Genomic DNA, 57,671 nt, shown 5'->3' with positions numbered 1-57,671 from the left:
GCGTCCAGTGATAGACGCTCTGCACGAACTGCGCGGTGAAGAAGAAAAACCCCATCATCGCGCCCATGTAGAGCATCCGGGTGACGTAGGCGCCGCTGCGCTCTCGGCTCGCGAACAGTCGCAGCGGCACGATCGGCTGCGGGGCCCGCCGCTCCACCCGGACGAACAGGCCCAGCATCACCGCGCCCACCACTAGCGGAATCAGCGTGGCCGGGACGGCCCAGCCGAGGTCGGACGCATCGACGATGCCAAGGACCAGAACGGTCGAGCCCAGCGTCGCCAGCAGCGCGCCGGGAACATCGAAGCGGCCCCGTCCGCGGTCGGTCTCGGGCAGGAACCGCACCGCCAGCACCATCATCACGATGCCGACCGGCACGTTCAGGAAGAACCCGGCCCGCCACGAGATCAGATCCGCGACCAGCCCTCCGACGACCAGGCCGAGAGCGGCGCCGAGACCGGCGACGGCGCTGTAGGCGGCCATCGCCCGGTTCCGGGCCGGGCCTTCGGGGAAGCTGCGCGTGAGCAGCGACAGCGCGGAGGGAGCCAGAACCGCGGCCCCGACGCCTTGCAGCGCCCGTGCGCCGATCAGCCACCACTGGCTTTGCGCGGCTCCGACCAGGAGCGAGGTCAGCGAGAAGACGATCAAGGAAAAGAGGAACACCCTGCGGTGTCCGAACAGGTCACCGGCCCGGGCGCCCAGGAGCAGCAACCCGCCGAAGACCAGGACGTAGGCGTTGGTGATCCAGGACAGCCCTGTCTCGGAGAAACCCATGTCGGACCGGATCTGCGGCAGCCCGGTGAACACGATCGAGTTGTCCAGGATGACCATGAAATAGCTGACGCAGATGATCGCAAGGATCAGTGTCGCGTGGACCGGAGCCCTGTGCGGCTGCGCCGCCGGGCGCGGTGCGGTGACCGTCAGATCACCTGGCGCTCCGGTGGCTCCTCGAGGGCCCGAGGCGGCTGTACGCCCGGCGTGGACCTCGCCGGTTCCGGACAAAGACGCTGTGCGCACGGTGCTCCTTCAGGTCGCTCTCTGGTTCGGGCCCGGTCGTGGTCGGCCGGGACCTCGGCCTTTTCCAGAGAACCGCGCCTCGGCGCGCAGGTGGGAGTCACTGCTCTTCCAGGTAATGGCAGTACCTCGCAGGCACTCGCCGACGGACCTACCGTGAGGAGACCGGCACAGGAATCACGACGATCAGAAGGAGCCACCGCATGTACGCCCTCGCCGCCACCGCAAAAGCTCCGGGGCCTGAGCATGGCTGACGGTGACAGGAAGACTCTGGCCGCCGAGGTCCGCGAGTTCCCGAGTACCCGGCGGGCCCGGATCACCCCGGAGCAGGCAGGGCTGCCGGTCTACGGCGGGAACCGTCGTGTCGCCGGCCTTCGCCGCGAGGAGGTCGCCCTGCTCGCGGGCATGAGCGTGGACTACTACATCCGGCTCGAGCGGGGGAATCTCACCGGCGCCTCCGACTCGGTGCTCGACTCCCTCGCACACGCGCTCCAGCTCGACGAGGCCGAACGCACCCACCTCTACGACCTCGCCCGCGCGGCGACGCCGTCGGGCCGACGCCCCACGGTGACAGCGTCCCGGGTGCGGCCCACGATCCTGCGGCTGCTCGACTCGATGACCGACGTGCCGGCCTACGTGCGCAACGCGCGCTTCGACATCCTGGCCGCCAACACCCTGGGGAGGGCGCTGTACGCGCCCGTCTTCGAGTCACCGCTGTTCGCCCGGCGCGGCCCGGTCAACAGCGCCCGGTTCATGTTCCTCGACCCGGCCAGCCAGGAATTCTGGATCGACTGGGAAAAAGGAGCCAACGACGCGGTCGCCTTCCTGCGCACCGAGACGGGCCGGGCGCCCCACGACAAGGCGCTCACCGACCTGATCGGAGAGCTGACGACCAAGAGCGACGACTTCGCACGCCGGTGGGCCCGCTACGACGTGAAGTTCCACCGCTCCGGCGTCAAGCACCTCCACCACCCGATGGTCGGCGATCTCGCGCTGCCCTACGAGGCGATGGACCTCCCGGCCGACCCCGGCCTGCGCCTCAACTTCTACACCCCCGAACCGGACTCGCGGGAGCGGGAGGCCCTGGGCCTGCTCGCCGGCTGGGCGAGTTCCGGCACCGTGGTCCCCACCTTGAACGACTGACCACCACACGATCGAGGAGAACCACTTCATGCAGTACCGACCGCTCGGCCGCATCGGCGTCCAGGTCAGCCCGCTCTGCCTGGGCGCGATGATGTTCGGCCCCTGGGGCAACGAGGACGAGGCGGACTCGATCCGGATCATCCACCGCGCCCTCGACGCGGGCATCAACTTCGTCGACACCGCGGACGTGTACTCCGCCGGCGTCTCGGAGGAGATCGTCGGCAAGGCCCTGAAGGACTGCCGCGAGGACGTGTTCCTGGCGACCAAGTTCTTCATGCCGATGGACCAGGACGACCCCAACCAGCGTGGCGGCTCGCGGCGTTGGATCATCCGCGAGGTCGAGAACTCCCTGCGGCGGCTCGGCACCGACCACATCGACCTCTACCAGGTCCATCGTCCCAGCCCCGACACAGACGTCTCGGAAACCCTCGGTGCGCTGTCCGACCTCGTCCACCAGGGCAAAATCCGTTACATCGGATCCTCGTCCTACTCCGGCTCCCAGATCGTCGAGGCCCAGTGGGTCTCGCGCGAGCGGAACCTGGAGCGGTTCGTGACCGAGCAGCCGCCGTACTCGATCCTGGTCCGCGGCATCGAGGAGGACGTGCTTCCCACCGTGCGCCGCCATGGCATGGGCACTCTCACCTACAGTCCGCTCTCCGGAGGCTGGCTCTCCGGCCGCTACCGCAAGCACGCCACCGGGGGGCCCGCCTCTGCGGCCCGCCCCCAGGCCCGCTTCGACACGAGCACCCCCGCCAACCAGCGCAAGCTCGACGCCGTCGAACAACTCGCCGTCCTGGCGGAGAAGGCCGGCCTCTCACTCATCGAGCTCGCCGTCGCCTTCGTCATCAACCATCCCGGCGTCACCTCGGCGATCATCGGGCCCCGCACCATGGAACAGTTGGAGGCGTTCCTGCCCGCCGCCGATGTCACGCTGTCGGCCGACGTGCTCGACGCCATCGACGAGATCGTCGCCCCCGGGGTCACGGTCAACCCGGTCGACAACAGCTACGGCGACTTCGAGCTGCGCGCCGACCAGCGGCGGCGGTGACGCGAGTCGGCTCGGCAGGTCCCGGGCGGTCGACCCGCTCGACGCGTCGGCTCCCGTGCGAGTGCTTCGGATCCCCGACCCTGCACCCGGGGCAGCGGGGTGTCACGCCTCCCGCAGCAAGCGTTACCACTGCTCCGCGTGACGCTCATCTGACGCTCCACGCGCCCGATGATTGCTCGGGGAGCCGATAAACCTGCTCTGACCTGCGATTTTATCGAACTCTCTCGGGGTGACGAGTTCCCGATGACGCATCATGTGGAGTGCGTCGCGATCCTGGAGCCGGCCGTAAAGGGCGTCTGACCTGCTGGTTCAGGGAGTGTGCGTTATCTCCGCTGTGGGCGTTACGGGCGATATCTTGACGCTGAAGCGACGCTCGTGACGCTCCAATGACGCTTGTTCTGGCGGGATGTCAGTCGACTGATCGCGTGATCAGCCCCATGGTGGGGTCGAAGAGGCGCGGGGTCGCTGAGCTCCTTCGGCGGCTGCGGACGCTTCGGGGGTGGTGCCGTGCCGCCCTTTTCGCCGAGAGTGACGTTGACGATCGGGGAGGCGCCGAGCGGAACGCTCACGGTCTTCCTCCACGGCAAGTCGGCGTTCGCGACGGCGTCCGCCGTGTCGCTGTCGGCCCCGCGGGAGGAGATGTCGGCCGAGCCATTGCCGAGTGCCTCGTAGGTCACAGCGGCGACGGCGACGCCGCCGCGGTCGATACGGCGGTCGCCCGGGGTCTCGGAAACCCTTGTGGTGTCCGGAGTTTCGGACTCGTCCGGTCTGGCCGGTTCTTCGGCATGGCCGCGCTTTCTGTCGAGGTGAATTCGCCTGGGCTTATACACCATCGGATTCGACGGATGCCAGGCGGCGGAGAAGTCGGGCAAGGCGACCTCAATCGACATCGATCCGGTCAGCGAAATGCCCTGAATGCCTTATCGGTTGACGAGGCATCAACTCCGCATTGAGAATCCCCCCGCCGTGATCGGCACACCTCTGCGAGGTCACTTTCCCGTATGCGGAAGGTGGCCTGGTTTGGCATGCCTTGAGGTGCTCCGGTCGAGGTCAGGTCTACCGCGACCGGCGACGGAGTGTCCGCGCCGGCGCGTCGGTGCGCCCTTTTCGCCTGGTGCGGGACGGGTGCCGAAGAGGGGAATGGCGTGAGAGTGAGATATGGGCGGGCGATAGCCTGCCTTGTGGTTTCGGCGGTCGCCGGGACCATGCTTCCACAAGTCGCTTATGCGGCACCGGTTTCCAGTGACAGTGGCGAGGGTATTGTCGATACCTTCGCGGGCTGGTTCTCGGAAGACGAGGGTGAGTCGGACAGGCCCGAGTCGCCGCAGACCGGTGGGACTCCGGTGTTGCCGAGCCGGGAGAAGTTGCCGAAGGGCAAGCCGGCCGGCAAGGCGAAGCGCATTGCGGAACTGACGGGCAGTCGCACGGCGAACGCCCGGTACTGGAAGCTGTCCGACGGCCGGGTGCAGGCCGAGGTGTCGGCGGTGCCGACCGGGTATCGGGCGGGGAAGTCGTGGAAGGACATCGACCCGACGGTCACCCCGGCCGACATCAAGGGCTTCGCCTTCGCCAACACGACGAATACTGCCAGTAGTTGGTTCGGGTCGGACGCCGACAGGCTGCTCCGCTTCGAGTCCGGTGACGGGCATGCGGTGACCCTGGGTCTCGAGGGTGCGGGCAGGCTCGCACCGGTCGCCAAGGGCGACACGGTCACGTACAAGGACGCGGTCCGTGGTGCGGATCTTTCGTACCAGGTCGGTCCGGGCCGGGTGAAGGAGAACATCGTCCTGGCCGAGCGGCCGGACCGTCCGGTGTCGTTCACGTTCACGTTGGATGCGGGCGGGCTGACGCCGAAGGCGGGCAAGGACGGCTCGGTCTCCTTCTATGGCGAGGCCGCGAATCCGGTCCTGGTGATCCCGGCCGCGTTCATGACAGACGCGAAGAAGGACGCCCGGTCGCCGTACGGGTTCGCGTACAGCAAGCAGGTCACCCAGAAGCTGACCAGGGCCGGCAAGGGCTGGAAGCTGACGGTCACGCCGGATGCGAAGTGGCTGGCCGCGCCGGAGCGCCAGTACCCGGTCATGGTCGATCCCACGATCTCGATCGCGCCGACGCCGACGACGGCGCAGGACGTGATGATCTCCTCGGACGGCCCGGGGACGAATTACAACGACAACTGGCGGCTGTCGGTCGGCAACACCAGCACCGGCGCCTCCCGCGCTCTGCTGCGGTTCCCGCTGACGGGCGTCCCGGCCGGCACCAAGCTGGACGCGGCCGATCTGAAGCTGTACTACGACCAGACGCACACCACGGGTGACACCGAGGTCCAGCTGGAGGCGCACCGCGCCACGCAGGCGTGGACCGAGGAGCAGGCCACCTGGAACAGCGCCAACACGATCACCGGCGAGCTCTCGGGCACGGCGGTCGTGGTGGACGACGGCGACGCCGGGCGGACGGCCGCCGTCGGCGCCTGGCCGGCGTCGGGGAACACCGCGTACACGCAGTACGCGGTCAACCAGGACTACCTGTACAACAAGGACTCGGTCGCGGGCGACACGTACACCTGGCAGCCGAGCCTCCCGGAGGACGGCACCTATCAGGTCGAGACGCACTACGTCCCGGCCTCGGACCGCGCCACGAGCGCGCCGTACACCGTCACGTACGACGGCGGCAGCAAGGCGTACACGGTCGACCAGCAGGCCGGCGCGGCGGGCGTGTGGAAGACGCTGGGGTCCCACCCGTTCAAGGCGGGCACCCTGGGCAAGGTCGTCCTCGGTGACGGCCCGGCGTCGACGACGACCTCGGTGATCGCGGACGCGGTCCGCTTCACCAAGGGCGGCGTGGTAACCAAGGCGCCCGGTGAGCTGAACACCTGGCACACCTTCCCGGTGACCAAGACCGTCCAGTCCTGGATCGACGGCACGAACGCCAACAACGGCTTCGTCATCAAGGCCGGCGACGAGAGCGCCAACGGCCCGAAGGGCGGTCCGCGGTACGAGGGCAGCGAGTTCGGGTACGGCGGCGAGACCGCCAACTATCCCAAGCTGGTACTGACCTTCGGCCGGCAGGGCGTGGACCTCGCGGCTCCGACCACGATTCACGACACGGGCGCGGAGCTGAGCTGGTCCGCGTACCAGGACCGGGACCCGATCAACACCGGCGACGACATCGTCGAGTACCAGGTCCACCGCTCCATCAACCAGACCTTCACCCCTTCCGCCGCCACGCTCGTCTCGCCCGTCGCGTCCACGGTGACGTCGTTCACGGACACCACGGGCGTGCCGACGAAGGCGGACGACGCCGATCCGTTCGGCCGCGCGTACTACTACATGGTTGCGGTCAAGACGAAGGACGGGCAGGTCGTCGGTGCTCCGACGCAGCTGGTACGGCTGCCGAAAGCGGGGCGCACAACGAAGGTGCTGACCGCGACTCAGGACACCACCCTGTCCTCGGCCCGCACGACGCTCACGCACGACACGATCGACGACGGCGGCCCGAAGAACTGGCTGTCGGTCGGCAACAACTCCGCGACCTACGGCGACACCCGCGCCCTGCTGAAGTTCCCGGCCCTCGGCATCCCCGCCACGGCCCGGGTCCTGGACGCGAACGTACGACTGTGGAGCACGCAGACCGCCCAGGACACCACCGGCGCGATCTACGAGCTGCGCCCGCTGACGCGGGACTTCGACGAGGCCACCGCGACCTGGGTCAAGGCCAACGCGAGCACCAACTGGACCACCCCGGGCGGTGACTTCGGCGCCGTGGCGGGCGACACCGGGGCGAAGACCAACGACCCGGCCCGGCACGACTGGAACGTCACCTCGCTCGCCCAGTCCTGGGTGACCACCCCGGCCTCCCAGCAGGGCGTGGTTCTCAAGATGGCCGACGAGGCGGCCTCACAGGAGCGGACCCTGTTCCTGTCCTCCGAGGGCACCGAGCCGAGGCTCCAGCCCAGGATCGTGGTCACGTACATCGACTCCACCACCGAGTCGACGTACTACGCGCCCCAGACCCCGGCGCGGATGACCCCGAACACCGACTACACGGTCGACTTCACCCTCACCAACACCACCGCGTCGACGTGGAACGCCGCCGACCAGGTCCTCACCTACAAGTGGGCCCTGCCGGACGGCACGGACGTCACCAACGGCGGGAACCAGGTCCAGACGGCGCTGCCGTCCAACGTCGCGCCCGGTGGCTCCGTCAGCCTGCAGGCGCAGGTGAAGACGCCGATCAACTCGGACAACGGCAACAAGCGCACCGACTACGTCCTGACCTGGGACGTCTACAACAAGACGACCGGCACCTGGACCTCGGGCACCGCGGGCATCCCGGGCCTGAAGCAGAACGTGGCGGTGGAGGACCCGACCTCCAACCAGCTCGGCATGGAGAAGTTCTACGTCTACACGGGCAAGAACACCGGTGCCGGCTCGACCATCATGAACAACCTGGCGTCCGGCAACAGTGTTTGGCAGTACAACGCCTTCACCAACCCCGGCCGCGGTGTCACCACGTTCGCCCGGTTCGCGTACAACAGCCTCGACACCTCCGACACGGTCTCCGGCCCCGGTTGGTCCTTCCAGGCCGCCGGACCCATCCGGCTCGGCGCGCCGCTGGAGTTCCACCCCAAGCCGGACCCGACCGAGATCAGGCTCCCGGACGGCGACGGCACCACCCACGTCTTCCGCGAGCAGCCCGACGGCTCCTGGAAGGCGCCGGCGGGCGTCCACTACAAGCTGGCCGCCAAGCCCGGTCTGGACTGCACCCCGCTCAAGGACCCGATCCCCGACGCCTGGACGATGACCCGTCCCGACGGGACCCGGTTCGTGTTCGGCTGCGACGGCTACATGACGTCGATCGTCGAGAAGAACGGCAACACTCAGACGTACACCTACGAGGAACGGAAGTCGAACAACAAGCCGACGAAGTTCCTCAAGTACATCACCGACCCGACCGGCCGGCAGTCGCTGACGGCCGACTACTACTCCAAGGCCGACAGCAACAACCCGAAGATCATCGACCACATCAAGTCGATGACCGACATCTCGGGCCGCAAGGTCACCTTCGAGTACTCCGACAAGGGCCTGCTCACCAAGATCACCGACGGCGCCGGGTCCTCCCAGCCGAAGGTCTTCGGCTTCGAGTACGACGCCACCCAGGGCAACAAGAACGTCAAGCTCGTCAAGGCCACCGACCCGCGCGGCAACGCCACATCGCTGGCGTACAACTTCCCGCAGACCGGGGACGACCCGAAGTACCACTGGTGGACGAAGACGGTCACCGACCGTCTGCAGGGCACCACGGGCTTCGCGTACGCGGTGGACGCCGGCAACGCCAAGTTCACCGACACCAAGGTCACCGACGCCGAGTCGCGTGCCTCCGACTACGTGACCGACGACTTCGGCCGCGCAGTCCAGTCGACGAACGCCAAGTCGCAAGCGATGAAGCTGTCGTGGGACGCGGACAACAACGTCACGTACACGGAGGAGAGCAACGGCGCCAAGACCGCGTACTGCTACGACCAGAAGACGGGCTACCCGCTCTGGAAGCGCGACGCGGAGAACAACAAGGCGGGCGTGCCGACCCAGAGCGAGTGCGCCCCGGGCACCTACCCGGCGAACTCCACGCGGTACGCGTACCAGACCCGTGCCGACGGCTACTCGGCCGATCTCTTCACCAAGACCTCACCGGAGGGCCGGAAGTGGCAGTTCGGCTACGACACCTTCGGCAACCTGAAGACGGTCACCGACCCCAAGGGCGTCGCCACCACGACGGCGGGTGACTACACCACCTCGTACGAGTACGACTCCTACGGCCAGCTGACCAAGGCGACCGACGCCAACGGCAACGCGGACACGAACAGCGACTTCGGGCCCACGGGCTTCCCGAGGACGATGACGGACGCGTTGAACAAGTCGTCGACGTTCGTCTACGACGAGCGCGGCCAGGTCACCGAGGTCACCGACGCGCTGGGCAAGAAGACCACGCAGACGTACGACGTCTACGGTCGCCCGCTGGTCAAGACCGAACCCAAGGACCAGGCCGCAGGTGACGTGATCACCGCTCCGGCTCCCGTGTACGACGCCAACGACAACGTCACCACGTCGACGGCGCCCAACGGCGCGGTGTCCACCGCGGTGTACGACGCGGCCGACCAGATGACCTCGGCGACCGAGCCGAAGTACACCACGACGTCGGACGAGCGGAAGACGACGTACACCTACGACAAGGTCGGCAACCTAAGGACGACGACCGAGCCGAAGGGCACGCTCACCACGGCGGACGCGACGGACTTCGTCACGACCAACTCCTACAACGAGATCTATCAGCTCACCTCCGTCGTCAACGCGAACGGGGACAAGGTCAGCTACGAGTACGACGATGTCGGCAACACCACCAAGGTCGTCGACCCGAAGAAGAACGCCACGGCCGACACGGCCGACTACACCAACCTGTCCGCCTTCGACCTGAACCACCGGGTCACCAAGGTCACGGACGCCGCCGGCAAGACCACCAAGAAGGCCTACGACAAGGACAACCTGGTCGTCTCCACGACGGACGCCGAGAACAACACCACGCTCGTCAGCTACGACGAGCGCGGCAAGCAGACCGAGATCAAGGTGCCGCGCAGCGGCACCTCGCCGATCGTCTACCGCACGACCCGGTACGAGTACGACCAGGTCGGCAACACCACCAAGGTGATCACCCCGCGTGCCGTCGAGGCGGGGACGACCACGGCGTTCACCGCCCGCACCGAGTACGACGCGCTGAACCGGCCCAAGCGCCAGTACCAGCCGTACGACCCGGCGGACACCCGCCACAACGACCCCAACGTCTACACCGAGACCGAGTACGACGCCGTGGGCCGGGTCGCGAAGACCTCGATGCCGCCCTCGGAGGGGCAGACGGTCCGCAACACCGCGACGTTCGACTACTTCGACAACGGCTGGACGAAGAGCTCCACGGACCCGTGGGACATCGCCACCACCTACGACTACAACCCCCTGGGCCAGCAGACGGCCAGGACGCTGACGTCGGCGGGCGGCTCCTCCAACCGCACGATGACGTGGTCGTTCTATCCCGACGGCAAGGTCAAGTCCCGTTCCGACGACGGTGTTCCGGTGGGCAAGTCGGTGGTCCTGGTGGACAACTCCGACACCCAGCACACCTCCTCCACGGGTACCTGGGCCACCGGGGACATCACCGGGCAGCAGGGCTACGACCACCGCACCCACGCGGCCGGCACGGGCACGGACGCCTTCACATGGTCGCTCGACATCCCCAAGGACGGCACGTACACCGCGTACGTGAAGTACCCGAAGGTGACCGGAGCCGCCACGACCGCGAAGTACACCCTTGTCCACGGCACGACCACCGAACCGGTGGTCACCAAGGACCAGAACGCCGCTACCGGCACCTGGGTCAGCCTCGGCGACTACGCCCTCAAGCAGGGCGAGGACACCAAGCTGAAGCTGGAGCAGAACAGCGCCGGCGTCGTGGTCGCGGACGGGATCAAGCTGGTCCGTGACAACTCCGCGGAGACCGACAACGAGAAGCGGACCTTCAACTACGCCTACGACGTCAACGGCAACCTGACGTCGATCGACGACACGTCGTCCGGGACGAAGGCCGACGCCTACGCCATCGCCTACACCGGCCTCAACCAGGTCCAGAAGGTGACGGAGTCGCTGTCCGGCGTCGAGAAGAAGGCGACGTCGTACACGTACGACGCCAACGGACAGTCGGAGACGGTCACCCACCCCAGCCAGTTCTCCAAGTACACCTACGACCTGCGGGAGAAGGTCAAGACGGTGTCCGTCGGCAAGTCCGCGACGGACAGCGACCCCAAGGTCACCGCGTACACCTACACGGACCGCGGCCAGAAGCTGAAGGAGACCAAGGACAACGGCAACACCGTCGACTACACCTACTACCTCGACGCCGCGCTGAAGTCGACGACGGAGAAGAAGGCGGACGGCACCACGCTGGTCGCCTCCCACACCTACGCCTACGACGCCAATGGCAACAAGTCGCAGGACGTCGCGAAGAAGATGAACGCCGACAATCGCGCGGCGTACCTCGACTCCACGACCGACCTCACCTACGACCCGGCCGACCGGCTCACCAAGTCGGTCAAGACGGGCAACGGCGCCGGTACGGAGACGTACCTCCACGACGACAACGCCAACGTCGTCAGTCAGACCGTCAAGGGCGCGACCACCACGTTCCAGTACGACCGGAACAGGCTGCTGACCGCGACGACGTCAGGCGTCAGCGCCGGATACGCCTACGACCCCTTCGGCCGTCAGCAGTCGGTCACCTCCGGCGGCAAGGTCATCGAGCGGAGCGTGTACGACGGCTTCGACCACGTCGTGGAGTCCCAGAAGATGGACGCCGGCGGCGCGATGAAGTCGACGACGTACACCTTCGACCCGCTGGACCGCACCGCGTCGAAGACGGCGGACGGCAAGACCACCGACTTCGAGTACCTGGGCCTGTCCGGCGAGGTCCTCGACGAGAAGGTCGCCGGCGCGCTGACCAAGTCGTTCCAGTACAGCCCGTGGGGCGAGCGGCTCTCGCAGACCAAGCACAACACCGACGGGACGACCGAGGACGGCTACTACGGCTACAACAGCCACACCGACGTCGAGACCCTGACGGACAAGAACGGCGACACCAAGGCCACCTACGGCTACACCGCCTACGGCAACAACGACGCCGCCGAGTTCACCGGCATCGACAAGCCCGAGGCCGGTCAGCCGGACAAGGAGGAGTACAACCCCTACCGGTACAACGCCAAGCGCTGGGACGCCCAGTCCGGCACGTACGACATGGGCTTCCGCGACTACAACCCGGGGCTCAACCGCTTCACCACCCGGGACATGTACAACGGCGCCCTCGCCGACATGAGCCTGGGCGCGGACCCGTACACCAGCAACCGCTACGCCTTCTCCGGCGGAAACCCCACCAGCCTCGTCGAGTTGGACGGCCACTTCGTCTTCGCGATCCCGGCCATCTACTGGGCGGCGGCAGCACTCGGCGCGGCGCTGTACGCGGCAACACCGCAGGGTCAGCAGAACCTCGCGGACGCGGGGACGGCCCTGGGCAGCATGCTGATGCCGTCCGCGGACGAGGCCGGCTCCAGCGATTCGTCCGACGAACCGCGTCCGGGTCCCACCCCCCAGCCGTCGCCGGGCCCCCAGCCCAGGCCCGCGCCGCGGACCACCGACACCAACAACCCCACGTGCGACACGATGCCTCTGATCGACGGAGGACGGGTCTACGGCGGCCTTGAGGAGTACACGGACCACCAGGGGAACAAGGGCTGCAGGGCGACCGGCGCCTATGCGTTCCTCACCAAGGCCGACCGCAGGTCGCGCACCGGGGCGGGCGGTCTGCCCAAGTGCCCCGAATGCGAACCGTCCGTCCAGCCGGACGGAATGGGAGAAATCGCGGCAGGAGGCGGGAACCCGCAGGCCGGCCACCTGATAGGTTATTGGGGCAAGGGCACTGGCCAGGACGTCCGAAACCTGGTCGCTCTGCACGGCAGGGCGAATGCGAGGATGGCCAGCAAGGTTGAATCCTTCGGCTGGAAGCACTTGACGGGCGACAATAAACTGTTCATGTCGGTCGTTCCCATCTACGGTGACCCGCATTCGGCTGTTCCTACACTCGTTCAGGTGGGAATGACCGCATACGGACCCCAGGGAGATATCGTGGACACTTTCTCGTGTACTGCGATCAACTCCCAGACCGGCATCGGTTCGACGTGCTAGAAGGGGCCTAGTGGTGGCAACGCTTGCGGAGATACAAGCCCTGTTGGGTGAACCCCGGTTCAACTGGTCGGATCCGGCACCGTGGATCGAACTGGAGCAGGAACTCGGCATCGAATTCCCTGCGGACTTCCACGAGATCGTGGATGCCTACGGTTCGATCTCGATCAACGGGCAGTTGTATCTGAAGCACCCCGCCGGTCATCTCCTGCACAACCTGGGAAAGGACATCAGGCTGGACCTCGAGTTCTGGCGCGAGGAGGACATGGCCGAGTTCCTGCCCAGTCCGGTAGGGGCGGGCCCCGGTGAGTTGATGCCGGTGGCGACGGCCACGACGGGGGAAATGATTTTCCTCCGCGTTCCTGATGAACCCTCGTCGCCTTGGCGCGTCCTGGTTCAGGAGATGGACAGTCCGGCATGGACTCTCTACGAGATGACGTTCAGCGAGTGGTTGCTGGCTTATCTCAGGGGTCGAGACGTGACGTTGTGTTCGCGCAACTTCGCGCCTGACCGCCCGTTCTTCGAATTCCTTCCCTGAAAATGAACACGGTGGTATCTCCTGTCCTGGTGGCGGGGGGTACCACCGTGTGAGCGCGGAGGGCACCGGCCGTCGTGGCCGGTGCCCTTTCGCGTGCGCAGCTCCGCTCGGGGAGCCCTGCGGCCGCTCCGCTTACGTGGTGAGGGCCGACTCCGGTCTGCCGTCGCGTCCGTGCGGCAGGGGTGCGGACTCCTCGTTCTCGGTGGAACGTTGGGTGTGGACCCCGATCATGCCGACGGAGGTCAGCACCGCGGCGACGGCGGCCGCCACGCCGCACACCAGGAACGCGGTGCTGAAGCCGCTGCCCAGGGCGTCCAGGGCCAGACCGTGCGCTGCGGATCCCGGGGCGCCGGGCGGCAGGCTGTTCACGGCGATGGGCCCTCCGGCCTCGGCGATCCCGCGTGCCGCTGCCACCTGACCGGCCGGCAGGTCCGCGCCGGACACGTTGGCTGCGAACGCCGACCCCGCGTTGCTGAGGGCGACCGCGCCGACGACGACAGGGCCGAGCGCGAAGCCGAGGTCGCGCAGCATGTTGGTGGTGGCGCTGGCCATGCCGGCCAGGTTCAGGGGCACGCTGTTCAGGGCCACGGCCGTCACCGAGCTGACGGTCAGGGCGAAACCGATGCCGACCAGCAGGGCGGGCGCGACGAACGCGCCGAGTCCCGGGTCGGTGACGTCCAGCCGGGTGAACAGCAGGCAGCCGATCGCCATCAGGACGAATCCCGAGGTCAGCAGCCAGGACGCGGCGACCCGGTGGAGGAGCCGCGAGACGACCGGGATGAGCAGGAAGGCAGGCCCCTGGAGGAGCAGGAAGAGGATGGCGACGCGGATCGGGTCCTGATGCTGCACCGGACCCATCCACATGCTCATCGCGAAGCAGGCGCCGAGGAAGGCGAGCATGCCGATGACGGCGACGAGGGACGACACCGTGAAGGCCCGGTTGCGGAACAGCCTCAGGTCGAAGATCGGGGATTCGGCCCCCAGCTCCACCACGACGAACCCGGCGAGGAAGCATGCGCCGAGGGCGAAGGCGAGGATGACGGGAAGGGTGGTCCAGCCCGACTCGGGCCCCTCGACGGCGCCGTACAGCACCAGGACGAGACCGAGGGCGAAGGTGATCTGACCGGGTACGTCGAGCTTGCGGCCCTCGGGCGACTTCGACTCCGTGACCAGCACCAGGGTGAGCACCATGCTGACCAGAGCGAGTCCGACGAGCACCCAGAAGGAACCGCGCCACGATCCGACCTTGGCGAACATGCCGCCGAGCAGAGGTGAGACGGCGGCGCCGGCGGACAGGAAGCCGCTCCAGACTGCCACCGCGTGCGCCCGTTCCCGCATGGTGCGGGTGACGGCGGTGATCGCGGTGAGCGAGCCGGGGAACATGGCGCCGGCGCCCAGTCCGTTCAGGGCGGCGCCGATCCACAGAACCTGGACGGTGGGCGCGAGCGCGGCCACGACACTGCCCACGGCGACCATGCCCGTGCCGGCCGCGATCAGCCTTCGTCGTCCGAAGAGGTCGCCGAGCACACCGAAGGTGAACTCGAAGCAGACCACGGCGATCATGAACGCGGCCGTGATCCAGGTCAGCTGGGAACCGTGCGTGTTCAGGTCCTGCTGGAAGAGTCCGAGGAGCGAGGCCGGCAGTGCGTTCGCGACCTGGGCCACGAAGACCGCGCAGCAGGCGGCAGCCAGTGTTCCCGCGTAGCCCGGTGTCCGGGCGGCCCCCGCGGTTGGGCCCGGGGACGTCGTCGTCCCGTTGTTGAGCGTCATTGCTGTTCTCCCTGGCTGGGAAAGGTGGGCGTCCCGGAAGCGGGAGCCCTGAGAGCGTGGAAGGGCTCGGCTCTGCGTGCGCGGTGGGGGAGAGGGGCACGACGCGAGTCGGGCGCGATGTCGTGGAGAATGACATTCGCTTTACGTCACGTCAATGATGTGTGCGCTATCTCAGGTGAGCGATCTTGTTGCAAGGCTAGCGATCACACTGTCGCGCGACCGGGGCGGCTCAGCGCTGCTCGGCCAGGTCTTTCTCCAGGGAGTGCGCCGTGGCGTCCAGAGCGGCCACCAGGGGCTGGAGACGGTGCGGGTCGTAGCGCACGCTGGGCATCGACACCGACAGGCCGGCCAGCGCGGTGCCGTCCCGGTCGCGCACCGGCACGCCGACGGCGACGAGACCGCGTTCGGATCGCTCCTTGTTGACGGCGAACCCGTTGCGGCGCAGACGCCTGAGCTCCGTCCGCAGCCGGGCGAGATCCGGCCGATCGGCGGGGCGGTCGCGGTAACGCTCGGGGGCGTAGACCTCCTCCAGTTCCTCGTCGGTGAGGTCGGCGAGCAGGAGCAGTCCCGCCGTGGTGCGGTGGGCCGGGAACACCATGCCCTCCCGGGAGCCGACCCGCAGCGCCTGCCGGCACTCGACGCTGGCGATGAACCGGGCCGTGTCCCCGGTGCGCACGATCAGGTTCGTGGTCTCGTCCAGAAGATCGACGACCCGGTGCAGATGGGGCAGAGCCGCCGCGCGCAGCCGCGACACGAGGGACTGCGAGTGCGCGGCGAGTTCCAGCACCGGCCCCGCACGGTAGATGCGGCCCTCGTCCTGCACGGCGAAGTCCCGGTAGACGAGCATCGCCAGGACCCGGTGGGCTGTCGACCTGGCGACGCCCAGCCGCTCGGCGATCTGCGACACGGTCGCGCCGCCCTCCATCTGCAGGATGGTCGCTGCTCGCAGCGCGTGGTCCACGCTGGCGATGGGGTACGGCGGCGGTGTCTTGAGCGGTTTGTCCATGGCACGTCCCTTCGGATTCTGCTCTCCAGAATCTTCATGTTCTCCTGGAAGACACGGTGCACGCTGGGCCTGTGACTCAGTCCTCCATCGCCCAAGACATCGCTACGGGTTCCCCCGTCCGGCTCCAGGCCGTTTCCGCGGAGGGGCAGCCCAAGGTCACCCCGGCGCTCGAAGAGCTGTACCGGGGCTTCGAGCAGGAACTGCTCGTCCCCCTGTGGACCGAGATCGGCGACCTGATGCCGGCCCATCCGCGCTCGCGCGCCGTGCCGCACCTGTGGCGGTGGGAGCGGCTGCGGGAGCTGGCGGACCGGGCCGGCAACCTGGTCCCGGTCGGCCGCGGCGGTGAGCGCCGGGCCATCGCGCTGGCCAACCCCTCCCTCGGCGGCAGGCCCTTCGCCACGCCGACGCTGTGGGCGGCCATCCAGTACCTCATGCCGGGCGAGGACGCCCCGGAGCACCGGCACACCCAGCACGCGTTCCGCTTCGTCGTCGAGGGCTCGGGCGTGTGGACGGTCGTCGGCGGCGACCCGGTGCCGATGAACCGCGGTGACTTCCTCCCGCAGGCGGGCTGGAACTGGCACGCCCACCACAACGCCACCTCCGAGCCGATGGCCTGGGTCGACGGCCTGGACATCCCCTTCCAGTACGTCACCGAGGCGCAGTTCTTCGAGTTCGGCCGCGACGAGATCAGCGACGCCGAGCGGATCACCCCGGAGCGGTCGCGCTCCGAGCGCCTGTGGGGCCACCCGGGCCTGCGCCCGCTGTCGGCCGTCCCGGCCACACCGGGCAGCCCGCTGCTGTCCTACAAGTGGGAGTACACCAACGCCGCCCTGAAGGACCAGCTCCTGCTGGAGAGGGAGGGCTTCGGCGGCACCGTCGAGCCCGGCCACGCCGCGGTGCGCTACTCCAACCCGCACGACGGCTCCGACGTCCTGCCGACCATCCGCGCCGAGTTCCACCGCATCGCCCGCGGCGCCGAGACCGCGCCGGTCCGCGAGACCGGCTCGTCGGTCTACCAGGTCTTCGACGGCTCCGGAGTGGTGACCGTCGGCGACACGTCCTGGACGGTGACCCGCGGCGACCTGTTCGTCGTCCCGTCCTGGCAGCCGTTCTCCGCCAAGTCCGAATCCGGTGCCACCGACTCCGACGAGGGCGGCCTCGACCTGTTCCGCTTCTCCGACGCGCCCGTCTTCGAGGCGCTCAAGCTCGACCGAACCCAGAAGGACGCCTGACCATGAAGCTCGCCACCATCCGCACCACCGACGGCACCCGGGCGGTCCGCCTCGACGGCGAGGTCCTCGTCGACCTCGGGTACGCCGACCTCGGTGAGCTGTTCGCCGAGGCCGACTGGCAGGCCAGGGCCGCCGCCTCCGGCACCACCTACCCGGTCGAGGGCGCGGACTTCGCGCCGGTCGTTCCGAACCCCTCCAAGGTCGTCTGCGTCGGCCACAACTACACCAACCACATCAAGGAGATGGGCCGGGAGCTGCCGAACTACCCGACACTCTTCCCGAAGTTCGCCGAGACCCTGATCGGCGCGGGCGACGACATCGCCAAGCCGGCCGAGACCGACGCGCTCGACTGGGAGGTCGAACTGGCCGTCGTGATCGGCAAGCAGGTGCGCCGCGCCGACGAGCAGCAGGCCGCCGACGCCATCGCCGGATTCACCGTCATGAACGACATCTCGGTGCGCGACTGGCAGTTCCGCACCATCGAGTGGACCCAGGGCAAGATCTGGGAGGCCTCCACCCCGGTCGGCCCCTACGTCGTCACCCCCGACGAGGTCGGCGGCGTCCGCCCCGCGCTCGAGGTCAAGACCGTCGTCGACGGGCAGGTCATGCAGCAGGACGACACCGGCACGCTGCTGTTCGACCCGGTCTTCCTGGTGCAGTACATCTCCACCGTCATCACCCTGCGCCCGGGCGACATCATCGCCACCGGCACCCCGGCCGGCGTGGGCAACGCCCGCGACCCCAAGGTCTTCCTGCTCCCGGGCCAGACCGTGGTCACCGAGATCGCGGGCCTGGGCGCCTGCATCAACAAGGTGGTCGCCACATGACCGACGCCCCGCGGACGTTCGCCGACGCGCGCGAGTGGGCCCGTACCGGCACCGAGCTGGTACTGGCCGCGGTCGAGGATCTCGACGAGGCCGGCTTCGCCGCCGACAGTCTGCTGCCGGGCTGGACCCGCAAGCACCTGGCCGCGCACGTCGCCGCCAACGCCGACGCCCTGTGCAACCTCGTGCACTGGGCGGCAACCGGCGAGGAGACGCCGATGTACGCCTCCCCCGAGGAGCGTGCCGCCGGCATCGCCAAGGGCCCGGCCCTCTCCGCCGGCGAACTGCGCGCCTGGCTGGCCGACTCGGCCCGTCGGCTCGGCACGGACCTGGACGAACTGACCGACGAGCAGTGGCAGAACAAGGTCGTCACCGCTCAGGGCCGTACCGTCCCCGCCACCGAGTTGCCCTGGATGCGGTCCCGGGAGACCTGCGTCCACGCGGTCGACTTCGGCACCGGCGTCACCTTCGCCGACGTCCCGGCGGGCTTCCTGTCCGCCCTGGTCGACGAGATCAGCACCAAACGCGGGCTCACCGAGCTGCCCGACGGCCCTCTCCCCGAGGTCGCCGCCTGGCTGGCCGGGCGGCCCCACACGCTTGCCGACGCTCCCGAGCTCGGCCCGTGGCTCTGAGAGTTGAGGAAGTTCCATGACGAACCCTGATGTGATCGTCGTCGGCGGCGGCATCGGCGGCCTGGGCGCGGCGTTCTCGCTGACCCGCCAGGGCCTGAACGTGCGTCTGCTGGAGAGCGCCCCCGCCTTCGGCGAGGTCGGCGCCGGCATCCAGCTCGCCCCCAACTGCACCCGCATCCTCGACGACTACGGTCTCCTGGAGGAGGCCAAGAGCCTCGGCGTCGTTCCGGACTCCATGGTCATGCGCGACGCGGTCGACGGCGGCGAACTGACCCGCCTGGACCTGCGCGACCTGGAGAAGCGGTACGGCTACCCGTACATGGTGATCCACCGCAGCGACCTGCACGGCCTGCTGCTGCGCGCCTGTGAGCGGGCCGGCGTCGAGCTGGTCACCGACTCCCGGGTCACCTCGTACGAGAACGCCGACGGGGGCGCCCGCGTCACCCTCGCCTCCGGCGAGGTCCACGAGGCCGGCCTGGTCATCGCCGCCGACGGTCTGCACTCCGTCGCACGCAAGCTCCTCGTCGACGACCAGCCCGTCTCCTCCGCGTACGTCGCCTACCGGGGCACCGTGCCCGCCGAGACACCCCGTGTCCATGGCATCGACCTCAGCGAGGTCGTGGTCCACGTCGGCCCGCGCTGCCACTTCGTCCACTACGGCCTGCGCGGCGGCGAACTCCTCAACCAGGTCGCCGTCTTCGAGTCCCCCAAGGCCCTCGCCGGCCAGGAGGACTGGGGCACCCCGGACGAGCTCGACAACGCCTTCGCCGAGACCTGTGGCTTCGTCCAGGACGGCCTGCCGTTCATGTGGCGGGAAAAGTGGTGGCGGATGTTCGACCGCGAGCCGGTCATGAACTGGGTCCACGGCCGGATCGCGCTGCTCGGCGACTCCGCGCACCCGCCGCTGCAGTACATCGCGCAGGGCGCGATCATGGCCATCGAGGACGGCTGGGTGCTGGGCGAGCACGCCGCCCGCAACCGCGCCGAGGACGGCACGATCGACTGGAGTGCCGCGCTCGCCGCCTACGAGGCCGTCCGCCCGGAGCACTGCCGCCGCGTGCTGACCACGTCCCGCAAGTGGGGCGAGCTGTGGCACCTCGACGGTGTCGCCCGCGAGCAGCGCAATGTGCTGCTGCGTGCCCGCGACACCTACGACTACGCCTTCGTGGACTGGCTGTACGGCCCGACCGCGCTGACCCCGGACGAGGAGCCCCCCATGTTCACGCCGATCCCGCTGTCCTCGGCCCGTGTCGACGAGCCTGAGTCACCCGCCCTGGTGGGAGGACACTCCCAGTGAGCGACGCCTATCTCTACGCGGCCGCCCGCACCCCCTTCGGCCGGTTCAACGGCGCCCTGGCCGGCGTACGCCCCGACGATCTCGCCGCCACCGCGCTGACCGGCCTACTGGCCAGGACACCGGACCTGGATCACGCCGCGATCGGCGACGTGGTGTGGGGCAACGCGAACGGTGCCGGCGAGGACAACCGCAACGTCGGCCGGATGGCGGTGCTGCTGGCCGGGCTGCCGGTGAGTGTGCCCGCCACCACCGTGAACCGACTGTGCGGCTCCAGCCTGGACGCGGCGATCATCGCCTCGCGCACCCTGGAGTCCGGCGACGCGGACATCGTGGTCGCCGGCGGCGTGGAGTCCATGACCCGCGCGCCCTGGGTGCTGCCCAAGCCGGACCGCGCCTTCCCCGCCGGCCATGTCACGGCCGTCTCCACGACCCTGGGCTGGCGGCTGGTCAACCCTGCGATGCCGAAGGAGTGGACGGTTTCGCTGGGGGAGTGCAACGAACTGCTCCAGGAGAAGTTCTCGATCTCCCGGGAGCGCCAGGACGCGTTCGCCGTGCGCTCCCACCGGCTCGCGGCCCGGGCCTGGGACGACGGTTTCTACGACGGCTTGGTCCTCCCCACGGCGGGGCTCGCTCGCGACGAGGGCATCCGCCCCGACACCGACCTCGGGAAACTGGCGGCTCTGAAGCCGTCGTTCCGCCCGGACGGGACGATCACAGCCGGTAACGCCTCCCCGCTCAGCGACGGGGCGTCGGCCGTGCTGCTGGGCACCGAGGCTGCGGCCGACCGGATCGGGCTGCGGCCCCTCGCCCGGATCGCCGGCCGGGGAGCGCACGCCGTCGAGCCGCAGATGTTCGGTTACGCCCCCGTGGAGGCCGCCGAGCAGGCGCTGCGCCGGGCCGGTATCCGCTGGAGCGACGTGGGCGCGGTGGAGCTGAACGAGGCGTTCGCGGTGCAGTCGCTCGCCTGCGTGGACGCCTGGGGCATCGACCCGGAGATCGTCAACACCCGGGGTGGCGCCATCGCCCTCGGCCATCCGCTGGGCGCCTCGGGCGGCCGGCTGCTGGGCACCCTGGCGAAGGTGCTGCGCGAGCGGCGCGAACGCTGGGGCGTCGCGGCCATCTGCATCGGCGTGGGCCAGGCCCTCGCCGTGGTCCTGGAGAACGTCACCGACGAGGTGAGCGGCTGATGGGCGTGACCATCGCGGCGACGGCCGACGAGGCCGTGGCGGGCGTCGAGGACGGTGCGACGGTGCTGGTGGGCGGATTCGGTCTGGCGGGCATGCCGTTCGACCTCATCGACGCGCTGATCCGGCAGGGCGCCGGTGACCTGACCGTCGTGTCCAACAACGCCGGCAACGGGGACGTGGGCCTGGCCGCACTCCTCAAGGCGGGCCGGGTGCGCAAGGTCGTCTGCTCCTTCCCCCGGCAGAGCGACTCCCATGTGTTCGACGAGCTGTACCGGGCCGGGCGGGTGGAGCTGGAGGTGGTGCCGCAGGGCACCCTCGCCGAACGGATGCGGGCCGCCGGGGCGGGCATCGGGGCCTTCTACTGCCCCGTCGGCGTCGGCACCCCATTGGCGGAGGGCAAGGAGATCCGGGAGATCGACGGACGTGCTCACGTCCTGGAGTACCCGATCAAGGGGGACGTGGCCCTGATCTCGGCGCACCGTGCGGACACCATGGGCAACCTCGTCTACCGCAAGACCGCCCGGAACTTCGGCCCCGTCATGGCCACGGCGGCCACGACGGTCGTCGCCCAGGTCACCGACGTGGTGCCCGCCGGTGAGATCGATCCGGAGAACGTGATCACCCCGGGCATCTACGTCGACCGCCTCGTGCGGGCCGAGGCCCGCCGGCTCACCGTGCAAGGAGCCCGCTGATGACGCCAACGACCACACAGCCCGTGGAGCACACGGACCGGGGCCCGCTGAGCACCGACGAGCTCGCGGCCCGCATCGCCCGTGACATCCCGCCCGGTTCCTACGTCAACCTCGGCATCGGGCAGCCGACCAGGGTCGCCGAGCACCTGTCGGCGGACGCGGGGATCGTGCTGCACACGGAGAACGGCATGCTCGGCATGGGGCCGGCCGCGACCGGCGACGAGGTGGACCCCGACCTCACGAACGCCGGAAAGGTACCGGTCACCGAGCTGCCCGGGGCGGCGTACTTCCACCACGCCGACTCCTTCGCGATGATGCGTGGCGGCCACCTCGACGTGTGCGTCCTCGGCGCGTTCCAGGTCTCGCAAGCCGGTGACCTGGCCAACTGGCACACCGGCGACCCCGACGCCATCCCCGCCGTGGGCGGCGCGATGGATCTCGCCGTCGGAGCGCGGCAGGTGCTGGTGATGATGAAGCTGTTCACCCGGGACGGCGCCCCCAAGCTCGTCCCCGCGTGCACGTACCCGCTCACCGGTACCGCCTGCGTCGGCCGCGTCTACACCGACCACGGCGTCTTCGCCACCGGCCCGGACGGTGTCCGCGTCCTGGAGACGTACGGCACCACGGTCACGGAGTTGCGGGAACGGCTCTCCGTCGACCTGCTAATCTGAGCAGGTTGGGTTTACGACATGTTAAAGATCATTACGCTACGTATAGCGTGGAGCCGGTATGTACGCTCGCCGTGCAGTGGCGCGTTAGGATCCGGTCATGGCGAACCTTCGTGAGGCGCAGAAGCAGATGACGCGCCGTCTGCTGCTGGAGTCAGGGCTTGAGCTGTTCAAGACGAAGGGGTATTCCGCCACCACGGTCGACGACATCGCGACCGCGGCGGGCACCACACGCGTCACGTTCTACGCGTACTTCCCCTCCCGCAGCGACCTGATGAAGGCACTTATCGACGAGCAGCTCAACGAGGCGCTGCAGCGCGTCCGTTCCCACGAGCACGGCTCGACGGCGCAGGACCTCGTCGCCACCGTCGTCGACGGAACACCGGAAGCGATCAAGGCGTGGCTGCGGCGAACCGCCGACAACTGGCCGGCCATCCGGCCGATCATCCGCATCGGCCGCGATGCCGCGGTGATCGAGCCGGAGCTGGCCGACCTGGTCGAGCGATGGCTGGAGGAGGCCATCAGCGACATCGAGGACGGGCTGACGGCGGCCGGGCGATTCGAGCCTCATCAGCGTCACTTCCGGGGCGTTCTCGCGATGGCACAGCTCGACTTCGTCGCCCAGAACTGGCACCGCGCCGACTGGAAGATCACCCATGAGCAGATGCTGGGCGAGCTCAGTGCCAGCTGGGTGGATCTGCTGACCTGACATGGCTCTGCTGACCTGACCGACACGGTCCGGGCGGTGGGCGTCAGTCCTGTTTCGGCGCCGCGTCGAACAGCAGCGCCCGGAGCCACTCGATGAAGTGGTGATCGGACAGTCGGGGGTTCCAGACCATGTCGATCCCCAGCCCGGGAAGCGGGAACGGGAACTCCTCGATCCGCAGATCGGCAAGCGTCCGCATGGTGGCGGCGACCTGGTGGCGCAGGAGGGCGACGCCCTCCGCGCGTGCGACCAGGAACGGCACCAGCAGGAAGTCGGAGATCCACAGGCCGACGCGATAGGGGATCCCCTGCTCCTCCAGCACCGGATACGGGAAGACGCGCCGATCGGTGTCCACGACGATGTGTGGCTGGGTGGTCAGGAGGTCGAGCGCGCTCGCTTCCGGCGGTGCGTCCGGCGAGGCCACCACCACACAGCGGTCGTTGTACAGGCGCTCGCGCGGGTAGGGCGAGAAGTGTCCCTCGGAGATCAGCGCGACGTCGACTCCCCTGTCGGTGAAGGTGGCCTCGTTCGGCACCGTGATCGTACGCACCCGCAACGTGACATGCGGAGCGCCCTCGGCGACGAGCCGCATCAGCCGGGGGCCGACGACGAAGGCCGTGCTGTTCGTCATGGCGACGGTGACAACGCGCTGGTCCTTGGCGGGGTCGAAGACGGGGAAGTTCACGATCTGCGCGGTCTGCTGCAGGGCGCTGCGCAGCGGCGCGATCAGCTCCAGTGCCCGCGGGGTCAGCGTGACTCCCGGACCCTGACGGACGACGAGGTCGTCGCCCAGCAGCCGCCGCATCCTCGTGAGGGCGTGACTCATCGCCGGCTGGGACAGACCGACCCGTTCCGCCGCCTTGGTCACCGAACGTTCCTCGAGGAGCGCGAGGAGGGGCACCAGCAGGTTGAGGTTGACCGACGCCAGTCGGTCCAGCCCCGAGCCCGCGGTGCCCTCTCCCTGGTCGCCCATGCAACAAACCCTACGCGGCCGCCCGGGCAGTACGACGCAGCCGGGGGATGGGGATCCGGTGGTTGAGCGCCGCGGCCACACCGGTGCCGTCGCCGTGCGACCAGCGCATCAACGCCGGTCCGCCACCAGGCCCGCCGTCGACGTACGTCGGTTCCCCGTCCAGCGGCAGATCGCCCACCACCTTCAGGCTCAGCCCGAACTGCTCGGTCCAGAAGTACGTCTGGAACCGCAGCGGCGGTGCGTCGTCGCCGTGTACGAGTGCCCTCGCGGCGACCTTCGCCTGCTCGATCGCGCTGCTCCAGAGAGGGACGCGGCGCAGCCCGTGCGGAGTGGGGAAGGCCGCGAGGTCACCCACGGCGGCGACGTCGGGGCGGACCAGTCCTCGCGAGTCGACCGGGACGACGCCCTTCGCCGTGAGCCCCGTGTCCGCGAGCCACTCCGTGTTGGGCACGTCGCCGACGGCGGTCAGGAGGATGTCCGCCTCGAGGACGGCGCCGTCGTCGAGCACCACTCGGGCCTCCCCCGCGCGCTGTTCGAGCCGCGCCGAACCGGTCTCGACGAGGGTGAGCCCCAGGTCCAGCGCGGCCTGGACGAACACGTCGGCGAGGTACGGACCGAGCTGGGCGATCAGGGGAACCCCTTGGGAGACCAGGGTGACCCGGCAGCCTGCGGCCAGGCATCCGGAGGCGACCTCCATGCCGAGCGCGCCTCCGCCCACCACGACGACCGACGGCCGGTCCGCCAGCCGGTCCCGCAGCCGGAGGGCGTCGTCGAGCCCGCGCAGGGTGAACTCCTCGGGCAGCTCGGACAGCCGTCGCGCGCGGGAGCCGGTGGCGAGGACGAGGCGGTCGTACGGCAGCGCCGAGCCGTCGTCGAGGGTGACGAACCGGCGCTCGGGGTCGAGCCCGGTCGCACGCACACCCAGCAGCTCCGTCGCCCCGTGCCCGGCCGGCGGAAGCTCGTGCGACGACATGTCGTCGCCGTCGAGCAGAAGTGCCTTCGACAGGGCGGGGCGGCTGTACGCCGGGTGCGGTTCGTCACCGACGATGGTCAGCTCGCCGTCGAAGCCGGCCTCACGGAGCGTGTCGGCCGCGGTGAGCCCGGCGATCCCGTTGCCGACGACGACCACGCGGTTCAGCGTGCCGCCGCTCATGCGACCCTCAGCGCCGCGACCGGACACACGCGGGCCGCGGCCTTCGCCAGGGCGGCGTCGGCTCCGTCGACCTCCTCGCGGTCGAGCACCAGCTCGCCCTCGTCGTCGAGATGCATGAGCTGCGGGGCGGCCTCCTCGCACAGGCCGTGGCCCTCGCATCGGGGGCGGTCGAGAACGATCTTCATGCGGGGATCACCTCCAGGACGGGGAGCTCTTCGATGCTCCGGGTGATGTTGCTGGGGACACGGACCTCGGGTCCGACGACGAGGCGCTTGACGCGCCGGGAGAGCGCTTCGATCACGGCGTGGGCCTCCAGGCGGGCGAGTCCTTGGCCCGCGCAGCCGTGCGGGCCGTAGCCGAACGAGAGGTGGTCGACCGGACCGCGCTCGACGAGGAAGGTGTCCGCGTTCTCATAGTGCCGGGGGTCGCGGTTGCCTGCGCCGAACAGGATCGCGATCTGCGCACCCGCGGGGATGACGGCCCCGTCGATCTCGACGTCCTTGACGGCGCGCCGGCCCCAGGCGTGGACGGGAGCCCAGAAGCGCAGCACCTCGTTGAACGCTCCCGGCACCAGCGACGGATCACTGCGGACCAGGTCGAGTTGGTCGGGGTGCGAGCCGAAGAGGGCGACGACGTTGCCGATCGCCGCCACGGTGGTGTCGACGCCGGCGCCCAGGTACTGGTGGATGATGTGGCCGGCCGTGTTCGGAGGGACGGCGCCACGTGCCTCGGCGTCGAAGATGCCGCGGCCCACGGACCCTTCCTCCAGGTCGTCCGCCGTGACCTCGGAGCACCATCCGTAGAGCTCGCCGGCGATCGGGAAGTTCTCGGCCGTGCGCTGGTTCATCGGGCCGAGGACCTGCATGGCGGCCTGACCCCAGCGCAGCATGTTCTCCCGCACGTGGCCCCTGAAGCCGATCAGGTCAGCGACGACCTCCAGGGGAAAGGCACGGGCGAGGGCGTCGATCGCCTCGAAGGAGCCCTTGCCGACGAGCTCGGCGACGAGTGCGTCCGCCTTGGCCTCGATCCGCCCCTTCAGACCGCGCAGCGCGCGCGGCGAGAGGTTCTCGGTGAGCGTTGCGCGCAGCCGGGTGTGCACCGGCGGGTCGGACGCGAGCGAGGTGCCGGTGAGGGCCTCGTTGGCCATCAGGTTGAACGCGATCGAGGTCGAGGAGTACGACTCCCAGTCCGCGAGTGCGCCGCGTATGACGTCGTACCGAGTCAGCGCGTACACGTCGTTCCGCCGGAGGTGGACGACGGGGCCCTCTTCCCGCAGTTCGGCGTACACGGGGTACGGGTCGAGCACGACCTCGTCGGCGAAGAGGTCGATGTCGGAGGTGGGTGGGTTGGTCATGCCCGCCAGTGAAGTGGCCGCCATTACATTCAGCAAGTGAATGTTTTACATGCTGTTACATGCATGGCATTCATGTGTGCTATTTGTCCGTCCTACCCTGCGTGTATTGTTTTTTCTCGGTGTTCATTTCATTGACGTCGTGTAAACCGAATGAGTACCGTGGCTACACGCCATGGGGTGCAGTGCACCCCACCCCGGAGGACACGTGAGGCAGGCATGAGCGGCAAGAGCAACACCGTGAACACCGTCCTGGGCCCAGTGCCTGCTGACGAACTGGGCGTCGTCTCGGTCCACGAGGCGCTGCTGTCAGTGGTTCCGGGTGCGGAGTACGCCTTCGACGTCACCATCGACCGCGCCGAGGTCTTCGAGGCGCTCGCCGCGAAGCTGAAGGACTTCCGCGCCCATGGCGGCGGCACGATCGTCGACAGCACCGGCATGTTCCACGGCCGGGACGTCCGGCTGTACGAGACCCTCTCCCGCACGACCGGCGTGCACATCGTCGCCTCGACGGGCCAGGGCCCGGAGGAGCTGCTCGGCGGCTACTTCCTCACGCCGCAGACCAACCCGCCGACGCCATGGCCGGCCGGGAAGTTCGCCGATCTCTTCACCGAGGAGATCACCGAGGGCATGGTGGTCCCGCGCGTGGAGCGACGCGGCGCCGCCGGCCTGGTGGCCACCACCGCGACCCTCGAGGGCATGACCGCGACCGACGAGAGCCTTTTCCGCGGTGCGGCCCGGACCGCCCTGAGCACCGGCGTCGCGGTCTCCATCCGCTACGGGAGCGATGCCGTCCACGACCTCGGCATCGTCCTGGAGGAGAAGCTGCCGGCCGACCGCGTCGTCGTCGGCGGACTCGACCGCAAGGACGCCGTCGCCGCCGGCGCGCCCCTCGAGATCGCCCGCCGCGGCGCCTGTGTCGCACTCGACCACGTCGGCGTGGAGGACGAGGCCCACATCACCGATGCCGAGCGCGCCGCCCTGGTCGCCGGCCTCGTGCAGGCCGGCTTCGGCAACCGGATCCTGCTCTCGAGCAACGCGACCGGGGTGGCGAAGGGCCACGCCGGCAACGACCTGCCGTACAGCTACGTCCTGACCACCTTCGTCCCACTCCTGAAGGCGCAGGGTCTCAGCGACGAGGACGTGGAGCGGATTCTCGTGGAGAACCCGCGCGACCTGCTGTCGGTGCGCTGAGCGCGCCGACGCGAACACCCATCAAGTCCCTTTTCTCGAAGGTGAGTTCTGTGTCGCGAGTAAATACCGTCCTGGGGCCGGTCCCGACCGAGGAGCTGGGTCTCGTGGCCGTCCACGAGCACATCGGCTACGGCATGCCCGGCTCCGAGCTGGACACGAAGTGGTGGAAGGCCCCCGAGCAGCGGTATGAGGAAACCGTCCCGAAGCTGCGCACGTTCCACGAGCACGGCGGCGGCACCTTCGTCGACGCGACCGGGATCTGCAACGGCCGTGACGTCGACTACTACAAGTCGCTGTCGGCGAAGACCGGCGTCCACATCGTCGCCTGCACCGGCTTCGTCGGCGGCGACACCGCACTGCCGCACTTCGCCCGGGCCGGTGTGGACTACCTGACCCGGCAGTTCGTCCACGAGATCACCGTCGGCATCGGCAGCACCGGCAGCCTCGCCGGTGTCATCAAGGTCGGGGTGAGCCGCGGCGGCCGTATGACGGACCTGGACAAGCGCATCTACCGCGCCGCGGCCCGCGCCTCGCTCACCACGGGCGTCCCGATCCTGACCCACCTCGCGATCGACGCCGAGAACGCGATCGCGATCTTCAACGAAGAGGGTCTCCCCCTGGACCGCGTCCTGTTCGGGCACGTCGACGACGGCGTGAACGCCGACAAGACGCGTGACGTCTGGATCGCGGAGCAGGGCGGTCGCATCGGCTTCGACACCTTCGGCTACGAGACCGACCTGCCGGACCCCCCGTTCTGGGCCCGCCCCCGCAAGGAGCGCCTCGACCACTTCCTCCGCTTCATCGGTGAAGGCCGACTGAAGCAGGTCCTCGCCTCCGCCGACGCCAACTGCAGCCCGCTGGGCTGGCCGGGCGTGAAGGGACACACCGTCAACTACATCTTCGAGGACCTCATCCCGGACCTCCGCGCCGCCGGCCTCGACGAGGCCTCGATCAAGACGATCTTCGTCGACAACCCGGCCGACTTCCTGACCATCCAGAAGTAGAGAGAACCACCATGCAGCCCTCAGACCTGAACAACCTGAAAGTCGCCATCGTCGGCGCGGGGTACGGCGGCGCGGCGGCAGCCAAGGCCCTGAGCTTGCTCGGCGCCGATGTCGACGTCTACGAGCAGGCGAACCAGATCCGGGAGGTCGGTGCCGGCATCGGTCTGCGTCCGGCCACCATCAACCGCTTCCGCGAGTGGGGAATCTTCGACGCGATCGCGAAGGTGAGCTCGCCCAGCGAGTACTTCGAGATCCTCACGGCCACCGCTGAGCCGATCATGAAAGAGGCGTGGCCGGCCGCCGGCGAGCAGACCCACACCCACTTGATCCACCGCGGTGACTTCATCGACGCCCTCCTCGGTGTGCTTCCCGCGGGCATGGTCCACCTCGGCCACAAGCTGGAGTCGGTCCAGGACAACGGCGACAGCTCCACCCTCACCTTCGCCGGCGGCAAGACCGTCGAGGCCGACCTGGTCGTCGGTGCCGACGGCATCAAGTCGGTGGTGCGCCGGCAGCTGTTCAGCGACAAGGGCCCGGTGTTCTCGGGTGAGCACGCCTACCGCACGGTGATCCCCGCCGACGACGCCCACGGGATGGTCGTCGACGACAACCTCCGGATGTACATCGGCCGGGGCACGAAGATCTACCTGCTGCCGCTGCGCCACCGGGGCCAGGTGTCGTTCGACATCACCGCCCTGTGCCCGGACAGCACCTGGGCACCGCAGGTCACCAAGGACGACCTCCTGGCCACGGTGGAAGGCTTCGATGAGCGTCTCGTGAACATCACCCGCGACCTCGACATGGACACCGTGAGCATCCGCGCGGTCTACGACATCGACCCGGTCGACACGTGGCACTCGGACTCCGTCGTCCTCGTGGGCGACGCGGCCCACTCGATGCTGCACCACCAGGGCCAGGGCGCGAACTCGGCCATCGAGGACGCCGGAGCGCTCGCCGACGCCCTGCGGCAGGCGGACTCCCTGAAGGAGGCGCTGGCCCTGTACCAGGCCACCCGCAAGCCGGTGACCGACGAGCTGCAGCGCATCTCGCGTCAGGGATGGACCGAGGAAGAGATCGATGACGTCTTCCCCGGTCAGAAGCCCGCAGCCGCTGCCCCGCAGGAGCGACGTCATGCCGCTGCATCCTGAGATCGCCAAGGTTCTCGCCGGCCTGCCCGCCCTGCCCGAAGGTCCCCTCGACCCGGTCTCCATGCGCGCCGCGGACGAGGCGCACGTCGCTCCCCTCGAGGAGCGCCTGCCGCTCCACGCGGTCGAGGACGTGACCGCGCGGGCGGCGTCGGGCGAGGTACCAGTACGGATCTACACGCCGGTCGAGGCCGATGGCTACGGCGTGCTGGTCTACTTCCACGGCGGTGCCTTCTTCCTCGGCAGCCTGGACACGCACGACCACGTCGCGCGCTCGCTGGCGAAGGAGACCGGGCTCAAGGTCGTCTCCGTCGGCTACCGCCTGGCGCCCGAGGCTGCCTTCCCCGCCGGTCTCGACGACTGCTACGCGGTCGTGCGCTGGGTCGCCGAGGAGGGCGGGAGCCTGGCCTGGGACGGCACGACCCTCGCCCTCGCCGGCGACAGTTCCGGTGGCACCTTCGTCGCGGCGGTCGCGGCCAGGGCGCACGACGACGGCTTCGACCGGATCACGCACCAGGTCCTCTACTACCCCTCGCTCGACCTCGACTTCGACATCGACCGCTATGCCTCGCTGCGGGAGAACGCCGTGGGCTTCGGCCTGGAGACGGCAGGGCTGAAACCCTTCAACGCCTTCTACATCGACAGCGGCGCCGACCCCGCGGACCCCCTCGTCTCGCCGATCAAGCGGGCGGACCTCAGCGGGCTGCCGCCGGCCCTCGTCGTCACCGGGGAGTACGACCCGATGCGCGACGAGGGCGAGCTCTACGGCCGGCGGTTGCGGGAGGCCGGCGTGGAGGCGACGGTGAGCCGGTACGAGGGTGCGGGCCATGGATTCGTCCAGCACTTCCCCTGGATCCCGGAGTACCACAAGGTCTTCGAGGAGACGCGCGACTTCCTCGGCCGGCGCTGACCGGGCCGACCGGGTACGAGTTCAGAAAGAGGACCATGACGCACGCAGCCACCGTCCATCCCCTGGTCTCGCCGTGGGGCCGGTTCGGTCTCTACAGCTTCTTCATCGACGCACCCGAGCCGGCCGTCGTCGACACCGGGATCGGCTCCTCGCCCGCCGAAGGGATGGCTCCCGCCCTCGAGGCGATCGGGCGCCGTATCGAGGACGTGCGCTGGATTCTGCTGACCCACGGTCACATCGACCACGTCGGCGGGGCGTACGCCCTGTGGGAGCTCACCGGACGGCGGGCGCAGGTGGTGATCCACGAGGCCGACGCGCCGATGCTCCGTTCGCGGCGGGCCCACGTGGAGGAGTACCTCGCGGGACGGGGCCGGTACCTGGGCGACCCGGAGGGAGAGGCGAAGGTGACGGCCGCCGCGAACGCCGTCATCTCCGGCGAGATGGAGCCAACCCTGCTCGTCAAGGGCGGCGAGACCCTCTCCCTCGGCGGCGACGTCACCGTCTCGGTGCACTCGATACCGGGCCACACGCCCGGATCGGTCGCCTACGTCGTCGACGGGCAGCGCTCCGTGTTCGTCGGCGACTCCGTACAGGTCCACGGGGCCGCCAACGGCTTCCCCGGCTACACGGACCCGGTCGCCTACCGCGCCGGTCTGGAGTACCTGCGCGACGAGATCCGTCCGCAGTACCTGTACCTCGGACACCCCTACCGCCGCGCCGACGGCACGCCGTACGGCGTCGAGCTCGACGCCACGCAGGCCCAGGAGGCCATCGACCAGAGTCTCGCCGTCGAGGGCCGCGTCGCCGCGGCCGCCTGCGGCTGCCTGGAAGCCGGCCTGAAGGAGACGGACTCGCCGTACTCCCCGTTCGCCCGTACCGCCGAGGAGCTCGGCTACACCGGCGACCCCACGCTCGAGCCGTCGCCGTTCTTCACGTCGATGCACGGCTACCGCACGCAGCACAACCAGAACTCGTAGTACAGGAGTTTCGCACTCATGACCGACTTCCAGACGATTCAGGCGGGCCGGCAGGAGATCGCCGTCCGCAAGGATCTCCGAGTGCCGATGCGCGACGGTGTCATGCTGGCGGCCGACACCTACAGCGGCGTCGACGACAAGCCGCGTCCGGCGCTCGTGGCGCTCAGCCCGTACGGCAAGGAACTGCAGGCTCTCGCGCTCACCACGCCGCCGCAGCGGCGCCCCAGCCCGATGTGGGACGGATGCATCGAGGCCGGTGACATCGCGCGCGTCGTCCAGGAGGACTACGTTCACGTCATCGGTGACCTGCGCGGCTCCGGCGCCTCCGAGGGCGAGCACATCGGCAACTACAACGCCGGTGGCGTCTCGCTCGGCCAGGACGCGTACGACTTCATCGAGTGGGTCGCACAGCAGCCGTGGTGCGACGGGAACGTCGGCATGATCGGCATCTCCTACTTCGGCTCGATGCAGGTGCTGGCGGCGGCCGAGCGTCCGCCGAGCCTCAAGGCGATCTTCGTCAGCGGCGGCCACTACGACTTCTACGAGACCACCTACCACGGCGGCGTCATGTGGTTCATGCCGCGTGCCGCCCGTGAGGGCCGCGGTGGCGACTCCGGCTGGGCCTTCACCGACGGCGTCAAGTCCCGCATGCTCGAGACCTTCTCCCCCGAGGAGATCAAGGAGAAGGTCGCCAAGCGGCTGCAGGACCCGGACGTGGCCGCCTGGCCCAACCTGGTCCACGTGCTGAACTACCCGAAGAACCACGAGGCCTGGTTCGACATCGTGATGAACGAGGTCGACGGCGACTGGTACGAGGAGCGCAACCCGATCACGCTCGCGCCCAACATCGACATCCCCGTCTGGCTCCAGATCGACCAGGGCCGCGGCTGGACGATGGACGGCACCATCGAGGTGTACAAGGCGCTGAAGGGCCCGAAGAAGCTCGACATCGGCCCCTACCCGCCGATGCAGTCGCGCCCCTTCATCGAGGAGCACGACAAGATGTTCCGCTGGTACGAGTACTGGCTCAAGGGCATCGACAACGGGATCATGGACGAGCCCGCCGTCACCGTCCACGTCGAGGGCTCGCGCGAGACCGTCACCGGCGCGCAGTGGCCGCCGAAGGGCGTGGAGCACAAGTCGCTCTACTTCCGCCCGCGCCGCAAGCTGTCCTTCGAGCCTGAGCTCATGGGCGCCGAGCACGCCGCCCCCGACGGCTTCTACCAGGCGCCGCTGACGGTGACCGACAAGGTGGAGACCCTCAGCTGGAGTACCGCTCCGTTCACCGAGCCCACCGAGATGATCGGTCAGGGAGCGGCGCACCTCTTCGTGGAGATCGACCAGCCCGACACGAACTTCATCCTGCGCATGTGGGACGAGGCCCCGGGCGGCAGGCGTCAGCTCATCACGACCGCCTACCTCAAGGCCTCGCACCGCGAGCTCGACGAGAAGCGCACCACGGAGGGCGACCCCCACCACCCGCACACCCGGGCGGTGCCGGTCGAGCCGGGGAAGATCGAGGAGTACGTGCTGCGCGTGTACCCGTTCGGGGCGACGTTCCTGCCGGACCACAAGCTGGTTGTGGAGCTCTCCAACACCGAGCCGCTGGCCGACGAGCACAACGCCCTGCTGCCGCCGGACGCCTTCCACCTGCCGGTGGGCCGCCCGGTCACCCACAAGATCTACCGCGACGCCGCACACCCCTCCCGGCTCGTGCTGCCGTTCACGACATCCACGGCAACGGACGCGACACGGTAGGGCTCTGCGCGCAGTCACGAAGGAGACCGGCGCAGCGGTTGAGGCGGGCGCCACCGAGGCGCGTGGCCTTGTCCGCCCCCGGGCGCCCTGGCGGGGCGAGGACCGCCAGGGCGCACTCTTCGACGCGTGAGCGGAGGGCGTCCGGCCCATGGGCCCGGCGCCCGCGTGCTCAGGCTGTGTCCCGGTCTTCCCAGTGGTCTCGGAACCATGCCAAGGTCTCGGCGAGCAGTTTGCGGTCGTGGTCCTTCTCCCGCAGTGACAGACGAAAGTCGGGGCGCAGCTCCAGTTGCCCTCCGGGATGTCGACGCCATCGAGGTCGTTGAGCCGCCTGAGGAGTTCAGCACGCAGTGCGCGGTCGGTGAACGGTTCGCGTGCCGCCAGGTACTGGAACACCACCTCCGCCGTGCCGCCACGCGCGCCTGATCGTCTCCTGGGTGTCTCGCACGGTCGCCAGGTGATTGTGCGTCAAACGCCTTTGTCAGTGCCTCCCCATAGGGTTCAAGCATCACTCGGGGAGCCTCGGCAAAGGAGCAGAAACGTGTCCGCCAACAAGATCCAGCACAAGGTGAATCACGTCGCGCTGGTAGTGGACTGTTCGGGTTCCATGCATCAGCACCAGGGGCAGCTCATCCGCGTCGTGGATGAGTTCGTAGCGGGTCTGAAGGCTGAGTCGGACAGTCTCGGCCATGAGACCCGGATCAGCCTCTACTCCTTCGACCACAAGGTGGAGAACCTGGTCTGGGACATGGACGTGAAGCATCTGCCGTCCATGCGGGGTCTGTACAAAGTCAACAATGGCGCTACAGCCCTCATCGAGGCTTCTCTGAAGTCCCTGGACGACCTGGGCCATATCTGGGAGAAATACGGCGAGCACAGCTTCCTCCAGATCGTGGTGACGGACGGCGAGGAGAACGCCTCGGGGGGCGACAGGCGGCACGACGGCGATATGACCATCCTCGGCCCCTGGCTCGACAAGATCACGGCAAAGATGGGCGGGCTTCCGGGCCACTGGACGTCCGCGATCCTCGTTCCGAACTCCCTGGCGAAGCGCACCGCCCAGAATTACGGTTTCCCGGCCGGAAACATCGCCATCTGGGATGCGGATTCCCAGGAGGGTGTCGAGGAGGCGATCGGCACTGTGCGCGCTGCCGCCACCAGCTTCCTCCGGGGCCGCGAGCAGGGCGTGCGCGGCACGAAGAACCTGTTCGCCGTTGGCCAGGACATATCGGTTGACGAGGTGCGGGCGAACCTCGAACCGATTCCGGCCGACAAGTATCGGCTCCTGAAAGTCGACAAGGAGGTCGAGATTCGCCCCTTCGTCGATTCGCATCCGGGCGTGACGTACGAGCGCGGTTCGTGTTACTACCAGCTGGGCGCCAGGGCTCAGGTTCAGCCGAACAAGGAAGTCATCGTGGTCGAGAAGGACACCGATCGCGCCTATACGGGCGCCGCGGCGCGCAGCCTTCTGTTCGGTACGGGTATCCAGGGGACCGTCTCCGTGAAGGCGGGGAACAATCCCAAGTTGGAGGTGTACGTGCAGAGTCGTTCGGTGAATAGAAAGCTCAAGCCGAAGACGCGTCTGCTCATCATGCTCTGAAATTCAAGAAAAGAGCTCAGTCGGGCACGGGCCCGCGTATGGCCTGTACCGCCAGTAGACGAAGAACCTGCGAGATTCCGGCGCTCCATGTGCACGGCCGCCGTCTCACGAGTGACCGGGCGCCGAGGTACAGGTGGCCCGCAGGACACCGATCTTCCGGGAGAGGATGATCAGCGCCTTCCGTGCCGCGTCCTACGGTGAGGCGCACAGCGATATACGCGATGCCGCCGCCGGCTGAACACACCTGGGGGCTCATCCCTCCCTCCCTCCTCGTCGGTCTCGGCGGTGGGCGGATCGCGCAGGGACAGCAGGCCGCCACCCGGTCCCGGTCCGTCGCCGGCACCCGGCGGACGGTAGCCGTCCGTCGCCGGCGAAACTCAGCCGTAGGGGTCGATGCCCCAACGCGCACAGTGCGTTCGCCCGACCTGCAAAGTGATCAGCTTTGCACCGGGGAGGCGCCGGAGGTGGCACGGCTGCCTCCCTGCCATCCCGGTCAGCGGCTTCGGGCTCGACGGCATGTGCGAGCGCCGCGTGCGTCGGCGGCCGCCTCGGGGAAGTGTCACGCCCCGAAGGCGGGTTCGAAGTGGTCGGCGAACTACCCCTGCATTCCGGCCCCTTGGAAGAAGCGGTCCGCTTGGACGAGGAGCGCCGCGGGGGTCAGCGCCAGTCGGGAGCGCCTGAAGCGGGTGTGAGGACACTCTCGATCTTCGTCCGTATCTCCCGCATGACCGCGACGATCCGGGCCCTGTGCTCCTCGCCGAGTCGCGCCACCGGCACCGAGCAGCTGATGGCGTCGGTGGCCGGCGTGTCGTACCTCAGGGCGAAGCCGAAGCCCGCGATGCCGGGCACCGTCTCCTCGTATTCGACGGAGTAGCCGCGCTTCCGTACTTCGGCGAGGTCGGCGAGCAGCGTGGCGCGTTCGGTGTGGGTGTTCTCCGTGAGGGCTGCCAAAGGGCCTTCAGGGAGCGGGAGCTGGTCGTCGGGGCGCTCGGCGAGCAGAGCCTTGCCGAGGGCTCCGGCGTGGGCCGGGATTCGGCGGCCGACCCGGCTGATGGTGCGCAGGTACTCGTGGGACTCGCGCGTGGCGAGGTAGATGACGTTGGGTCCGTCGAGCCGGGCCAGATGAATCGTCTCGCCCAGCGCGTCCGAAGCCTCGTCGAGATAGGGGCGGGCCGTGCGCACGTGTGGGTCGCTGTCCAGGTAGCTCGTGCCCGTGTGCAGGGCGCGGATACCGATGCCGTAGAGGGAGCCGGTCGTGTCGGAGCGCACCCAGCCGCAGTCGACGAGGGTCTGCAGCAGTTGGTACATGCTGCTGCGCGGGACGTCCAGTTCCTTGGCGAGTTCGTCCAGGCGCGCGGGCCGGTCGCCCCGCGCGGCGAGCAGTTCGAGCAGTGCGACGGTCCGGGCCGCCGACTTCACCCCACGGACCCCGCTGCTTTCCGGCATGGCCTCATTCTAAATCCGCGTTGGCGCACCCATTGACCGCACCCTGGTCACCCACCTAACCTCCGTCCCCATACATGTACGTCATCTGCATATGGGGATGGGATTCATGGAACGGTTCAGTGCGGAGATCGAAGGCGTCGCTCATCGGCTGCGCGAGGGCATGGCGGGCGGAGTGCTGTCTTTCCCTCTCACGAGCTTCCGGGACGACGGCAGCCTCGACCTGGAGTCGTACAGGGCGTATCTGACGGCCCAGCTGTTCACCGCACCTGGCGCGGTGTTCCCGGCTTGCGGAACCGGGGAGTTCAGCGCGCTGGACGAGGACGAGTACCGTGCGGTTGTCGAGGCCACGGTCGAGGTCGCCGACGGCCGGCTGCCCGTGGTGGCGGGGATCGGCTACGGCTGGGCACAGGCATTGCGGTTCGCCCGCATCGCGGAGGAGGCCGGCGCCGATGCCCTGCTGGTGCTGCCGCACTACCTGGTCGGAGCCCCGCAGGACGGTCTGATCGAGCAGCTGCGCCGGATCGCGGCCGGTACCCGGCTGCCGCTCATCGCATACCAGCGCGGCCGGGTCGTCTTCACCGCCGCGAGCGTGCGCCGGATCGCCGAGATCCCCACGGTCATCGGCCTGAAGGACGGGCACAGCGACCTCGATCGGCTCCAGCGCCTCACCCTCGCCGCACCCGACGGCTTCCTCTTCTTCAACGGCGCCGCCACCGCCGAGATGCAGGCCCGCGCGTACGCCACCGTCGGCGTCCCGGCCTACTCGTCGGCCGTCCACGCGTTCGCGCCGGAGATCGCCGACGCCTGCTTCACCGCCCTGCGGCGCGGCGACGACGAGGAGGTGAACAAACTGCTGCGCGACTTCTACGTCCCGCTGGTCGAGCTGCGCGACCGGGCACCGGGTTACGCCGTGTCTCTGGTCAAGGCCGCGGCCCGACTGCGAGGCCTGCCGGTCGGCCCCGTACGCGCCCCGCTCACCGACCCCGGCCCGGCTGACCTCGCCGACTTGGAGAAGCTCCTCGACGACGGGCTGAACCTGGTCGGAGCCGTGCGCCGACGCGCCGCCTGACGCGGCCCCGTCACCTGCCGCACCCTCTTCACCCACCGCCATTGCCACCGGCTCCGACGAGGAGTCACCAGCAGGTCAGCGGTTCGACAGTTCGACAGTTCAAAGGGGAACTGACATGCCACTCCTTGTAGTCGGGATCAGCGTTCTGGTTCTGCTGCTTCTCATGACCCGACTGAAACTCAACGGCTTCGCCGCGCTCCTGCTCGTCGCGGTCGGCGTCGCGCTGGTCCGGGGGATTCCGGTGGTCGACATCCCGGACGTCCTCTCGGAGGGCATCGGGGGTCAGGTCGGCGACACGATGCTCACCATCGGGCTCGGCGCCATGGTCGGCCGCGTCATGGGGGACTCCGGCGCCGCACAGCGCATAGCCGGCAAGCTCCTCGACGCCTTCGGCCCCCGCTGGGTCCAGGTGGCCATGGTGGTCACGTCCATGCTCATCGGCGTGACCATGTTCTACGAGGTCGCGTTCATCATCATCGTGCCCATCGCGTTCACGCTGGTCAGGGTCACCGGGGCGAACCTGCTGTGGGTGGGCCTGCCGATGTCGATCGCTCTGTCCACGATGCACAGCTTCCTGCCGCCGCACCCCGGCCCCACCGCCGTGGCCGCGACCTTCCACGCCTCTGTCGGCCACACCCTCTTCTACGGCCTCTTCATCGCCGTACCGGCCGGTGCGCTCGTCGCGCTCGTGTGGCCGCGCCTGCCGTTCGTCAAGGCGATGAACCCCTCCATACCCAAGGGCCTGGTCAGTGAGCGCGAGTTCACCGACGAGGAGATGCCCGGCATGGGCTGGTCGCTGTTCGTGGCCCTCTTCCCGGTGGTGCTGATCGCCGGCGCGGCCGTGACCGACATGGTCACGTCCGGCGAGAACTCGTTCCTGCACGTGGTTGCCTTCATCGGCTCGGCGCCGATCACGCTCCTTCTGACCTTCCTCCTGGCGGTCTGGGCGTTCGGACCGCGGATCGGCCGCAGCCTGGCGGACGTCAGCGCCTCCTGCTCCTCGGCGGCCCAGGCGATGGCGATGATCCTCCTGGTGATCGGCGCGGGCGGCGCCTTCAAGAACGTCCTCGTCGAAGGCGGGATCTCCGACTACATCAAGGACGCCACGGAGAGCTGGTCGATCTCGCCGATCATCCTGGCGTGGCTCATCGCGGTCATCCTCCGCGTCGCGCTCGGTTCGGCGACGGTCGCCGTCGTCACGGCCTCCGGCGTGGTGCTGCCGCTCCTGGCCGGCAGCGGGGCCCACCCCGAGATGATGGTGCTCGCCGTCTCGTGCGGGTCGATCGCCTTCTCCCACGTCAACGACCCGGGATTCTGGTTGTTCAAGGAGTACTTCAACCTCTCGGTCGTCGAGGCGATCAAGGTCCGTACCAGCTATACGACGGTGCTTGCGGTCCTGGGCCTGGGCGGCGTCCTGGCGGGCGAGTGGGCCCTCGACTTCCTCAACCTCTGAAACCCCTGATCACAGTCCCCGCTCGCCCTTCTACCCAAGGACCCGACAAGCATGAGCCAGCCGACCATCACCCACTTTGCCGTCTACCCCGTCGCCGGCCGCGACTGCATGGAGCTGAACCTCTCCGGCGCCCACGGCCCCTACTTCACCCGCAACGTCGTCGTCCTCAGGGATTCCGACGGCCGTACGGGACTGGGGGAGGTGCCCGGCGGCGAGAAGATCACCCAGACGCTGCGGGACGCCGAGACTCTGGTCGTCGGTGCGAAGGTGGGCGACTACAAACGCGTCCTGCGCGAGATCGGGAACCGCTTCGCGGACCGCGACTCGGGCGGACGAGGCGCCCAGACCTTCGACCTGCGGACCACCGTGCACGCCGTCACGGCAGTCGAATCGGCGCTGCTCGACCTGCTCGGCCAGCACCTCGACGTGCCGGTCGCGGCCCTGCTCGGCGACGGCCGGCAGCGGGACTCCGTACGGGTGCTGGGCTATCTCTTCTACGTCGGCGACCCCGACCGCACCGACCTGGACTACGTTCGCGAGCCCGACTCGGACGTCGACTGGTACCGCCTCCGGCACGAGGAGGCCCTCACGCCCGAGGCGATCGTCCGTCAGGCCGAGGCGGCCTACGACCTGTACGGCTTCCGGGACTTCAAGCTCAAGGGCGGAGTTCTGGCGGGCGCAGAGGAGGTCAAGGCCGTACGCGCGCTCAAGGACCGCTTCCCCGGGGCGCGGATCACCCTGGACCCGAACGGTGCGTGGTCGCTGCGCGAGGCGGTCGAGCTGTGTTCGCCGCTGGTGGGCACGCTCGCCTACGCCGAGGATCCCTGCGGGGCGGAGGGTGGCTACTCCGGACGCGAGATCCTCGCCGAGTTCCGCCGCGCCACGGGCCTCCCGACGGCGACCAACATGATTGCCACCGACTGGCGACAGCTGGCCCACGCCCTGGCCCTGCAATCGGTCTCCATCCCGCTGGCCGACCCGCACTTCTGGACGATGCAGGGCTCGGTGCGCGTGGCGCAGCTGTGCAACGCGATGGGCCTGACCTGGGGCTGTCACTCCAACAACCACTTCGACATCTCGCTCGCCATGATCACGCACTGCGGCGCCGCGGCCCCGGGCGAGTACAACGCCCTGGATACGCACTGGATCTGGCAGGAGGGCCTGGAGCGGCTCACCGTCACCCCGCCACGGATCGTCGACGGCGAGATCGCCGTCCCCGACGCCCCCGGCCTGGGCATCGAACTCGACATGGACCGCCTCCTCGCGGCCCACGAGCTTTACCGGAAAGAGGCGCTGGGGGCGCGGGACGACGCCGCCGGCATGAAGTACCTCGTGCCCGGCTGGACGTTCGACGCCAAGCGCCCCTGTCTGGTGCGCCAGTGACGTGACCGGCCGTGTTTGCCCCGTGAGGAGTGTCGTCCGGTGCGTGCGATCGCAAGGCGGCCGGACGTCCTCGGACGGGGTCTGCCCTGCTCGAACGGAATGGAGAGCTTGGGCAAGGCGCCACCAGGGCTTTTGGCCGACGCGGAAGGGGGTCCCCCTGGCCCTCAAGGCCTGGGGGGTGCCCCTATCTGTTTCGTCAAGCCTGGCGGGGCTGGTTCGTAGGGGTTGGTCCTGGTTTTCGGGAACGTCCCGCGAAGCGGGATGTTCCCGGCGGATCGGGTGCCTGGTGGGCAGCTCGGTGGCCGGCAGGACGGGGGTGGCCGTGCCGGCGTGCGGACGTGAGGAGGGCTGAAGGGCAGACGGATGGGGTGTCAGGCTGCGAGGTCGACGTCACTCGGAGTGCGTGGTTCGTAGAGGGCGCCGGTGCGGATCATCGCGTGGATGACGTTCACGCGTTGCCGGGCCAGGCGGAGGACCGCCTGGGTGTGGGTCTTGCCGCGTGCGCGCTGGCGGTCGTAGTAGATCCGGGAGGACGGGTCGCTCTTGCAGCCGATCGCGGCGAACGCGGCCTGGAACAAGGCACGTTTGAGGAGCCGGTTGCCGCGGTGGGGTGCGTGCTCACCGCGGATGGAGGTGCCCGAGGACTTCGTGGCGGGGGCGAGTCCGGCATAGGAGGCGAGGTGTCCGGCGGTGGGGAAGCCGGTGCCGTCACCGATCGCGACGATCACCGCGGCCGTGGTCCTGACGCCCAGACCGGGCAGCGACGTCAGGAGATGGAAAAGAGGGAGGGCCTCCAGCAGGACGGCGATCTCCTGCTCGGTGGCCTGACGCTGGGTATGGGCGGCGGCGAGCTGGGCGGCCAGGCCCGGCACGATCAGCGCGGACGCCTCGGTGCCGGGAACAACCAGGGTCTGCTCGGCAAGCGCGTCGTAGATCTCGGTGGTGAGGTGGTGGGCCTTGCGCGAGCCGTGTGCCTTCAGCAGAGCCTCGCACCGCGTGCGGCCGAGCTTCTTCAGCCTGGCCGGCGAGCCGTGCCTGGCCAGGAGGGCCAGGACGTAGGGGTAGGCCAGGCGCGGGCCGAGCACTCGCTCGAGGGAAGGATGAATCTGGGAGAGCAGACCGCGCAGCCGGTTGGTGGTGCGGTTGACCTCGCCGGCCAGGTCGTTGTCGTAGCCGGTGAGCATCGTCAGCTCGGCCAGCACCTCGTCGTCGCGGTCCACCGCGCGCAGGGTGTGCGGCATGGACCGGGCGGTCTCCGCGATCACGAACGCGTCGCGGGCATCGGTCTTGGCCTCGCCCGGGTGAAGGTCGGCTGCCCGCCGCATCGACAACCCGGGCAGGTAGGCGACCCGGCAGCCCGCCGCGCGGGCTGCCGTCAACGGCAGCGCGCCGATGTTGGCGACCTGGTCCACGATCACCAGTACGGTGCCGAACTTCGCCACCAGTTTGGTGAACAGCTCCAGCAGCTTCGGCTCGGTGTTGGGCAGCCGTTTGTCGTGCACGGTTCTGCCGTCCGCGGTCCGGCCGTGGGCGTGGTGGAACTCCTTGCCCAGGTCCAGACCGAGGAAGAGATCTGTCGCGGTCGTGTCGACCATGTGCGCGTGCCCCTCGCCTCTCGTCGCCTCAACTCCCAGCCGTCCCTGCGGCACCACACGCCGGCAACCACGTTACGCAGACATCCCCACCCGCAAAGCGGTCCGGCATTGCGCCGGACCAGGCGGTCGTCAGGCCCCTCATCAGCGGTCAAGCGGTGCCCCGAAGCCCGGCGGCAACACCCCCCAGGTCATCGACTTCGACAGGGGGCACACAGCCATACCGGACCCGGGGGCCAGGCACCCCATTGCGGGGCCACGAAAACGGTAACGGGGAGGGCGTGCCGGGCGGTGCGACGAGGCAAAGCTTGCCGGGAGGGGCGCTAGGTGTACTGCCCTGACAGCGGACTGCCGGCTTCCCCGGCGTGCAGGGGAGCCGGGGAAGGAGTGGCTGCGGCGGCCAGAGCCACGAGGGTGAGCAGGGCGCACACGGGGTAGGCCCAGCCGAGCACAGCGAGGGGCCATGAGTAGTCGAACGAGGCGATCCGGGGATGGAGTTGTACCAGCCAGAAAGCGAGATGGCAGGGCAGCGTAGTCGCCCAGGCGGCCTGAGCGGCTGCGCGCCAACGGGTGCGGTGCGGGTGGTGGAGGAGCCAGAACAGGGCGGGGAGGGCCCAGACCCAGTGGTGGGACCACGAGATGGGGCTGGCCAGGAGGCCGAAGACCTGCACCGCGAGGAGGCAGCCGAGCCGGTCGGACCGCTGTGCGCTGCGCACTCCGGCGAGGAGTGCCAGCACGCCCACCAGGGCGGTGGCCGTCCACCATGGGGCGGACATGCCCACATCGTGGCCGAGTGAGCGCGAAAGCGCCCCGCGCAACGACTGGTTGAGTCCGGACCCGACGGGGCCGACGCGAGAGGCATCGCCCACCGCATGGAGCCAGAAGTCGCGGGAGGGCCCTGGCGCCAGCCACCATCCGGTCGCCGCCGCGGCGAAGAACGCCACGGCCGACCACGCGGCAGCTGTCCAGCGCCTGCGGAGGAGGAAGTAGAGACCGGTGACCGCCGGGGTCAGCTTGATCGCGGCGGCGATTCCGACACCGAATCCCGCCGCGACTGCCGCGCGCTGCTGGACAGCGAGGACGATCAGGGCCGCGAGCAGCAGATTGATCTGCCCGAAGGCGAGTGTGGTGGTGACCGGTTCGGTCCACATCAGGGCGGCGCTCCACAGCAGTACCCGCTGCCGGTGCTGCTCGGGTGGTGTGTCCGGGGCGGCCAGGCGCAGGCTGCCGTGAACGAAGGCGACCAGGGCCAGGAGCGAGGCCGCGGTCCAGGCGGCCGCCGCCGGAGGGAACGGGAGCGCGGACAGGGGAAGGAAGAGGGCAGCGGCGAACGGGGGGTAGGTGAAGGGCAGAGGGAAGATGTCGGGGCCGGGCAGGTGGAGCCGGAAGGCGTACAGGTCGCCGGAGAGCAGATGGGTGGAACCGGTGCGGTAGACCCGCAGGTCCACCATGCCGGAACGGGTGCAGGCGGGGATCCAGACCAGCAGCAGCATCACCAGGGAACTCGCGGCCAGCACCCAGGTCGCTCGGCGGGCCAGCGCGGTCCGCATCGCCGGCAGTGGTGGCCACCGAAGCTGTGGGTCCTGCGGTTTCCGGCCGCGTGGCGGAACGGCGTTGTCGTCCACGGCGGTTGTCATGGTTGTGCCCTCCAACGTCGTTCGATCGCGGGCGAATGCCCGGGAAGCCCCGGCCGGAGGACCTCTGCCGGCAGGGGTGCCGCGTTCACGCCACCATCAGGGTGAAGGCGCCGGGAGCCGGCCTGTCTCGGCGGCTCCGGTCATGGCGAGGGCTGCCTGCTCCCGACTCCGCTGAGCCGTCCATGCCAGCACCGCCATGGTCAACGACCCCCCGATGACGGCGGCGACCGCATAGGTCCAGGTGGGCCCCCGGCCCGCGGGCAGCACCAGCAGGAGCAGAGCGACCACCACCCCCTTCACCCGGGCATCCGCCAGAGTGCGCCACGCCACCACAGCAAGCGGCACCCCGCCCCACAGCAGGTACCACACCTGCACCGTGGGGGCGCACATCACCAGGGCCAGCAGCCCCATTGCCGCAGCGCGTTCCGCCCCATAGCGAGGAGCACGCCATAGGCAGAACACCACCGCGCCCAGCCCCGCCAGCGTCCCGACCGTACGTGCCGCGGTCACCGCCCCCGGCGCAGCGTTCCATCCCACCGCGGCCGCGATCCACTCCAGCACTCTGCCCACGTCCGTGCTCACCGACAGGAGCGTGTACACCTCGGTCGGCGTACGCATGGTCCGCAGCCACCCCCACCCCTGCCCGCACAGGGTCACAATCAGCCACAGCGTCCCGCCGGCCACCAGGGCGATCCCCAGAGCACGACCGCAGCGCCGCCGCCACCCTGACTGCGCGGCCACCGCCACCATCGCGGCACACCCCAATGCCACCGCAGCCGGGGCCTTCACCAGCGCGGCCGCCATCAGCACCGCCGCGCCCAGACCCCATCGCCCGGAGCGGAAGGCCACGAAACCGGCCATCATCAGGCCGACCATCAGTGCCTCGTTGTGCGCCCCGCCCACCACATGCGCCAACATCAACGGATTGAGCGGCGCCGCCCACCAGGCCCCTCCACCGCCGGCACCCGTCCGTACCGCCAGCCGCTGTACCGACCACGCCAGCAGGGCCAGCCCGGCGAGCGCCACCAGCCGAAGCCCCACGACCGCGGCGACCACATGATGCTCTCCGGTCACCGATACCACGGCTTGGCTCGTCAGCACGGACACCGGCCCGTAAGGGGCCGGTGCGTTCCGCCACACCTCCGGCACATTGGCGGCGAGCGGGCCGCCCAGTACCGTCGGGCCGACCTCGTAGACGTTCCAGCCACGCAGGGCCAGCGCACCCTGGGCCATGTAGCTGTAGACGTCAGCGCTGAACAGCAACGGCGCGGGCAGCAGAGGCAACGCCCAGCATCCCAGCGTGCTCCACTGCTGCCTCCGGCTCATCACGGCACCGGCCCGCAGGAGCGTGCCCAACTGCCACCAGGCCCACACCAGCAGCCCGAGTCCGGCATACGCTGCCGTCGCACCCACCGCTGTGACGAGCAGGCCCGGTGCTCCCCACACCCCGTCCCGCACGCCTTGTGGCAACGCGCCGGCGCCCCACGCACCCGCCGAGAGCAGCACGGAACCCCACATGCCCCGTCGCGTCCATTCCCGGACCGCGCTCTCCACCGCTCTCATTCGGCCGAACCTAGGTCTCTCCCCGGATCGCCGAACCAGCACCCGCGAAACAGAAGGCGAACGCGGGATGTCGGCCTGTTGTCCACGGTCAGGTCCGTGACGGGGGCAGTCCGATCCCACGCGTGAGCTCGGATGCACGGGGTCCGCGCCGGGGCGACCGTACCGGCCCGGCCCGTGCGAGCCTTCGCCCAGCTCATGGCCGAGCGCCGCGGCAGCGATCTCGCCTCCTGGACGGCCGACGTCGAACCCGTTTCCCGCACCGGAGCCATCGGATCCCTTTGGCACGACCTCCCGGACAGGCGCCACCGAAAGTGCGGCAGATCCCGCTTGGCAGTCCGTCACAGAAAGGGCTGAGTCGTTCGCGTCCGTCGCGGCAGCTCTTCGTGATCTCGGCTGCGGTGACCCTCCATGGGTCTGGCACTGACACTGAAAGCGACTCAGAACCCAGGCCACCGACAATCCTTCCACTGGTTGTTTACGGGTGATGTAACTCCATTCACCTGCGCTGGCCAGGATTCGCCACGGGCATGTCGTACATCGTCACGGCGTGCCCTTCATCTTGTGGCGAACAGGAAGGACGGCTGCTGATGCGGCCCACGGAGCGGCGAGTACGGCCGGCCGGCAGATCAGGTGGACGACGGCTCGCGGGGGCGGCTCTCACCGCGCTGCTCCTCGTGGGCGGCAACCTGACGGCGGCATACGCCGAAACCGGTTCGGAGCAGCGCACACCAGGGCAGAGCGGGACGGCGGAGGCCACGCGCCTGCCGACCCTCACCCCCGGCGACGGTGCATATCTGGAAGGCACGCAGAAGGTCGCGGCCACGCCGACGCTGGCCGGTGACTCCGTGACGCGGCTCGCGGTCGACGGGAAGGCCATCGACGGCGAGCGGACGGTCGGGGTGTCCCGGCTCAGTTTCGATGTCGGGTCGAACTCGACCGAGGCCCGCTACCACAACTACGTGCTGGTCAACGGCGAGTACCGGGCAGACATCGGCGACCTCGTCAACGAGCGGGGCACGATCGAGATCCCGAACCAGCACCTCGTCAAGGGCGAGAACAGGATCGAGTTCTTCGCCGGCACGGTCGACAGCTCGTGCGGTACCAACTACGACGATTTCGTGCTCTCCGACATCGGCCTGGACCTGCTCGGCGAGGTCGCGGACGGTGAGGAGAACGAGTACACGTACTCCTTCGGCGACGGCAGTTGCGGTTCCAACACCTCGCTGCTGACGAAGGCCGCACTCAGCTTCTTCGTCATGGGCGACCCGCAGGGCACCACCGGCCTCACAGCCGACCTGGACACCACGAAGCTTGCCAACGGCGTGCACGCGCTCACCGCGACGACCGCCGCGGACAGGACCGTCAAGAACACCGTGACGGTGAACAACGCCCCGGCGGGCGCCCCCGGGCTGCTGCCCAAGGACGGCACGCTGGTGGCCGGACGGCAGTCGGCGTTCACGAACTTCCCGGCGGGCGCCGAAGGCGCCGCCGAGTCGCTGACCGTGGACGGCGACGCGCCCGTCACCGATGCGCACCTCGGCAACGGCGCGGCGACCTTCTCCTTCGACGTCGGGTCGGACTCGATCGACGACCGGTACGACAACTACCTGCTCGTCAATGGCAAGCGCATCGACATGGGCGGCACCTGGGTGAGCCAGCGGGTCGACATCGCGATTCCGGCGCGATTCCTGGTGCCCGGTGACAACACCGTCACGGTGGTCACCAGCCCGTACAAGGAGAGCTGCGGCAACAACCGCGACGACTTCGACATCTCGCGTCTCGCACTCGCTTTCGACGGCGGCACCGTCACCGGCCGCGACATCGCGGACTCCTACGCCATGGGCGACGGCACGTGCGGCAACAGCGACACCCGTCTGCGCGAGGTGGAACTGCACTACGCGATCGACGCCCCGGCCGTGCACGTCTCCGACACCCTCGGCTCCGGCAACGCGACCCTCGGCTTCACCGTGGGCAGCAACTCGATCGAGGCCCGCTACCAGAACCACATTCTGGTGAACGGTCAGAAGCACGTGCTCGACGGCGACTTCGTCAGTCGGCACGTCGACCTGGCCTTCCCGAACGAGTGGCTCGTCCCCGGCTGGAACACGATCGACTTCGTCGCCGGCACCTATCCGACGTCGTGCGGCGACAACCACGACGACTTCGCCGTCTCCGGCATCACCCTCACCCCGGCGAACGGCACCGCCGCCGGCCGGATGCTCAAGGGCTCGTACAGCCTCGGTGACGGCAACTGCGGCGACAACGTCAACCCGCTGACCGAGATCGACCTCGAGTTCTTCGTCGAGGGCCCGGCCCAGGGTCTGCGCGCAGACCTCGACACCACGAAGCTCGACGACGGCAAGCACACCCTGGCCGCGACGTCGAAGACCGGCAGGACCGCGACCCGGGTCCTGGTCACCGACAACTCCGCGCCGCGGGTGGCCACCAGCGTTCCCGCCGTCGGTCAGAAGATCACCGCCTCGGTCGTCCTCGATGTCCGGCTCGAGGACCTCTCCGGCGTGGTGAACGGCCCGGACGTCAAGCTGGACGGCAAGCCGGTCCAGCTCGGTGCCCCGGTGGGGCCGGGCCTGTCCGCCGGCGAGCACACCCTGACGGTGTCCGGCACCGACGGCATCGGCAACAGCGGCACCCGCAAGGTGAAGTTCACCTCCGCCGGCATCCCGGACGGCCCCGTCGACCTCACCCCGAAGTCCGGCACGAACGACGCGGGCAGCAGCGTCAAGCTGTCGGCGAGGGTGGCCGAGCCCGACGGCGGCGAGGTGAGCGCCACATTCTCCGAGGCCGAGATCCTCACTCCGAACCAGGTGTACCAGGGCACGGCCGCGTCCGTTCCCACCACGCTCGAGGTCAAGGGCGAGAAGAAGGTGAAGGCCGACGGCCTCGCCCCCGCCGACGGCAGGACGCTCGAGGCGCCGGCCGCCGAGGACGTCACGTTCCAGCGGTTCGACGTCCAGGTGAAGGGCCACGTCGACGCGCCGGTGCTGCGCTGGGAGGGTGTCATCGACCCCGAGCGGCTCGCCGCGCTGCGTGTGTGGAACACCGCGACGTCGAAGTGGGACGTCCTGACGAGCGCCCGCGGCGTCGCCGAGGGCGACACCGTCCTGACCGCCGTCGTCGACCGGAAGTACGTCGACCGGCAGCAGGTCCACACCATGGTGACCGGCGAGGATCCGTTCGCCGACGACATCGACGCCGGTGACCCGAACCGGTTCGCCGACCCCGATTCGTACGACTTCTCGATCGTCCACTACACCGACACGCAGTACCTCTCCGAGGGGGCGGTGGAGCAGGAGACGCCCGAGGAGCGCGCGGTCTGGGAGAAGGCGTACGGCGACGTGTCGCGCTGGATCGCCGACAACAAGGACAAGCGCAAGATCGCGTACGTCGCCCACACCGGCGACATCATCGAGAACAACATCCGCAAGCCCGCCGACGAGGCCATGCAGCGCCAGGTCACCGGCGAGCTGGAGCTGTCCTCGAAGCAGCAGAAGATCCTGGACGACGCGGGTGTGCCCAACGGTGTGATCGCGGGCAACCACGACAACCAGTCGGGCACCGAGAACGGTCCGGACGCGATCTACAACCAGTACTACGGGCCGGAGCGCTACCAGGCGCTCTCCAAGGGCTGGAAGCACGCCGAGTACGGCGGCCCGTGGCGTGAGGGCGACAACCAGAACCACTACGACCTGTTCTCCGCCGGCGGCCTCGACTTCGTCGTGGTCGGCCTCTCCTACGGTGTGACGCGCGAGGAGGCCGAATGGGCCGACTCGGTCTTCGAACGCTTCCCCGACCGCAACGGCATCCTGCTCTCGCACGACTACCTCGCGCCGAGCAGCAGCCCGAACGGACGCGGCGCCCCGTTCTCCGCGCCCGACGGCTCGATGCTGTACAAGAAGGTGGTCCAGGACAACCCGAACGTGTTCCTGATCCTCGCCGGTCACGAGCACGGCGTCGGCACCAACGTGAAGCCCAAGGTCGGCGAGGTCGCACACGACGTCGTCGAGCTGCTCGCGGACTACCAGTTCTACACGGTGTCCGCGGATCGGCTCGGGCTCACCGAGATCGGCGGCTACAAGCCCGACGACAAGCTCCAGTTCGGCGCGAGCTTCTTCCGGATGCTCCAGTTCGACGTCGACCGCTCCGAGCTGACCGTGGACACCTACTCGCCGCTGCTCGACGAGTTCGGCGCCACCGAGTACGACACGAACCACCGCTACGACGGCACCGAGGACAACATGGTGCTGCCGATCGACCTCAGCAGCCGCAAGACGACCTTCAAGACCGACTCGCTGGCGCTCTACGACCCCGTGAGCGTCATCGGGAAGACCAAGGTCGACTCGGGTGAGATCGCCTCGGTGACCTGGAAGGGACTCAAGCCCGGCACGACCCACGCGTGGTTCGTCACGGCGCGCTCCACTGGCGGCGGCGTGACCGCGTCCGAGCCGAGTGCGTTCGTGACCAAGGACGCCCACGGCCGGCCCGGCGTCTGGGGCGCGGACACGCCCGCGTACCCCTGGTTCACGTCGCCCACCGACCGGCGGTGACCGGTTGACCCGCCGGTAGCGCCTGTCCGGCACCCACGCCCGTCGTCCCGGACCCGACCGGTCCGGGACGACGGGCTCGCGGCCGTTCGCCCCCTCGACAACGAGAACCGAGACCTCCATGTGTCCCGCCCCCTTGCCCACGCCAACGCCCCTGCCAACGCTCCTGCCCTCCTCCTGGCTGCCCCGGCTCCCGCCGCGCCGGCTGTCCGCCGCGCTCCTCACCACCGTCGCGGCCCTGGTGGCCGCGCTCGCCGCCGGCCTCGCCCATCCGTCCCCCGCCGCCGCCCACGACGTGACGTCAACCGCGTACGTCGAGGTGGAGGGCACCGGAGCCCGTGTCGAGGCGACCCTGGACCTCGAGTACGACCTGCTCATGAAGTCGGCCTGGCTCTACGCCGAGGCGTACGAGGCGAAGGACCGCGCAGAGCAGCTGCACCAGCTCCACACCCATGCCGGCGCGGTGACCGAGTACGTCACGGGACGCTTCGCCGTCACCCACGACGGCAAGGTCTGCACACCCCGCCGTGCCGGCGACGCGGACATCCGCACCCGTGGCAACCGGCCGTTCGCCGTCCTGACCCTGGCCTACGCCTGCGCGGGCGGCGCAGACGGCACCTACACGATCTCCAGCGCCCTGTTCCCCGACACCGAGAGCTTCGTCCACAGCACCGAGACGATCGTCCACTACGACATCGACGGGCAGAGGGGCTCCCAGGTCCTGTCCGCCGCCGGACCGACCCTGGAGACCGGCGGACACCACGAGTCGCACCAGATCGTGGAGTTCTTCCTGCTCGGCACCGAGCACCTGCTGTTCGGCCTGGACCACATCCTCTTCCTGTTGTCGCTGCTCATCGGCGCCCGCGGCCTGCGCGACATCGTGCTCGCGGCGACCGCCTTCACGGCCGCGCACAGCGTCACGTTCCTCCTGGCGGCCACGGGCGTCGTGAACGTGCCGGGATCGGTCGTGGAGCCCGTCATCGCCGCCTCCATCGCCGTCGTGGCGCTGGCCGGCGTCGCCCTGGGCGACCGTGAGGGGGCCGGGCGCTGGCGGCTGCCGGCCGTGCTCCTGTTCGGCCTCGTCCACGGTCTGGGCTTCGCCGGCGCGCTCGGCATCGACGAGAACCCGTCCTGGGAACTGCTGCTGTCGCTGCTGAGCTTCAACGCCGGCATCGAGGCGGTGCAACTGGGCATCATCGCCGTGGTGTTCCCGCTGCTGCTCCTCCTTCGCCGGACTCCCGCACACCGCTGGGCCCTGCCCGCGATGGCCGCGCCCATCGTGATCGTCAGTCTGTACTGGTTCTGGGGCCGGGTGTCAGACGCGGTCTGACCGAGTGGGCGGGAAGCACGGGACGCGCCTCCGAGCGGAGGTACGAGACGGAGTGGATGCGGCGCCCCGGCCGTCTCCGAGGACCCTTCCTGCCGCCATTCGTCGTCGGCGGCGACATCACGCATGAGCGCGGTCACGGACTGGCCGACGGCCTCATCGGCGGACCACCCGAACAGCTCCTCAGCAACGCGCCCTCATCGATGAGGGTCGCCCACGTCACGCCACTGGTCCAACGGGTCGAGCAGTTCCTCGACCTGCGGGCAGACGATCTCCGTACGGGATGACCGCGCAGCCAGGCCATGAGCCCGTGCGCCATGCGGCCGGGCAGCACGTCCACGCGCTCGCCGGTCTCCACAGCCACGAACAGCCGGGCGTTGATCGACTCGATCGAGGTCGGACAGCACCGTCGTCCACGTGGCGGCGCCCTCGGCGGCGGTGGTGCGGACCGCTTCCGCGCAGGCGGTCCGGTCGTGAAGAGCGTCCGGTGCGATACCGGCGTAGAAAGGGAAAGGGGACGCCGGTACGACTCAGGGAGTGACCAGCCATGCAGATCGTTGTGGACCTCACGCGCTGCCAGGGCTATGCGCAGTGCGTCTTCCTCGCGCCGGAGGTGTTCGAGCTGCACGGTGAAGAGGGGTTGCTGTACGCCACGACCGTCCCGGACGACCAGGTCGAGCGCGTGCGCCAGGCCGCGGCGGCCTGCCCGGTCCAGGCCATCCTCGCCGGCGAGGGGGTGAGCGCCCGTGCCCGGTGATCTGCGGGACGGCCGAATCGTCATCGTCGGCGCGTCGCTGGCCGGGTTGAGGGCCGCAGAGACGCTGCGTGAGGAGGGGTTCACCGGCTCACTCACCGTGGTGGGGGATGAGCCCCATCCGCCGTACGACCGCCCACCACTGTCCAAGCAGGTACTGCTCGGCAAGGCGTCGGCGGACACCACGGCGCTGCCGATGCGCCGGGACCCGGACGCCGAATGGCGGCTCGGAGTAGCCGCCACCGGCCTGGACCCTTTGGAGAAGCGGGTGCTGCTGGCCGACGGCGAGTCGCTTCCGTTCGACCGGCTGCTCATCGCCACCGGAACCCGGGCGCGCCCCTGGCCCAACCCGGAGGAGGCTTCCTTGGACGGGGTGTTCACCCTGCGCACCAGTGACGAGGCCGGCGGCCTGGCCGAGCGGTTGGCCGCCGGGCCGGGGCGGGTGCTGGTGATCGGCGCCGGCTTCACCGGTTCGGAGATCGCCTCGGCCTGCAGGGAGCGGGGTATCGAGGTCACGGTCGCGGAACGCGGCCCCGCACCCCTGGTGGGCGCGCTCGGCGGCACCCTGTCGAAACTTGCGGCCGTCATGCATCGCAACCACGGCGTGGACCTGCGCTGCGGGGTGACGGTCACCACCCTGCGCGGGGACGGGAACGGCCGGTTCACCGGTGCGGATCTGTCCGACGGGAGCCGTGTCGACGCGGATGTGTGTGTCGTGGCGTTGGGGGCGGTCCGCAACGTCGAGTGGCTGGCGGAGTCCGGGCTGGCAGCGGGGCCGCGCGGGGTCGCCTGCGACGCCGGCTGCCGGGCCTTCAACATGTACGGGATCGTCACCGACGACGTCTTCGTGGCCGGCGACGTCTCCCGGTTCCCGCACCCTCTGTTCGGGTACCAGATGCTCTCCCTGGAACACTGGGGCAACGCGGTCGCACAGGCCGAGGTGGCGGCCCACAACATGGTCAGTCCAGGGCCCTTGCGGCGCCCGCACCTCGCCGTCCCGACGTTCTGGTCGACCCAGTTCGGGCTCAACATCAAGTCGGTGGGCGTGCCCACCTACTCCGACCACGTGGTCATCGCCCAAGGCTCTCTGGAGGCGCGCCGCCTGGCCGTGGTCTACGGCTTCCAAGGACGGGTCACCGCCGCCGTCACCGTCGACATGGCCAAGTCGCTCGACTACTACAAGCACCTGATCGAGACAGCCGCTCCGTTCCCGCCCCCGCCCGGCTCGGCGGACCGTGCGATCGCGGCCGACATCACGATTCCGTCCGACGTGCCGGACCCGAGCGGGCTGTCCCACGGCCCCACCGTGGCGCTCACCGGTCACCTGCCCGATCGCCGACTGACGGTGGTACAGCCCACCCGCTGACCCACGTCCCGCCCAACCACGAGGAGCCACGATGGACTCCGAGACCTTGCTGGCACGGATCTCCGACTACGAGAACCGCCCCAACCCCTACCCGCTGTACGCGGAACTCCGCGAGGCCGGTCCCGTGGTGCGGCAGGCGGACGGCAGCTATCTGATCGGCACCTACCACGAGATCGCCGCTCTGCTCCACGACCCTCGGATCAGTGCCGATCCACGCATCCGCACCGCTCCGTCCCCGTACCCGTCCGGTGAGACGGTGAAGCCGCCGTTCCTCCGGCTCGACGACCCCGAGCACCACAGGCTGCGCACCCTGGCCATGCGCCCGTTCGGCCCACCGCACAGCCCCGGCCGGGTCGACGCCATGCGCGGCGAGATCACCCGTATCACCGGGGAACTGATCGAGGAACTCCGGGACCGCAAGCAGATCGACATCGTCGACGACTTCGCCTACCCTCTGCCGATCACAGTCATCTGCCGACTGCTCGGCGTCCCGCGCGAGGACGAGTCACTGTTCCAGGCATGGACCGACTCCATCGTCGCGACCGCCGACATCGGGCCCGAGGAAGACACCACGGAACGGGACCAGACGGGCCGCCGGGCCCGGCAGGAGATGGGGCTGTACCTGGTCGACCTCGCTGAACAGCGCCGCGACCGGCCCACCGACGACATGCTCTCCGCCTTCGTCAACGAGCCGGATCCGGCCCTTCGGCTCAGCCAGGAGGAACTCGCTGAAACCACCGTGCTGTTGTTCATCGCGGGGCACGAGACCACGGTCAATCTGATCACCAACGGAGTCCTCACACTGCTGCGCCAACCCGAGCAGCTTGACCACCTGCGTCGCGAACCCGGCCTGCTGCCGCGGGCGGTGGAGGAACTACTGCGCTACGAACCCCCGGTCCACATGCGCGAGAGGATCCCCCACGCCGACATCGACGTCGCCGGCACCACGATCCCCGAGGGCACGTCCGTCGTACTGGCGCTGGCCTCGGGCAACCGCGACCCGAGGCGGTTCCACGAGCCCGACCGGTTCGATCCCACCCGGCTGGACAACCAGCACTTCGGCTTCGGCAGCGGCATCCACCTGTGCTACGGCGCACCCCTCGCCCGCCTCGAGGCCGAGGCCGCGCTCGGCGCGTTGATCCCCCACCTGAGCACGGCAAGCCTGGTCCAGGACCCGCCCCCCTACCGGCAGAACGCCATGCTCCGCGGACCCCGCCACCTGCCCGTCCACCTATGACTCGGCTGCGTGGCGGCATGTGACAGCAGGCAGGAGTGGCGGTCTGCCCCGTATCCCGTTGGTCGGACCAGCAGGGCGTGTTCTGTGCCGCCGTGGAGGAAGGCCGGAGACGTGGCTGATGCCGCCCGCATGGCCAAGGACGTCGACAACGCACTGCGCGACATCGCCGTCGCACAGGCCGGCCTCGATCCCGACGCGGCCGCGGTGTACGTCAAGCAGCTCGCCACCGACAAGTGCTACGCCCGCGACGTCTATTGATCCGGGCTGGACACGCGATGTGCGCCCGGTCGGCGCGGTGCTTGCCGCGGGTGCGGCGAGCGCGGTGCGGGAGCTGACCGGCGCCCGGAAAACGTCCGGCGGCCGGAAATGCGTACGGCCGTAACGGAATCTTCGGCTCCGGATTTCGGTCTCTTTGCCGTGGTGTTGCCTGCCGGATGAAGTTACTCCCGGGTTGATGAAAACTGTCCGGATCCGTTCCCTTCTCGCATCGCCAGGCCCCTTCCCGGTTGACATGATTGCCCGCGCAACCTCCATGGTCGCGACGATGCTGTGATCTTTTTGGTCTTTTTTTGTGGCCAGTCTGATTGTCTGCAGTCAGACTGATCCGTGGGGACGGGGGACGGGGGAGTTTTTTGTCGCAGCAGTTGGTGTTCAGAATTCTGGGGCAACTGGTCGTCAACGCAGGCGAACGCACAATCTCGGTGGGGGGAGCACGGCAGCGGACCGTACTGGCCATGCTCTTGCTGTCGCCCGACCGCGTCGTCTCGGTGGACAGCCTCATCAGGGCGGTCTGGCAGGGGAGTCCACCGTCGACGTCGAGGAACCAGATCGCGATCTGTGTCTCGGGGCTGCGCAAGACGTTCGAGTCCGAGGCGAATGTGGACGATCTCATCGTCACGGCACATCCCGGCTACATCCTGGCGACCGGCGACCATGTCGTCGATTCGCTGGAGTTCGAGGAAGAGGTGCGGCGGGGGCGGGAGTTGATCCGGCGTGGGCAGGCCGCGGAGGCCGGGGCCGTGCTGGAGAGTGCGTTGAACCTGTGGCGCGGGCCCGCGCTCGACGGCATCAACGGTGCCGAGGAGGGTGCGGCGACGCTCGATGAGCTCCGCCTCGACGCGTACGAGGAGCTGGCCGGGCTACGTCTGCAACTGGGCCAGCACCGCTCGCTCATCGGGGAGCTCGCCGGGCTGGTCAAGGAGCACCCGCTGCGCGAACAGGCGCGTGCCCATCTGATCCTCGCCCACTACCGGTCGGGGCGCAGGGCCGAAGCGCTCGAAGTGTTCCGCGAGGCACGCCAGCTGCTCGTCGAGGAGCTGGGGATCGAGCCGGGCCCCGCACTCCAGGAGCTGCACGACCAAGTACTGCGGGACGCACCGGAACTGACCGTGCGCCATATCGCCGCGCCGACCGTCTCCTTACCCGCGCAGCTTCCCGCCGGGGGAGCGGCCTTCACCGGGCGGGCGGCTCAGCTCGCCCTGCTCGACGGGCTGCTCGACGAGCGGCGGGGCCACGCGCCCCTCGCCGTGGGTGCCATCTCCGGGGTGAGCGGGGTGGGCAAGACGGCACTCGCCGTGCACTGGGCCCACCAGGTCGCCGAGCAGTTCCCCGACGGCCAGCTCTTCGCGGATCTGCGGGGGTACGACGAGCATGACGACCCCACGGCGGCCAGCGCCGTCCTCGACCGCTTTCTGCGGGCGCTCGGGGTGCCCGGCCCGCAGGTCCCGACCGACCCGAACGAACGCGCCGCCCTGTACCGCAGCGTCCTGGGCAGCAGACGGGTCCTGATCGTGCTCGACAACGCCGCCTCGTATCAGCAGGTCCGTCTGCTGATGCCGGGAAACGGCCGATGCTGTGTGCTGATCACCGGGCGGGACGCGCTCGACGGGCTGACCGGCGACTACGCCGTACGCCGCATCGGGCTCAACGTCATGAACCAGGACGAGGCCATCCGGCTGCTCCGGAAGGTCGCGGGCGAGGAGCGGATCGTCGCCGACCCGGCAGGCGCCGAACTCCTCAGTCAGCTCTGCGACCGGCTGCCGCTCGCCCTGCGCATCGCGGGTGCCCGGCTGGCCGCCAAGCCGCACTGGTCCGTGCGGACCCTCGTCAACCGGCTCTCCGACCAGCGGCTGCGGCTGGACGAACTCAGCCAGGGCGACCAGGGGGTACGCGCCGGATTCCGGCTCAGCTACCGGGCGCTGCCGCCGGCCGCCGCCCGGATGTACCGGCGCCTCGGCCTGCTCGCCGTACCCGACTTCACCTCCTGGGTGGGCGCCGCCGTCCTCGACACCGATCCGGCGACCGCCGAGACACTCATCGAGCAACTCGTCGACGCCCAGCTGCTGGAGGTTGTTACCGGGGACACGGACGGTGCCATCCGCTACCGCTTCCAGGATCTGCTGCGGCTGTTCGGCTGGGAGTGCGCGCAGGCCGAGGAGACCGAGCAGGAACGCGACGCCGCCCTCGACCGGGCCTTCGGCACCTGGCTTTCTCTTGCCGATGCCGCACACCGGCGGGCGCACGGCGGTGACTACACGATCATCCACGGGCCCGCGCCGCGCCTGTCCCTGCCCGGGGAGATGGTCGACGACCTGCTTGCCGACCCGATGGCCTGGTTCGAGTCCGAGCGCGCCGCGGTCGTCGCGGTCGTCGAGCAGGCGGCGCGCACCGACCGCTCCGCGCAGGCCTGGGA

General features: G+C 69.2%; 42 protein-coding genes (2 of these 42 only partly in view). 30 read left to right on the top strand and 12 right to left on the bottom strand.

The annotated features are described in order from the left end of the window. Positions 1–1,015, bottom strand: the 5' portion of a protein-coding gene (locus OG395_RS18250; RefSeq protein ID WP_327243928.1) for an MFS transporter. The gene continues 521 nt to the left of window position 1, outside the view; only the first 1,015 of its 1,536 coding nucleotides appear in the window; it begins with the start codon at positions 1,013–1,015; the stop codon falls past the left edge of the window. A gap of 243 nt (positions 1,016–1,258) precedes the next feature. On the opposite strand from OG395_RS18250, the gene OG395_RS18245 reads away from it, so the two are divergent. Together OG395_RS18245 and OG395_RS18240 are read left to right on the top strand one after the other, a co-directional pair. Next, positions 1,259–2,155, top strand: coding sequence for a helix-turn-helix transcriptional regulator (locus OG395_RS18245; protein ID WP_327243927.1), 897 nt, complete (start codon positions 1,259–1,261; stop codon positions 2,153–2,155). A 28-nt stretch (positions 2,156–2,183) separates the two neighbouring features. Further along, a complete protein-coding gene (locus OG395_RS18240) occupies positions 2,184–3,203 on the top strand; it encodes an aldo/keto reductase (RefSeq protein WP_327243926.1) in 1,020 nt (339 codons plus the stop codon). Between the two features lie 341 nt (positions 3,204–3,544). Here OG395_RS18240 and OG395_RS18235 read toward each other — a convergent pair whose 3' ends face one another. Continuing rightward, positions 3,545–4,093, bottom strand: a complete 549-nt coding sequence (locus OG395_RS18235) for a hypothetical protein (protein ID WP_327243925.1) — start codon at positions 4,091–4,093, stop codon at positions 3,545–3,547. Between the two features lie 315 nt (positions 4,094–4,408). On the opposite strand from OG395_RS18235, the gene OG395_RS18230 reads away from it, so the two are divergent. Then, entirely contained in the window at positions 4,409–12,979 is an 8,571-nt protein-coding gene (locus OG395_RS18230) for a golvesin C-terminal-like domain-containing protein (protein WP_327243924.1), read from the top strand. A gap of 13 nt (positions 12,980–12,992) precedes the next feature. Continuing rightward, on the top strand, positions 12,993–13,514 hold the full coding sequence (locus OG395_RS18225) for an SMI1/KNR4 family protein (RefSeq protein WP_327243923.1): 522 nt from the start codon (positions 12,993–12,995) through the stop codon (positions 13,512–13,514). A 132-nt stretch (positions 13,515–13,646) separates the two neighbouring features. Here the strand turns inward: OG395_RS18225 and OG395_RS18220 are convergent, their stop codons facing one another. Together OG395_RS18220 and OG395_RS18215 are read right to left on the bottom strand one after the other, a co-directional pair. Further along, positions 13,647–15,284: an MFS transporter gene (locus OG395_RS18220; protein WP_327243922.1), complete on the bottom strand. Its 1,638-nt coding sequence runs from the start codon at positions 15,282–15,284 to the stop codon at positions 13,647–13,649. A gap of 229 nt (positions 15,285–15,513) precedes the next feature. Then, positions 15,514–16,290 (bottom strand): IclR family transcriptional regulator, encoded by a 777-nt coding sequence (locus OG395_RS18215; protein WP_327243921.1) that lies wholly within the window; start codon positions 16,288–16,290, stop codon positions 15,514–15,516. A gap of 71 nt (positions 16,291–16,361) precedes the next feature. Between OG395_RS18215 and OG395_RS18210 the strand changes: the two genes are divergently transcribed. From OG395_RS18210 to OG395_RS18175, 8 genes are all read left to right on the top strand, one after another. Further along, positions 16,362–17,522, top strand: coding sequence for a cupin domain-containing protein (locus tag OG395_RS18210; protein WP_327243920.1), 1,161 nt, complete (start codon positions 16,362–16,364; stop codon positions 17,520–17,522). A gap of 2 nt (positions 17,523–17,524) precedes the next feature. Next, on the top strand, positions 17,525–18,349 hold the full coding sequence (locus OG395_RS18205) for a fumarylacetoacetate hydrolase family protein (protein WP_327243919.1): 825 nt from the start codon (positions 17,525–17,527) through the stop codon (positions 18,347–18,349). After that, the gene (locus tag OG395_RS18200; protein ID WP_327243918.1) at positions 18,346–18,978 is read left to right on the top strand and encodes a maleylpyruvate isomerase family mycothiol-dependent enzyme; all 633 of its coding nucleotides are present in this window, start codon (positions 18,346–18,348) and stop codon (positions 18,976–18,978) included. Before OG395_RS18205 ends, OG395_RS18200 begins: the two co-directional genes overlap by 4 nt. A 31-nt stretch (positions 18,979–19,009) precedes the next feature. Further along, positions 19,010–20,275, top strand: coding sequence for an FAD-dependent oxidoreductase (locus OG395_RS18195; protein WP_442818760.1), 1,266 nt, complete (start codon positions 19,010–19,012; stop codon positions 20,273–20,275). After that, positions 20,272–21,462, top strand: a complete 1,191-nt coding sequence (locus tag OG395_RS18190; protein ID WP_327243916.1) for a thiolase family protein — start codon at positions 20,272–20,274, stop codon at positions 21,460–21,462. The genes OG395_RS18195 and OG395_RS18190 overlap by 4 nt, the downstream gene beginning before the upstream one ends. Continuing rightward, positions 21,462–22,154 carry a 3-oxoacid CoA-transferase subunit A gene (locus OG395_RS18185; RefSeq protein ID WP_327243915.1) on the top strand — a complete coding sequence of 231 codons (693 nt, stop codon included), beginning with the start codon at positions 21,462–21,464 and terminating at the stop codon, positions 22,152–22,154. The genes OG395_RS18190 and OG395_RS18185 overlap by 1 nt, the downstream gene beginning before the upstream one ends. After that, the gene (locus OG395_RS18180) at positions 22,154–22,825 is read left to right on the top strand and encodes a 3-oxoacid CoA-transferase subunit B (protein ID WP_327243914.1); all 672 of its coding nucleotides are present in this window, start codon (positions 22,154–22,156) and stop codon (positions 22,823–22,825) included. The genes OG395_RS18185 and OG395_RS18180 overlap by 1 nt, the downstream gene beginning before the upstream one ends. Before the next feature lie 97 nt (positions 22,826–22,922). Then, a complete protein-coding gene (locus tag OG395_RS18175) occupies positions 22,923–23,531 on the top strand; it encodes a TetR/AcrR family transcriptional regulator (RefSeq protein WP_327243913.1) in 609 nt (202 codons plus the stop codon). Positions 23,532–23,574: 43 nt separating this feature from the next. Here the strand turns inward: OG395_RS18175 and OG395_RS18170 are convergent, their stop codons facing one another. From OG395_RS18170 to OG395_RS18155, 4 genes are read right to left on the bottom strand one after another with little or no spacing between them, the layout of a single operon-like run. Continuing rightward, a complete protein-coding gene (locus tag OG395_RS18170; protein WP_327243912.1) occupies positions 23,575–24,501 on the bottom strand; it encodes a LysR family transcriptional regulator in 927 nt (308 codons plus the stop codon). Between the two features lie 10 nt (positions 24,502–24,511). Next, positions 24,512–25,654, bottom strand: coding sequence for an NAD(P)/FAD-dependent oxidoreductase (locus OG395_RS18165; protein ID WP_327243911.1), 1,143 nt, complete (start codon positions 25,652–25,654; stop codon positions 24,512–24,514). Further along, the gene (locus OG395_RS18160) at positions 25,651–25,839 is read right to left on the bottom strand and encodes a ferredoxin (protein ID WP_327243910.1); all 189 of its coding nucleotides are present in this window, start codon (positions 25,837–25,839) and stop codon (positions 25,651–25,653) included. Before OG395_RS18160 ends, OG395_RS18165 begins: the two co-directional genes overlap by 4 nt. After that, a complete protein-coding gene (locus OG395_RS18155; RefSeq protein WP_327243909.1) occupies positions 25,836–27,008 on the bottom strand; it encodes a cytochrome P450 in 1,173 nt (390 codons plus the stop codon). Before OG395_RS18155 ends, OG395_RS18160 begins: the two co-directional genes overlap by 4 nt. 216 nt (positions 27,009–27,224) lie before the next feature. Between OG395_RS18155 and OG395_RS18150 the strand changes: the two genes are divergently transcribed. From OG395_RS18150 to OG395_RS18120, 7 genes are all read left to right on the top strand, one after another. Continuing rightward, entirely contained in the window at positions 27,225–28,199 is a 975-nt protein-coding gene (locus tag OG395_RS18150) for a phosphotriesterase (protein WP_327243908.1), read from the top strand. 50 nt (positions 28,200–28,249) lie between these two features. After that, the gene (locus OG395_RS18145; RefSeq protein ID WP_327243907.1) at positions 28,250–29,203 is read left to right on the top strand and encodes a phosphotriesterase family protein; all 954 of its coding nucleotides are present in this window, start codon (positions 28,250–28,252) and stop codon (positions 29,201–29,203) included. 11 nt (positions 29,204–29,214) lie between these two features. Further along, positions 29,215–30,351, top strand: a complete 1,137-nt coding sequence (locus OG395_RS18140) for an FAD-dependent oxidoreductase (protein WP_327243906.1) — start codon at positions 29,215–29,217, stop codon at positions 30,349–30,351. Next, complete coding sequence (locus OG395_RS18135) at positions 30,335–31,258, top strand: alpha/beta hydrolase (RefSeq protein ID WP_327243905.1); 924 nt, start codon at positions 30,335–30,337, stop codon at positions 31,256–31,258. Before OG395_RS18140 ends, OG395_RS18135 begins: the two co-directional genes overlap by 17 nt. Positions 31,259–31,293: 35 nt before the next feature. After that, positions 31,294–32,235, top strand: coding sequence for an MBL fold metallo-hydrolase (locus OG395_RS18130; protein ID WP_327243904.1), 942 nt, complete (start codon positions 31,294–31,296; stop codon positions 32,233–32,235). 18 nt (positions 32,236–32,253) lie between these two features. Then, a complete protein-coding gene (locus OG395_RS18125; RefSeq protein ID WP_327243903.1) occupies positions 32,254–33,993 on the top strand; it encodes a CocE/NonD family hydrolase in 1,740 nt (579 codons plus the stop codon). A 538-nt stretch (positions 33,994–34,531) separates the two neighbouring features. Then, positions 34,532–35,590, top strand: coding sequence for a vWA domain-containing protein (locus tag OG395_RS18120; RefSeq protein ID WP_327243902.1), 1,059 nt, complete (start codon positions 34,532–34,534; stop codon positions 35,588–35,590). 657 nt (positions 35,591–36,247) lie between these two features. Here the strand turns inward: OG395_RS18120 and OG395_RS18115 are convergent. Continuing rightward, positions 36,248–37,036 (bottom strand): IclR family transcriptional regulator, encoded by a 789-nt coding sequence (locus OG395_RS18115; RefSeq protein WP_327243901.1) that lies wholly within the window; start codon positions 37,034–37,036, stop codon positions 36,248–36,250. A gap of 106 nt (positions 37,037–37,142) precedes the next feature. On the opposite strand from OG395_RS18115, the gene OG395_RS18110 reads away from it, so the two are divergent. The 3 genes from OG395_RS18110 (at position 37,143) to OG395_RS18100 (ending at position 40,941) form a co-directional block, all read left to right on the top strand. Further along, a complete protein-coding gene (locus tag OG395_RS18110) occupies positions 37,143–38,105 on the top strand; it encodes a 5-dehydro-4-deoxyglucarate dehydratase (protein WP_327243900.1) in 963 nt (320 codons plus the stop codon). A gap of 115 nt (positions 38,106–38,220) precedes the next feature. Next, positions 38,221–39,558: a gluconate:H+ symporter gene (locus OG395_RS18105; protein WP_327243899.1), complete on the top strand. Its 1,338-nt coding sequence runs from the start codon at positions 38,221–38,223 to the stop codon at positions 39,556–39,558. Positions 39,559–39,609: 51 nt separating this feature from the next. Next, the gene (locus OG395_RS18100; RefSeq protein ID WP_327243898.1) at positions 39,610–40,941 is read left to right on the top strand and encodes an enolase C-terminal domain-like protein; all 1,332 of its coding nucleotides are present in this window, start codon (positions 39,610–39,612) and stop codon (positions 40,939–40,941) included. Between the two features lie 371 nt (positions 40,942–41,312). Here OG395_RS18100 and OG395_RS18095 read toward each other — a convergent pair whose 3' ends face one another. From OG395_RS18095 to mptB, 3 genes are all read right to left on the bottom strand, one after another. After that, positions 41,313–42,536, bottom strand: a complete 1,224-nt coding sequence (locus tag OG395_RS18095) for an IS110 family transposase (RefSeq protein ID WP_327242577.1) — start codon at positions 42,534–42,536, stop codon at positions 41,313–41,315. Between the two features lie 320 nt (positions 42,537–42,856). After that, the gene (locus OG395_RS18090) at positions 42,857–44,170 is read right to left on the bottom strand and encodes a glycosyltransferase 87 family protein (protein WP_327243897.1); all 1,314 of its coding nucleotides are present in this window, start codon (positions 44,168–44,170) and stop codon (positions 42,857–42,859) included. A 96-nt stretch (positions 44,171–44,266) separates the two neighbouring features. Continuing rightward, positions 44,267–45,733: a polyprenol phosphomannose-dependent alpha 1,6 mannosyltransferase MptB gene (gene mptB, locus OG395_RS18085; RefSeq protein WP_327243896.1), complete on the bottom strand. Its 1,467-nt coding sequence runs from the start codon at positions 45,731–45,733 to the stop codon at positions 44,267–44,269. Positions 45,734–46,260: 527 nt separating this feature from the next. On the opposite strand from mptB, the gene OG395_RS18080 reads away from it, so the two are divergent. The 8 genes from OG395_RS18080 to OG395_RS18045 all read left to right on the top strand — a co-directional run. Next, the gene (locus tag OG395_RS18080) at positions 46,261–50,298 is read left to right on the top strand and encodes a metallophosphoesterase (protein ID WP_327243895.1); all 4,038 of its coding nucleotides are present in this window, start codon (positions 46,261–46,263) and stop codon (positions 50,296–50,298) included. Positions 50,299–50,431: 133 nt separating this feature from the next. Continuing rightward, a complete protein-coding gene (locus OG395_RS18075) occupies positions 50,432–51,625 on the top strand; it encodes a HupE/UreJ family protein (RefSeq protein ID WP_327243894.1) in 1,194 nt (397 codons plus the stop codon). Between the two features lie 56 nt (positions 51,626–51,681). Continuing rightward, entirely contained in the window at positions 51,682–51,909 is a 228-nt protein-coding gene (locus OG395_RS18070) for a hypothetical protein (RefSeq protein WP_327243893.1), read from the top strand. A gap of 260 nt (positions 51,910–52,169) precedes the next feature. After that, positions 52,170–52,379 carry a ferredoxin gene (locus OG395_RS18065; RefSeq protein ID WP_327243892.1) on the top strand — a complete coding sequence of 70 codons (210 nt, stop codon included), beginning with the start codon at positions 52,170–52,172 and terminating at the stop codon, positions 52,377–52,379. After that, positions 52,369–53,742 (top strand): NAD(P)/FAD-dependent oxidoreductase, encoded by a 1,374-nt coding sequence (locus OG395_RS18060; RefSeq protein WP_327243891.1) that lies wholly within the window; start codon positions 52,369–52,371, stop codon positions 53,740–53,742. The genes OG395_RS18065 and OG395_RS18060 overlap by 11 nt, the downstream gene beginning before the upstream one ends. A gap of 31 nt (positions 53,743–53,773) precedes the next feature. Further along, entirely contained in the window at positions 53,774–54,979 is a 1,206-nt protein-coding gene (locus OG395_RS18055) for a cytochrome P450 (RefSeq protein ID WP_327243890.1), read from the top strand. A 111-nt stretch (positions 54,980–55,090) separates the two neighbouring features. Continuing rightward, positions 55,091–55,237: a hypothetical protein gene (locus tag OG395_RS18050; RefSeq protein WP_327243889.1), complete on the top strand. Its 147-nt coding sequence runs from the start codon at positions 55,091–55,093 to the stop codon at positions 55,235–55,237. A 389-nt stretch (positions 55,238–55,626) separates the two neighbouring features. After that, on the top strand, positions 55,627–57,671 hold the 5' portion of the coding sequence (locus tag OG395_RS18045) for an AfsR/SARP family transcriptional regulator (RefSeq protein WP_327243888.1). It continues 925 nt past the right edge of the window; 2,045 of the gene's 2,970 nt are visible here — the first part of the coding sequence; it begins with the start codon at positions 55,627–55,629; its stop codon lies beyond the right edge, outside the window.

Origin of the sequence: Streptomyces sp. NBC_01320 (genome assembly GCF_035974375.1) — a bacterium.
In the GTDB taxonomy this organism is placed as follows: domain Bacteria; phylum Actinomycetota; class Actinomycetes; order Streptomycetales; family Streptomycetaceae; genus Streptomyces; species Streptomyces yanii.
This window is presented reverse-complemented; position numbering and strand designations above follow the sequence as displayed.

Bases quoted from the DNA above. Each gene is read 5' to 3' on its own strand.
- OG395_RS18185 (WP_327243915.1), top strand. From the start codon at position 21,462: ATGGGCGTGACCATCGCGGCGACGGCCGACGAGGCCGTGGCGGGCGTC.
- OG395_RS18215 (WP_327243921.1), bottom strand. From the start codon at position 16,290: ATGGACAAACCGCTCAAGACACCGCCGCCGTACCCCATCGCCAGCGTG.
- OG395_RS18055 (WP_327243890.1), top strand. From the start codon at position 53,774: ATGGACTCCGAGACCTTGCTGGCACGGATCTCCGACTACGAGAACCGC.
- OG395_RS18175 (WP_327243913.1), top strand. From the start codon at position 22,923: ATGGCGAACCTTCGTGAGGCGCAGAAGCAGATGACGCGCCGTCTGCTG.
- OG395_RS18220 (WP_327243922.1), bottom strand. From the start codon at position 15,284: ATGACGCTCAACAACGGGACGACGACGTCCCCGGGCCCAACCGCGGGG.
- OG395_RS18100 (WP_327243898.1), top strand. From the start codon at position 39,610: ATGAGCCAGCCGACCATCACCCACTTTGCCGTCTACCCCGTCGCCGGC.
- OG395_RS18170 (WP_327243912.1), bottom strand. From the start codon at position 24,501: ATGGGCGACCAGGGAGAGGGCACCGCGGGCTCGGGGCTGGACCGACTG.
- mptB (WP_327243896.1), bottom strand. From the start codon at position 45,733: ATGAGAGCGGTGGAGAGCGCGGTCCGGGAATGGACGCGACGGGGCATG.
- OG395_RS18095 (WP_327242577.1), bottom strand. From the start codon at position 42,536: ATGGTCGACACGACCGCGACAGATCTCTTCCTCGGTCTGGACCTGGGC.
- OG395_RS18135 (WP_327243905.1), top strand. From the start codon at position 30,335: ATGCCGCTGCATCCTGAGATCGCCAAGGTTCTCGCCGGCCTGCCCGCC.
- OG395_RS18165 (WP_327243911.1), bottom strand. From the start codon at position 25,654: ATGAGCGGCGGCACGCTGAACCGCGTGGTCGTCGTCGGCAACGGGATC.
- OG395_RS18200 (WP_327243918.1), top strand. From the start codon at position 18,346: ATGACCGACGCCCCGCGGACGTTCGCCGACGCGCGCGAGTGGGCCCGT.
- OG395_RS18130 (WP_327243904.1), top strand. From the start codon at position 31,294: ATGACGCACGCAGCCACCGTCCATCCCCTGGTCTCGCCGTGGGGCCGG.
- OG395_RS18140 (WP_327243906.1), top strand. From the start codon at position 29,215: ATGCAGCCCTCAGACCTGAACAACCTGAAAGTCGCCATCGTCGGCGCG.
- OG395_RS18125 (WP_327243903.1), top strand. From the start codon at position 32,254: ATGACCGACTTCCAGACGATTCAGGCGGGCCGGCAGGAGATCGCCGTC.
- OG395_RS18205 (WP_327243919.1), top strand. From the start codon at position 17,525: ATGAAGCTCGCCACCATCCGCACCACCGACGGCACCCGGGCGGTCCGC.
- OG395_RS18235 (WP_327243925.1), bottom strand. From the start codon at position 4,093: ATGTCGATTGAGGTCGCCTTGCCCGACTTCTCCGCCGCCTGGCATCCG.
- OG395_RS18080 (WP_327243895.1), top strand. From the start codon at position 46,261: ATGTCGTACATCGTCACGGCGTGCCCTTCATCTTGTGGCGAACAGGAA.
- OG395_RS18150 (WP_327243908.1), top strand. From the start codon at position 27,225: ATGAGCGGCAAGAGCAACACCGTGAACACCGTCCTGGGCCCAGTGCCT.
- OG395_RS18090 (WP_327243897.1), bottom strand. From the start codon at position 44,170: ATGACAACCGCCGTGGACGACAACGCCGTTCCGCCACGCGGCCGGAAA.
- OG395_RS18160 (WP_327243910.1), bottom strand. From the start codon at position 25,839: ATGAAGATCGTTCTCGACCGCCCCCGATGCGAGGGCCACGGCCTGTGC.
- OG395_RS18230 (WP_327243924.1), top strand. From the start codon at position 4,409: ATGCTTCCACAAGTCGCTTATGCGGCACCGGTTTCCAGTGACAGTGGC.
- OG395_RS18070 (WP_327243893.1), top strand. From the start codon at position 51,682: ATGCGGCGCCCCGGCCGTCTCCGAGGACCCTTCCTGCCGCCATTCGTC.
- OG395_RS18155 (WP_327243909.1), bottom strand. From the start codon at position 27,008: ATGACCAACCCACCCACCTCCGACATCGACCTCTTCGCCGACGAGGTC.
- OG395_RS18110 (WP_327243900.1), top strand. From the start codon at position 37,143: ATGGAACGGTTCAGTGCGGAGATCGAAGGCGTCGCTCATCGGCTGCGC.
- OG395_RS18240 (WP_327243926.1), top strand. From the start codon at position 2,184: ATGCAGTACCGACCGCTCGGCCGCATCGGCGTCCAGGTCAGCCCGCTC.
- OG395_RS18245 (WP_327243927.1), top strand. From the start codon at position 1,259: ATGGCTGACGGTGACAGGAAGACTCTGGCCGCCGAGGTCCGCGAGTTC.
- OG395_RS18105 (WP_327243899.1), top strand. From the start codon at position 38,221: ATGCCACTCCTTGTAGTCGGGATCAGCGTTCTGGTTCTGCTGCTTCTC.
- OG395_RS18065 (WP_327243892.1), top strand. From the start codon at position 52,170: ATGCAGATCGTTGTGGACCTCACGCGCTGCCAGGGCTATGCGCAGTGC.
- OG395_RS18180 (WP_327243914.1), top strand. From the start codon at position 22,154: ATGACGCCAACGACCACACAGCCCGTGGAGCACACGGACCGGGGCCCG.
- OG395_RS18115 (WP_327243901.1), bottom strand. From the start codon at position 37,036: ATGCCGGAAAGCAGCGGGGTCCGTGGGGTGAAGTCGGCGGCCCGGACC.